At 55.4% G+C, this 46,306-nt stretch carries 36 protein-coding genes and 1 pseudogene; 17 read left to right on the forward strand and 20 right to left on the reverse strand.

Annotation, left to right across the window (positions count from 1 at the left end):
- The coding region (locus LIO98_RS07220; protein WP_291954808.1) for a CobW family GTP-binding protein at nt 1–834 on the reverse strand (834 nt) is incomplete at its 3' end.
- Between the two features lie 266 nt (nt 835–1,100).
- Nucleotides 1,101–4,058 (reverse strand): AAA family ATPase, encoded by a 2,958-nt coding sequence (locus LIO98_RS07225; protein WP_291954811.1) that lies wholly within the window; start codon nt 4,056–4,058, stop codon nt 1,101–1,103.
- Between the two features lie 503 nt (nt 4,059–4,561).
- On the opposite strand from LIO98_RS07225, the gene LIO98_RS07230 reads away from it, so the two are divergent.
- The 13 genes from LIO98_RS07230 (at nt 4,562) to LIO98_RS07290 (ending at nt 21,635) form a co-directional block, all read left to right on the forward strand.
- Entirely contained in the window at nt 4,562–5,968 is a 1,407-nt protein-coding gene (locus LIO98_RS07230; RefSeq protein WP_291954814.1) for a TIGR00366 family protein, read from the forward strand.
- A 27-nt stretch (nt 5,969–5,995) separates the two neighbouring features.
- Nucleotides 5,996–7,147 carry a M20 family metallopeptidase gene (locus tag LIO98_RS07235; protein WP_291954817.1) on the forward strand — a complete coding sequence of 384 codons (1,152 nt, stop codon included), beginning with the start codon at nt 5,996–5,998 and terminating at the stop codon, nt 7,145–7,147.
- Nucleotides 7,148–7,571: 424 nt separating this feature from the next.
- Nucleotides 7,572–8,201: a cobalamin-dependent protein gene (locus LIO98_RS07240; protein WP_291954819.1), complete on the forward strand. Its 630-nt coding sequence runs from the start codon at nt 7,572–7,574 to the stop codon at nt 8,199–8,201.
- 32 nt (nt 8,202–8,233) lie between these two features.
- Nucleotides 8,234–9,625, forward strand: coding sequence for a monomethylamine:corrinoid methyltransferase (locus LIO98_RS07245; RefSeq protein ID WP_291954820.1), 1,392 nt, complete (start codon nt 8,234–8,236; stop codon nt 9,623–9,625).
- 84 nt (nt 9,626–9,709) lie between these two features.
- Nucleotides 9,710–11,077, forward strand: coding sequence for a uroporphyrinogen decarboxylase family protein (locus tag LIO98_RS07250; RefSeq protein WP_291954822.1), 1,368 nt, complete (start codon nt 9,710–9,712; stop codon nt 11,075–11,077).
- A 221-nt stretch (nt 11,078–11,298) separates the two neighbouring features.
- Nucleotides 11,299–12,846 carry a Na+/H+ antiporter NhaC gene (gene nhaC / locus LIO98_RS07255; protein ID WP_291954824.1) on the forward strand — a complete coding sequence of 516 codons (1,548 nt, stop codon included), beginning with the start codon at nt 11,299–11,301 and terminating at the stop codon, nt 12,844–12,846.
- A gap of 172 nt (nt 12,847–13,018) precedes the next feature.
- Complete coding sequence (locus tag LIO98_RS07260) at nt 13,019–14,365, forward strand: aminotransferase class III-fold pyridoxal phosphate-dependent enzyme (RefSeq protein ID WP_291954826.1); 1,347 nt, start codon at nt 13,019–13,021, stop codon at nt 14,363–14,365.
- Nucleotides 14,365–15,981, forward strand: a complete 1,617-nt coding sequence (locus LIO98_RS07265) for an ASKHA domain-containing protein (RefSeq protein WP_291954828.1) — start codon at nt 14,365–14,367, stop codon at nt 15,979–15,981. Before LIO98_RS07260 ends, LIO98_RS07265 begins: the two co-directional genes overlap by 1 nt.
- Nucleotides 15,982–16,002: 21 nt before the next feature.
- The gene (locus tag LIO98_RS07270) at nt 16,003–16,773 is read left to right on the forward strand and encodes a hypothetical protein (protein ID WP_291954831.1); all 771 of its coding nucleotides are present in this window, start codon (nt 16,003–16,005) and stop codon (nt 16,771–16,773) included.
- Nucleotides 16,774–16,947: 174 nt separating this feature from the next.
- Nucleotides 16,948–17,610 (forward strand): GntR family transcriptional regulator, encoded by a 663-nt coding sequence (locus tag LIO98_RS07275; RefSeq protein ID WP_291954834.1) that lies wholly within the window; start codon nt 16,948–16,950, stop codon nt 17,608–17,610.
- Nucleotides 17,611–17,900: 290 nt separating this feature from the next.
- On the forward strand, nt 17,901–18,590 hold the full coding sequence (locus tag LIO98_RS07280) for a GntR family transcriptional regulator (RefSeq protein WP_291954836.1): 690 nt from the start codon (nt 17,901–17,903) through the stop codon (nt 18,588–18,590).
- A gap of 37 nt (nt 18,591–18,627) precedes the next feature.
- On the forward strand, nt 18,628–20,064 hold the full coding sequence (locus tag LIO98_RS07285) for a trimethylamine methyltransferase family protein (RefSeq protein WP_291954838.1): 1,437 nt from the start codon (nt 18,628–18,630) through the stop codon (nt 20,062–20,064).
- A 38-nt stretch (nt 20,065–20,102) separates the two neighbouring features.
- The gene (locus tag LIO98_RS07290; protein WP_291954841.1) at nt 20,103–21,635 is read left to right on the forward strand and encodes a BCCT family transporter; all 1,533 of its coding nucleotides are present in this window, start codon (nt 20,103–20,105) and stop codon (nt 21,633–21,635) included.
- A gap of 82 nt (nt 21,636–21,717) precedes the next feature.
- Here LIO98_RS07290 and LIO98_RS07295 read toward each other — a convergent pair whose 3' ends face one another.
- Nucleotides 21,718–22,605, reverse strand: coding sequence for a DMT family transporter (locus LIO98_RS07295; protein ID WP_291954844.1), 888 nt, complete (start codon nt 22,603–22,605; stop codon nt 21,718–21,720).
- Nucleotides 22,606–22,788: 183 nt separating this feature from the next.
- Here LIO98_RS07295 and LIO98_RS07300 point away from each other — a divergent pair, with 183 nt between their 5' ends.
- A complete protein-coding gene (locus LIO98_RS07300; protein ID WP_291954847.1) occupies nt 22,789–24,321 on the forward strand; it encodes an ABC transporter ATP-binding protein in 1,533 nt (510 codons plus the stop codon).
- On the opposite strand, the gene LIO98_RS07305 is transcribed toward LIO98_RS07300, so the two are convergent.
- The 4 genes and pseudogenes from LIO98_RS07305 to LIO98_RS15410 all read right to left on the reverse strand — a co-directional run.
- Nucleotides 24,305–24,958 carry a hypothetical protein gene (locus tag LIO98_RS07305; RefSeq protein WP_291954849.1) on the reverse strand — a complete coding sequence of 218 codons (654 nt, stop codon included), beginning with the start codon at nt 24,956–24,958 and terminating at the stop codon, nt 24,305–24,307. The two genes, LIO98_RS07300 and LIO98_RS07305, sit on opposite strands and share 17 nt — an antisense overlap.
- A 59-nt stretch (nt 24,959–25,017) precedes the next feature.
- Nucleotides 25,018–26,832, reverse strand: coding sequence for a hypothetical protein (locus LIO98_RS07310; RefSeq protein ID WP_291954851.1), 1,815 nt, complete (start codon nt 26,830–26,832; stop codon nt 25,018–25,020).
- A 165-nt stretch (nt 26,833–26,997) separates the two neighbouring features.
- Nucleotides 26,998–28,602, reverse strand: a complete 1,605-nt coding sequence (locus LIO98_RS07315) for a right-handed parallel beta-helix repeat-containing protein (protein WP_363304119.1) — start codon at nt 28,600–28,602, stop codon at nt 26,998–27,000.
- 6 nt (nt 28,603–28,608) lie between these two features.
- A pseudogene (locus LIO98_RS15410) lies at nt 28,609–28,833 on the reverse strand (DUF1565 domain-containing protein); the annotation flags it as partial.
- A gap of 373 nt (nt 28,834–29,206) precedes the next feature.
- Here LIO98_RS15410 and LIO98_RS07320 point away from each other — a divergent pair.
- A complete protein-coding gene (locus tag LIO98_RS07320) occupies nt 29,207–29,644 on the forward strand; it encodes a helix-turn-helix transcriptional regulator (RefSeq protein ID WP_291954854.1) in 438 nt (145 codons plus the stop codon).
- 40 nt (nt 29,645–29,684) lie between these two features.
- Here the strand turns inward: LIO98_RS07320 and LIO98_RS07325 are convergent, their stop codons facing one another.
- From LIO98_RS07325 to LIO98_RS07375, 11 genes are all read right to left on the reverse strand, one after another.
- On the reverse strand, nt 29,685–30,572 hold the full coding sequence (locus LIO98_RS07325) for a lysophospholipid acyltransferase family protein (protein ID WP_291954857.1): 888 nt from the start codon (nt 30,570–30,572) through the stop codon (nt 29,685–29,687).
- A gap of 197 nt (nt 30,573–30,769) precedes the next feature.
- Nucleotides 30,770–32,047 carry a tyrosine--tRNA ligase gene (gene tyrS / locus LIO98_RS07330; RefSeq protein ID WP_291954860.1) on the reverse strand — a complete coding sequence of 426 codons (1,278 nt, stop codon included), beginning with the start codon at nt 32,045–32,047 and terminating at the stop codon, nt 30,770–30,772.
- Nucleotides 32,048–32,104: 57 nt separating this feature from the next.
- Nucleotides 32,105–33,679: a hypothetical protein gene (locus tag LIO98_RS07335; protein ID WP_291954863.1), complete on the reverse strand. Its 1,575-nt coding sequence runs from the start codon at nt 33,677–33,679 to the stop codon at nt 32,105–32,107.
- A 31-nt stretch (nt 33,680–33,710) separates the two neighbouring features.
- Complete coding sequence (locus LIO98_RS07340; RefSeq protein ID WP_291954896.1) at nt 33,711–35,366, reverse strand: MBL fold metallo-hydrolase; 1,656 nt, start codon at nt 35,364–35,366, stop codon at nt 33,711–33,713.
- A gap of 108 nt (nt 35,367–35,474) precedes the next feature.
- Nucleotides 35,475–36,878 (reverse strand): ATP-binding protein, encoded by a 1,404-nt coding sequence (locus LIO98_RS07345; RefSeq protein WP_291954866.1) that lies wholly within the window; start codon nt 36,876–36,878, stop codon nt 35,475–35,477.
- Nucleotides 36,879–37,517 carry a response regulator transcription factor gene (locus LIO98_RS07350; protein WP_291954868.1) on the reverse strand — a complete coding sequence of 213 codons (639 nt, stop codon included), beginning with the start codon at nt 37,515–37,517 and terminating at the stop codon, nt 36,879–36,881.
- A gap of 49 nt (nt 37,518–37,566) precedes the next feature.
- Nucleotides 37,567–38,046 carry a cytidine/deoxycytidylate deaminase family protein gene (locus LIO98_RS07355; protein ID WP_291954871.1) on the reverse strand — a complete coding sequence of 160 codons (480 nt, stop codon included), beginning with the start codon at nt 38,044–38,046 and terminating at the stop codon, nt 37,567–37,569.
- 400 nt (nt 38,047–38,446) lie between these two features.
- Entirely contained in the window at nt 38,447–38,962 is a 516-nt protein-coding gene (locus LIO98_RS07360) for a citrate lyase holo-[acyl-carrier protein] synthase (RefSeq protein WP_291954874.1), read from the reverse strand.
- Nucleotides 38,959–39,999: a [citrate (pro-3S)-lyase] ligase gene (gene citC, locus LIO98_RS07365; protein ID WP_291954877.1), complete on the reverse strand. Its 1,041-nt coding sequence runs from the start codon at nt 39,997–39,999 to the stop codon at nt 38,959–38,961. The genes LIO98_RS07360 and citC overlap by 4 nt, the downstream gene beginning before the upstream one ends.
- A gap of 5 nt (nt 40,000–40,004) precedes the next feature.
- On the reverse strand, nt 40,005–41,486 hold the full coding sequence (locus LIO98_RS07370; protein WP_291954899.1) for an AMP-binding protein: 1,482 nt from the start codon (nt 41,484–41,486) through the stop codon (nt 40,005–40,007).
- A gap of 134 nt (nt 41,487–41,620) precedes the next feature.
- Nucleotides 41,621–42,823 carry a M20 family metallopeptidase gene (locus tag LIO98_RS07375; RefSeq protein WP_291954880.1) on the reverse strand — a complete coding sequence of 401 codons (1,203 nt, stop codon included), beginning with the start codon at nt 42,821–42,823 and terminating at the stop codon, nt 41,621–41,623.
- Between the two features lie 148 nt (nt 42,824–42,971).
- Here LIO98_RS07375 and rarD point away from each other — a divergent pair, with 148 nt between their 5' ends.
- Both rarD and LIO98_RS07385 read left to right on the forward strand, forming a co-directional pair.
- Nucleotides 42,972–43,871, forward strand: coding sequence for an EamA family transporter RarD (gene rarD / locus LIO98_RS07380; RefSeq protein ID WP_291954883.1), 900 nt, complete (start codon nt 42,972–42,974; stop codon nt 43,869–43,871).
- Nucleotides 43,872–44,258: 387 nt separating this feature from the next.
- Complete coding sequence (locus tag LIO98_RS07385; protein ID WP_291954886.1) at nt 44,259–45,116, forward strand: NAD(P)-binding domain-containing protein; 858 nt, start codon at nt 44,259–44,261, stop codon at nt 45,114–45,116.
- Nucleotides 45,117–45,203: 87 nt separating this feature from the next.
- Here the strand turns inward: LIO98_RS07385 and LIO98_RS07390 are convergent, their stop codons facing one another.
- Entirely contained in the window at nt 45,204–45,761 is a 558-nt protein-coding gene (locus LIO98_RS07390; protein WP_291954888.1) for a biotin transporter BioY, read from the reverse strand.
- Nucleotides 45,762–45,937: 176 nt separating this feature from the next.
- Nucleotides 45,938–46,306: hypothetical protein (locus LIO98_RS07395; RefSeq protein ID WP_291954891.1), on the reverse strand; the 369-nt coding region annotated here is incomplete at its 5' end.

The raw sequence follows: 46,306 nt of genomic DNA on the forward strand, positions 1-46,306 counted from the left end.
GTCAAACACCTTCCACTGCCCGTCAGTGTCGATGAAATAACCCTTTGAACGCACGATATCGTCGGGCAGTTTTTTCAGCACCTCTTTGAACTTTTCCGGATCGCCCTCCCAGAAGACGCTGAGCGAGGCGAGATTATCCGGCGGCACCATGTGGGGCGTCATGTTGCTGAGCGTATCGTCAATGAACTTCTCCCACTCCGCCATCTCAGGAATCTCTTCGATCTTCTCTTCGGGCTCCGCCGCGGGACGGAATATCTCCCAGGGGACATTGCCGAAGGCGGCCCGCGTAATACGCGCCGCGGGGTTTAGCTGCCTCAGGTGCGCCTCAAGGGCGTCCGCCTCCTCGGCGGAAACCAGGTCCGTCTTGTTGATGATGAGATCGGTCGCCGCCTCCGTCTGGCGGATGACGGCGTTGAAGAGGTCGAGCCAATCCTCAAAATGGACCGCGTCGATCACACAGATATTGCCCGCCATCTGATAATAGTCATGGAGCATCCCGTGGGACAGGTCCTTTTTCATATCGGTGGTGTCGGCGACGCCGCTCGCCTCGACAAGCAGGATCGTCGGCTGATAGTCCTTAAGTATTGTGTAGAGGCCGCGCAGGAAATCACCCTTTGCGCAGGCGCAGAATATCGAACCGCGGCTGATCTCGATAATCTCAAGGCCGTTTTTGCGCACCACGTCGCCGTCGACGCCGGCCTTGCCGAATTCGTTCATCAGAACGGCGATTCGCTCTCCCTCGGGGTGCGTCTCAAGAAGATGCTTAAGCAGCGTCGTCTTTCCGCTGCCAAGAAACCCCGACAAAAGGAATACCTTGCATTTACTCTCTTTCATTCTCTCTCCGCTCCTCCGCGGTCATCGATCCGCAAAATTTTTATTGCAGTTTATTGAAGACTACCACACCTATTAGACATTATCAACTATATTAAAAGTAATCTATAGATAAAAAAAGACGGCTTTATGTCCCTATCACATATCATTCATTATATTCGTTTAGATATCGGAAAAGACCCGCAGGGACGAGACACTTTCCCTCGCGGGCCATTCATTTTAAGTATACGCCTGTAAAATGATCTGGCTTTTTTAGTATCAGAACACCTTTACCGCTCGTCCCTTTTTATCCAGCCGACCTTATGTCTAAGCAGTTCGAGCTGCTCTTCATACCACTCCTGCGAGTGCTTCAGCACGCTTTCCGCAAATTCGCGCGGCATATCGCCGCGCATTTTGAAAAGTTCCAGCTTCGCCCAGTAAAGCGTCGCCTGCCAGATGGGACGCCGCGTTTCGCTCACAAGCCGTTTAGCCACTGTGAAACAGATGCCTGCGTGGTACCAGTCTTTTTTAAGGGAGTTTATCAGCCCCATGAGACTGAAGGCGATCCCGCCGCCCTGGAGACCGTCTTCCCAGTCCGTGTGCATGATGTTGCAGATCTTGCCCATACGCTGCAGGTAAACCTCGGCCTCTTTATATCTTCCGAACAGCATGAGGCAGAAGGCCGCCTTCGCGAGTGAGAGCCCCAGGGCCCGGAACAGCGCCACCGATTCTCCGATATTGACGCAGTTTTCGTAAAATGACAGCGCCTCCTCTATCCTCCCCTGGGCAAGCTTCCAGTCGCCGCGGAAGTGTTCGGCGGCAATGAGGCAGACGGTGTAATTCTGCCCCTTTTCCTCTAGTTTTTCAAAGACCAGCGTCGACATCAGCAGGTACTTTTCAACCTCGTCATGGCGTCCCGCAAGTATCCGCGCGATGGCGATAAAGCGCAGCGCGATCCCCTCCCAGTGGCAGTAACCGGCCTTTTTTGCGTATTTGTAGAGCTTTTCCGCGCAGAAGGAGAGACGCCTAGCGTCGTCACGCTGGATCGCGAGATAACACATCTGTACGCCGGCCTTTATCACCGGCTCCGGCTCGCCGATGGCCATCGCCTTGCGCACGGCGCCGCGCAGCATATAGTCGGCGTCGTCATAGCGTCCGCTCCACCACAGATAACCGCCCTTTAAAATATAGAGGTCGCGCTCCATGCGCAGAAGGCCGGGGCTGCCGCCCTCAGTGCGGAAGAGGCGGTTCATTATCTCCCAGGCGTCGGCCAGCGCCTTCTGCGTGTAATTGACGTCTTCGGCGGTGGGGATATAGTGCATAAGGTCCTGGTCGACAAGCGTCGGAAACACCTCGTGAACGGCCATAAAGTGCAGCTCAAGCTCACGTATGCGCCAGAAAAGTTCTCTATCAGTCAGCTTCGCTTCGTGGCAGTGATAGTAGAGCCGGGAGCATATCTTTTTATGGCGGTACTGGAGAACGGACGGCGTCAGCGCTTCGAGTATCTCCATATTTTTCGCGTGGAGCGCCACCTTGCGGGAGACGGACATCCCATCGAGAAGCGCCTCGCGTATCTTCGTATGGGTAAAATAGTAGAGCACGTCGCCCTCGCCGGACTCCTGCTCGCGCAGGAAACCATGTAGCCTGAGGTTGTTATAAAACTTGGAGACCTGCAGCGGCGATATCTCCAATACCCGTGAGATCTCCTTCATCGAGGCGCACTCGGGACAGACGGCGATCGCCTCAAGAAAAAGCCTTTCATTTTCGTCGAGAAGCTCTATCATCGACAGATAGGTGTTCTTATAGGGGGCGGCTCCGTCGATTATGCCGTCCAGTTTATATTTCAGCAGCTCTTTGATAAAGAAGGGATTGCCCTCCGTCTGCATATAGACGTCGTGTATCCGCTCGTTGGACCACTCTTCGTCCGGCGCCATCTCATGGCAGATGCGGCCCGTCTCCTCAAGGTTGAATCTCCGCAGCGTTATCTCAAACTTTTCAAAAGGTTCGTCCGCGAGCGCCGTGCGCAGCATAAAGGCCGAGCGGATCTCCTCGAAGCCGGTGACGAGCATGTGGCGCGGCGCGCTGTTGTCGCACATCAGCGATTCGATGATGTTCCAAGAGGCGTCGTCCATCCACTGGATGTTCTCAATCACGAGCAGGCGGTGTACCCCCTCCGCGGTCTCGGCGGTGCGCTGGTAGATAAGGTCAGCGATATAGGAGTAGCTGAGCTCGGAGAGCGATTTGATATTCTCCTGCTGTGCGGGAGAGATATGGAGGGATTTCAGAAGACGCATGATGGGAGCCAGCGGATACGACTTCTCCTCCTGCCAACAGTCGACAGAGAAGCATTCCCACCCTCTTTCCGTGAGACAGGAGATGATCTCGTTCACAAATACCGTCTTGCCGATCCCCTGTTCGCCCCAAACCAAGCCGCATAGGGAGCGGCCCGGCACCGCGCCGGAAAAGAAATCGAGCATCCGCAGGATCTCATCGTTGCGGGCCAGCGGACTCTCCTCGCTGTTATGAGCCGACACCCTGATGTTGGGAGTCTCTTTCTTTCGCCTCATCAGCGTCGAGATATCGGAAAGGTTGGCTTCGATGCCGAAGTCGCTCTCTATGCGCGCGGAGAAGGAGCGGGCCGTGTCAACGGCCTTGATCTTCTGGTTGGTTTTTATATAGAGCCGCACCAGCTCTCCATGTATCTTTTCATCATAGGGCTCGCACTCCGTAAGTTTTTCATAGCATAGTATGGCGTCGTCAAAGCGGCTTTCTGCAAAACCGGCCAGCTGCGCCTGCGCCCGTTTTTTAAGATTACGCACAAGCATGTTATGATAATGCTGTCTCTTCGGCAGCAGCCAGTCGCTGAAGGAGGCCCAGTCGTCTATCTCCGCGATATCAAAAAAGGGGCTGCAGAGTCCCGAGATCTCGGGCCAGCCGAGAGAGTCTATCCGCGGCAGCAGGTCTATGTCGCGTTCTATCTTGAATTTTGCGTCAAGTACGACGGAACCTCCGCTGCTGAGATTCACAGGCAGGATTTTCTTTATATGGCTCAGCGCGTTGCTCAGATTCCAGCGCGCCTTTTCCATCGTTTTGTCGGCCCACAGATATTCGCAGATCTTATCCTTAGACAGAGTCTTTTCCTCAATCAGCATTAGCGCCAGTATCTGCGCCTTTTTAAACGGGAAAATATGAGGCGTCCCATCGATGAAAAGTTCCGGCGTTCCGAGAAAACGAGCCTTAAATTTCATATCATCTCTCCTGGGTATCTATAATTATTATCGTGTAATATCTTTTATATTTTATTTAAAAATAATTTTATAATAATTTAATGGTGCTTACTTTATTTTATATCATTTTTCATAATAAGAAAAATATCCGCAAATGTGCAAAAAGACACTCTAATTATAAACTCAGTTAAATCTTGTGCATCAGAAAGAATTCTTATTCATTATATTTCCGGAGGTCAAAAAAAATGCAAAAAAGCTCGTAACACAAATTTTAATTAATCCATCTTTAAAACGTAAAAGTTCATTATTTTGCATGGTTTTTACAGTTCGATGCTACCCTTCAAAGTACTAATATTAATTTTGCACATTAAATATAAATTAATATAAATAAATTATGCATAATTATTATTAGAATACGCCGTCAGAACCGAGATGATGCCCTGCCACCCAGCCAACCAGCTTTTAACACCACCACGCGTTACTGCCGCCTTGTGAAAATTATTATGCTTGAAGGAGTGATTTAAGTGGAAGAAAAGAGTGCAAAAAGAAAGTTTTCCATGCCCAATACGTTTGTTGTAATTTCGATCTTTATTATGCTGGCTACGGCGCTCACCTGGCTGATCCCCTCGGGGAGCTTTGAGCGCGCCTTCGACGAAGCTACCGGCAGGACGCTGGTCGTGCCTGGAACTTTCAAACTGCTTCCACACACGCCGGTCAGCCTGCCACAGATGGTCATGTCCATCTATGAGGGGATGGTAGACGCGGCGAACATCATTTTCTTTACCTTCTTCTCTTATGGTTTTATGGTGATGCTGATCAAGGTCGGCGCCTTCGACGCCGGCGTCGGCGCGATGATACGGAAGCTCAAGGAGAAAGACCATTATGCGATGCCGCTGATCGCCATCATATTTTCACTGATGGGAGCGGCTTTTGGAATATATGAAGAGACATACGGTTTCGTCCCCGTGGTGATGAGCCTCGGCGTAGCGCTTGGCTACGACCCCTTCTACGGCGCCATCACGGTCCTCGGAGGCATGGCGACGGGATACGCGGCGGCCTCGATCAACCCATACACGGTCGCCATCGCGCAGACCATCGGCGAACTGCCGCTGTTTTCCGGCATGGCCTTCCGCTGGATCTGCTATCTGTGCTTCATGTCGTTTTTCCTCACCTATATGTGCCGTTATGGGCGCATGGTAAAGGCCGACCCGACAAAAAGCTATGTTTACGGCGTCGAATTCCCATTTTTATCCACCTCATCATCGGCGGAACTCGTAGCCAAGGACTTTAACACAAGACATAAGATATCGCTGATACTCTGTTTCTCGACCGTTTTTATCTTCGCCTATGGCGCTATCAAATACGGCTGGTACTTCTCGGAACTTTCAGCGATCTTTATCGTCATGATGTTCGTCATTGGGGCTGTCAACAAACAGAGCATCAACGATACCTGCGAAGCCTTTGTAGACATCTCAAAGAACATCCTCTTCGCGGCATTCGTCATCGGCCTCTCCCGCGCCATCCTCGTCGTGCTGCAGAAGGGACAGATAATCGACACCGTCTGTTACTATTTCTCCAACAGCCTCAGCGATATGCCTAAAGTCGTCGCGGCGGAGGCGATGTTCGGCTTTCAGACGCTTCTTAACCTGTTCATCCCCTCCGGCAGCGGCCAGGCCGTCACCTCGATGCCGCTCATGATACCGCTTGCCGACCTGCTCGGCATCAACCGCCAGATCGCCGTGCTGACCTTCCAGTTTGGAGACGGGTTTTCCAACATTTTCTGGCCCACGGCCTGCGCCACCCTCTGCGCCGTCTCCGGCGTTCCAATCAACCGGTGGTGGAAATTTTTCGCCCCCTACTGCCTTTATGTCACGCTAATAACGATCGCCATGATCGCCGTAGCCGTCTCGATAAATTACGGTCCCTTCTAAACGGGGATCTCAGGAGGTGTATCTGAATTGAAAAACATTGCTGAAATCTTGGAGACAAAAAAGGCGTCTATCCTGGAACTGGAAAAATTCCTCTATAACAACCCGGAGATCGAGATGGAGGAATTCAAAGCGAAGGAAAAGTTCATTACGCTCCTGCGGCGTGAGAATTTCACTATCGAAAGCGATATCGCGGGCCTGCCGACCGCCTTCGTGGCCCATAAAAGCAGCGGCGCGGGCCCCAGCATCGGGATCATGGCCGAATACGACGCCCTGCCGGGAATGGGGCACGCCTGCGGGCATAATCTCATCGGCGCCATGGGCTTCGGAACAGCGGTCGTGCTGGCGGAAATACTTGGAGAGCTGAAGGGAAGCGTCTATCTTTTCGGAAGTCCGGCGGAGGAGACTGGCAGGGGCAAACCAGGGCTTTTGCGGGAGGGCTGGCTCAAAAAGGCGGACGTGGCCATGATGGTGCATCCGATGAAATTTTCCGCCCTCACCTCCAACATGGTCAATCTTGAGGGCTACGACATCACCTTTCACGGACGCGCCTCACACGCGGCGGGTTCGCCTGAAAACGGCGTCAACGCGCTTGACGCCGCGGTGATATTCTATAACTCCGTCGGCCTTTTAAGGCAGCAGACGCTCGACGGTTCGCGCGTGCACATGATAATCACAAACGGCGGCGCGGCGGTGAATATCATTCCCGATACCGCGGCGCTGCGCGTCGAGATACGCCACGAAAACCTCAAGTATTTCCGCGGGCTCGTGGATAAGGTCCTCGGTATCGCCCGCGCGTCGGCCCAGGCCGCCGGCTGCACGGTGTACATAGAGATGTTCGAACCGCCGATAGCCTGCATGAAAAACAACAGGGTGATGATAGATCTCTTCAAAAAGCATCTGCACGAAGCCGGCATTACGGAATATGTGGAGGAATTCAGCACCGGCGGCTGTACCGATATGGGCAACGTGAGCCAGGAGGTACCCTCCATCCACCCATTTATGAAGATGGTCCGCCCCGACTCTGACGAGCATACCCTCGAATTTTTAAAGGACGTCGACGAACCTTACGCGATAGAGCAGATGTATAAGATCATCGAGTGTATGGCCGGAGTCGGCGCTGACATTCTCAAAGAACCGCGGCGGCTGCAGGAGATAAAAGACGATTTCGCAAAGGCATAGCGTATAGGATATAAGTCCGTTGATATCACAGCTTATCAAAAAGGGGACGGCTTTGTAAAAAGCCTTACCCTTTTTTCTCCGCTCTACCGGTCAAGCCTGGACTTTACCAGACAAGCCGCAGCTTGAGCGCTGAGGCGCAGATTCATCAACTCCCTATCGGCAGACAGGTATCAAAATCAGACCCTTTGGCGGCGGTATGGGTTTTTTACGGTGGTAGACGATAAAATCTGCCGTCTTTATGTTCCGCTCAATAAAATAAATGTAAAAAATGCCCAAGTGTTTTTTCATATTTTCAAAATCATTCAAGAATAGACATGAATAGTTTTTGCATCCCTTTTGCAGAGGGGTGGTATCTTGTACTCATCAAGTGAAATTCAAGTTGCAAACAAAAAAACTAAATCAAAGAAAGACGGAGGTAGTAACTATGTCAATAGCACAGGTTCGCCAGTATATGGTTGATGGTGATGGAGATGCGGTGGTAGCCCTTGTAAACGACTTACTCGCCAAAGGCACGGCTGCACAGGAGATCATGAACGGTCTCACAGAAGAGATGGGCATACTCGGACAGAAGTTTGAGAACTTCGAAGTATTCCTTCCCGACCTTATGATCGCGGGCGACGCCTTCATGCAGATAATGTCCGTCCTTAAGGAACACCTTGTCGCCGCCACCGACGGCACCGCGGCCAAGACCGTTATCATCGGCACCGTCAAGGGCGACTATCACGACATAGGAAAGAACATCGTCGGCATAGTCCTCCAGGCCAACGGATTCAACGTCGTAGACCTCGGCGCGGACGTAGACCCTGTAGCATACCTCGACGCGGCCCGCAAAGAAAAGGCTGACGTAGTCGGCCTCTCCGCCCTGATGACCACAACGATGCCCGGACAGGAAGAGTTCATCAAGCTTGTTAAGGATGCCGGAGAGAAGGGCAAGTACCTCGTCTGCGTAGGCGGAGCCCCGACCTCGGTCGAATGGGCTGAGCGCATCGGCGCCGACGTATGGTCCTTCGACGCATTTGAGTGCGCGGCGAAACTTAAGAAGCTTCTCGGATAGTTTTTAATATCAGGATAATGGGGGAATAGACAATGTCAACGTTCAGAATGTGGGAAGTATTCGCAAAGGCCGATGACGGCCCGTTCTATAAGGACCAGGGAGAGTGGATGATCAAGAGTTTCATCCCCAACATGAGAAGGGTCGTCAAAGAGCACAACATCAAGTATGACGGAAAGACGATCGTCAACCAGGACGACGACCTCGCCGACAGAGTATGGGAGGCCGCGAAGGACTTCTTCGTATCAGTTGGCGTATATAACCAGGATACTCACCGCGTCATGAAGTTTACGGAGCGCGAAGTCAACGAAGTTCTCTACACAAAGCGCCCCAAGTACATGATCGGCGCCGGCCATGACCAGCGCTGGCTTCAGGTCCGCGCGGTAGAAGACAAGGAGCGCCGTCCCTTCCACCTCTTCAGCCCCGACGCCAACTTCAGCACCGACATTCACAAGAAGGCCTGCATGGCTTACCTGAAGGAACCCCTTCTTGACGGCCTCTGCGCTCCTCTGCTTGAGGACTTCATGGGCCGCAAGGCGACCTCCCAGAACCCGACCGAAGTAGCGGCGGCAATGGAGCACGCGATGAACCTCAGAGACGCCCAGCGCCTCGTCGGCAGACCCGACGTGTGGACGGTCTCCGTCGGCACCGCGGAATCGGCACAGGCTCAGATCGCGGCGGGAAATCCCGTCTGGGGCGTACGCCAGTCACATCTCGACGGCCGCATGGTCTCTATCCTCACAGAGATGACGACCAACAACGCGATGCTCAACAAGTCGCTCCACTACCGTTCATACGGCAACGTATTCGGTAACCTCTGCGGCGCCATCTTCGGCGGACACGCGGGCGGCACCGAAGGTACGCTCGTCCTCCAGACGGCTTACAATATCGAAGGCGCGTGCCTCTACGGCTCATGCTGGGCGCTGAACTTCCCCTTCCACCTCAAGTGGCAGTCGACGACCACCAGAGAGCTCCTCTGGCTCCAGAGCGTACTGAGTCAGGCGATGTCACGCAACTCGAACCTCATCTTCCTCAACAACCTATTTGCGAACGCAGGTCCCGGAACAGATCAGCTCTACTGGGAGTGCGCGAACCACGCTATCGCCCTCGAGTCTTCGGGCGGCAACCCATGGGGCGCAGCGACCTGCCGCAACAAGTTTACCGACATGGCGACACCGCTTGAATCACGCTTCTACCATGAGACGAACGAGGCCTCCTTCAAGATGCGTCTGAGCAGGGCGAAGGCGGAAGAGATCTGCCAGAAGATCATGGAAAAGTACGAGAAGCTTATCCCCGTCGACAACTACGGCAAACATATCCAGGAAGTTTACGATATGGAACGCCTCGCACCGCGTCAGGAATATCTCGACCAGTATGAGCGCATGAGGGACGAACTCAACAAGCTCGGCGTCGAATACGCCTATTAATAATACTGTCCGGCCAGATGAAGAGGCGCGCCCAAAGCGCCTCTTCATCTATAAACATTTAAATACTAAGAACGGGGTGAATACATGAACGGTAAAGAGAGAGTTTTGAAGGCTCTGCGTTTTGAAGAGGTAGACCGTGTACCGTGGGTTCCCTTCACCGGCGTCCATGTGGCTAAGCTCGTAGACTCTAACGCCGAAGAGCTTTTAAAGAACGGAGATATTCTTGTAGAGGCCGTCAGCGCGGCCGCCGAACGTTATTATGCGGACGGCGTCTGCTCGGCCTTCGACCTGCAGGCGGAGGCAGAAGTCCTCGGATGCGCTCTGCACTGGAGCAAGAACAACCCGCCGGCAGTCACCGGCCACGTACTCGCGCAGGGCAAAACGCTGGAAGATCTGCCTGAATTCACAAAGGACAAGGGCCGTCTGCCGATGTTCTTCGAGGCGACGAAAAAGCTCGTGGAGAAGGTAGGAGACGAAAAGGCCGTTTTCGCCCTCTGCTGCGGCCCGTTCACGCTCGCGCTGCATCTGCGCGGCTCGGCCTTCATCATGGACATGATGAAAAAGCCGGACGAGGCCCATAAGGTCCTTGAATACTGCGCCGAGATCACGCGCCGCATGGGCGAGTGGTATATGGAGACCGGCGCGCATGTCGTGGCCGTCGTCGACCCGATGACGAGCCAGATCGCCCCGAAACACTTCGAGGCTTTCGTCACACCCTACGTGAAACCCGTGATCGACGAGGTGCATGGCAGGGGCGGCATCGTCACGCTCTTCTGCTGCGGCAACGCGACAAAGAACATCGAACTCATGATGAAGAGCAAGCCCGACGCGATCGCCTTCGACGAACAGGTCGACCTCCAGTTCGTCAAAGACCTCGCCGATAAATATCACGTCTCCTTCGAAGGTAATATCCCGCTGACGACGACTCTGCTCTTCGGCTCCCCGCGCGAATGCGTAGCGGATATCAAGAAGAGAATAGAGATCGGCGGCCGCCGCGGATATATCCTCTCACCTGGCTGCGACCTGCCCTACGACACCCCGTTCTATAACCTCGAGGCCGTCGGCAAGTACGCCGCGACCGGCGAAGAACCCTCTGAGACCTCCGGATTTATGTCGCTCGAAGAGGCGCTCAACAACGCCGAAGAATCGGGAGACGTCTTCGAAGATGTAAAGATAGAGCCCGGCAAGGTATTCATCGAGATAGTCACCCTCGACTCGGAGGGCTGCGCTCCCTGCCAGTATATGTGCGAGGCGGTAAAGAACGTGGCTCCGATCTACGGCGACAAGCTGACCTGGCGTGAATCGCTGATCAAGAGCGCCGCCGGCATCAAACGCACGATGTCTCTCGGCGTCGCAACGCTGCCTACGCTTCTTATCAACAACGAGGTCGTCTTCGACAACATCACGCCGACGACGGACGCGCTCATCAAAGAGATAGATAAGAGACTGTAACCCACATGAGGCGCCCGGCTTCGGCACGGGCGCCCCTTAAAGGCTGCGGTCATCCGGCTTCGGCCATCCGGCTTCGGCCATCAAAAAAAATACCGGCGGAAACAGCAGGTGGTTCTTACGGGGGTATCCCGCCCGCTGGATGTTTTATTAACTTTTTTAAATATATTGCAGCAAAAGCACCGGAACCAAAAACCAGAAACAGAAGCGGAGGAATAAGAAATATGGAAAGCAGCACAAAAAGACCGTCCTTCCCCGTTGCCCTGGGGACCTTCATCTGTATCGCGGGAATCATAAGTTTTGGATTGCTCGGCCTCGGCCTTGACGCCCATGTGCCGATCGCGGTGGCCGCGGCGGTGGCGGCCCTCGTCGGCAAATTTATTGTGGGCGTGACCTGGGAAGAGATGGAGATCTCCATCTGCAACGCCATCTCTTCGTCCATCGGCGCTCTTCTCATCCTCATCGCGATCGGCATGCTCGTCGGCTCATGGGTACAGGCCGGAGTCGTTCCCGGTCTTATCTATTATGGATTCGACGTGCTCTCACCCGGCATTTTCCTCTTCGCCACGCTCATTATATGCTCCATCGTATCCGTAGCTATCGGCGCCTCATGGGGAGTCGGCGGCACGATCGGCGTCGCCCTCATCGGTATCGCCGCCGGACTTGGTATCCCCGCCCCTCTAGCGGCCGGCGTAATAATCTCCGGCGCCTATTTCGGCGATAAGATGTCGCCCCTCTCCGACACGACGAACCTGGCCCCCGCGGTCTCCGGCTCGAACCTCTTCGACCATATCCGCGCAATGATGTGGACGACGATCCCTTCGTACCTCATCGTCATTGTGATAACGATCGTCCTCGGGTTCACCTTCTCCGGCGGCGCAAACGGAGCCTTTGACGCGAGCCGCATCGAGGCGTTTCAGAAGATACTGTCAGCGGAATTCCAGATCAATCCCATCTTCGTAGCCGTACCTCCCATCGTCGTTCTCGGCCTGGTCATGATGAAATGCCCGGCGCTGCCCGGTATGATAGCCGGCGCCGCTACAGCTTCGTGTATCGCCATGTTCCAGGGCAAGAGTCTCGCCGAGGCGCTGGGCGCCATCCATTACGGATATGAGTCAACGATCGCCACAAAGCTCTCGGAGACAAGCATGGAGGCACTGCCAGCCCTCATGAACGAGCTTGGCATCCACGGAGTCTCCGCGGATATGGCGCACGAGGTCAGCTCAATGGTCGTAGAGCTCCTTAACAGAGGCGGCCTTGACAGCATGATGTGGTCCCTCTCCCTGATTATGATCGCCCTGGTCCTCGGCGGCGTAATGGAAAGCTGCAACTACCTGACCGTTCTGCTCAACCCGCTGCTTTATAAGGTCCGCACCGTCGGAGGCTTCGTAAGCCTCGTCGTCGCCTCCTGCTTTGTAAGCAACGTCTTCCTCGGCGACCAGTATCTCGCGATCGTCGTTCCCGGCCGTATGTTCAAATCCGCGGTCGCGAGAACCGACCTTTCGCCGCGTATGCTCTCGCGTACGCTGGAAGACTGCGGCATGCTCACGGCGGTCCTCATCCCCTGGACGGGATGCGGCGCCTTCCAGTCAAGTGCTCTGGGCGTCCCGACTCTGGCATACGCCCCCTACTGCTTCCTCAACTATATCAACCCGTTCGTGGCGATAGCCCTCTCCTACCTCGGCATAGGCAACTACTGGGGCAAGGATAAGGCCGACAAGGTCGAAAAGAGGACCGCGCTCGTATTCCCAAGGGAAGAAGCCGAAGCATAATATTTTTCGACATCAGGAGGGAAAGGATGGATGGGGCGCGCGCCCTTCCGCCTCCCTCTGTTATAGCCCGATCATCCCGAGGACGAAGCCTTTGCCCATAAAAGCCTTCGTCCTCTATTTAAGTATTATATTTACGAATTGACGGCTGGCCGTCAGAAGGAGGTCCCGCCCGATGAAAAATATCCAGAAATCCCTCGCCGTTGTTGCCCGCGACGAAAAGGCGATCTCACCATCGTCACGCTCGCCATATTATCCGTTCGCCGCCGCCTCCGGCGCCGGAGCCCTGCTGAAAGACGCCGACGGCAACGAATATATCGACTTCTCGGCAGGCGCCGCCTCGCTGAACACCGGCACCTGCCATCCGCGTGTCGTCACCGCGATAAAAGAACAGGCGGAAAAGCTGCTCTGCTACACCATCGGCTATATGTATGAAGAATCGTCCGTGGAACTCGCGGAAAAACTGATCTCCATAACGCCGGGAGATTTTCCGAAAAAGGTCGCCTACGGCCTCTCCGGCTCCGACGCCATAGACGGAGCGATAAAGTTCGCGCGCAAATACACGGGACGCAGCGAGATCATCACCTTTCAGACGGCCTACCACGGCTGTACCTACGGCGCGCTGTCGGCCTCGGCGATCTGCCTCAACATGCGGCGCGGCATCGGCCCGATGCTGCCGGGCTTCCACCATTTCCCCTATCCGCAGTGCAGCCGCTGTCCCTGGAAGGAAGAGCCCTCATCCTGCTCGCTCGCCTGCCTTGAGGAGATAAAAAAGGCCTTCTCTCTCTATCTGCCGCCGGAAGAGGTGGCGGCGGTGATCATCGAGCCGGTTGGAGGGGATATCGGCATCGTAGTCCCGCCGGCGCGTTATGTGCGGGCGCTTGCGGAGCTCTACCGCGAACATGGGATACTCTTCGTCTCCGACGAGGTCCAGCAGGGCATGGGGCGCACCGGCAAATGGTTCGCGATAGAACATTTTGGGATAGAGCCCGATATTATCGCGGTATCCAAGTCGCTCGCTTCGGGAATGCCGCTCAGCGCGCTCGTCATGCGTTCTGAGATCGCCGATTCGCTCAAAGACCCGGGACATTGTTTCACCCTCGCGGCGAACGCCGTCTGCTGCAGGGCGGCACTGGCGACAATTGAAGTCATAGAGGACGAGCGGCTTTTAGAGAGAAGCGCAAAACTCGGGAGAAATATATGTGGGCGCCTAAACTCCATGAAGAGAGAGAACCCGCTGCTGGGCGATACGCGAAGCCTGGGGCTGACGATTGGACAGGAAATAATAAAAGCGGACGGCGGCCCAGACAGAGACGCCTGCGCGAAAATATGCTACCGCTGCTGGGAAAAAGGGCTCATCCTGACATTTCTCAGCGACAACGTTTTGAGAATCCAGCCGCCGCTCGTTATAAGCGACCAAGAAGCGGAAAAAGGGCTTAAAATAATAGAGGAATCCCTCGAGGATTACAAAAACGGAGCCATCAGCGACGAAGCGCTCCTATTCGCAAAGGGGTGGTCGTAATGTGTGATAAAGACCGCAAGATCACAATAACCTTTATGCCGGACAATATAGAGGCCGAGGCGCGCAGCGGCGAACTCGCGGCGGACGCCGCGGCATCGGCGGGCGTCGGAATCGGCCGGCACTGCGGCGGAGCGGGAGTCTGCGGCAAATGCCGGGTAATGGCCGGTAAAGACAGCCCCTTCGCCCCGCTGACCAAGACCGAAGAAAACCTTCTGACCCCTGATGATATAAAACAGGGAGTACGGCTGTCGTGCTGCGCCAAAATTGTAAAGAGCGGCACCATACATGTCGTGGACCGGATAAAGTCCGCTGGGAACAGCATACTGGAGGGTTTTTCACATGATATATCCGAATGGGCTCCGGACTGTGACGGCTACGGGGTTGCCGTAGACATCGGCACCACCACCGTCGTATGCTACCTTTTGGCACTCGCCGGACATACGGTCGTCGACAGGGTCTCATTCCTGAATCCACAGGTCGCCTTCGGAGACGACGTCATCTCGAGGATAGCATATTCTTCAAGCCAGCCGGAAGCGCTGGAACGCATCCAGAGAACACTTACCGACGAAATGGATAAAAACATCGGCACGATGGCCGAAAGAAACGGCATCTCCAAGGAAGAAATAACCGAGATAATGATCGCGGCAAATACCGTCATGGAGCACCTGTTCGCCGGCATCTCGCCGAAGAGCATCGGCCACAGCCCCTACATGCCGGAATTCTTCCTGAAGCCTCCCTTTAAAGCCTCCGCCGTCGGCATAAACATCAACGAAGCTGGCGTCGTGAAGATGATACCAAACGTCGCGGGTTATGTGGGAGCGGACATCGTCGCGGGCGTCGCCGCCCTTGATATGGACCGGCAGGACAAAATAAGACTGCTTGTCGACATCGGCACCAACAACGAAATAGTGATCGGCGGCAGCGGGGGGATGTTCTGCTGCGCGACGGCCGCGGGGCCGGCGCTGGAGGGAGCCAGGATACAATACGGTATGCGCGCCAGCGTCGGAGCGATAGAAAAAGTCACCCTCGAAAACGGCCTCCTTAAATGTCAAACCATCGGCGGCGAAGCGCCTAAGGGGCTATGCGGCTCGGGGCTCATCGACGCCATCGCCCTGCTTCTTGACGAGGGGATCATAAATGAAAGCGGGCGCTTCGAATACCCGGAAAAATGCCGTGACGAGCACTTCATGGCGCGGCTGGGACGCAGCGAAAGCGGCATGGTTCGCCTACTCCTGACAGACGGAGAGCACCCCGTTTACCTGACGCAGAAAGACATCCGCGAGGTACAGCTCGCCGTAGGCGCGGTGAAGGTCGGCGTCGAGGTGATGCTTGAGCACGCGGGGATCACGAAGGATGAGATAGCGGAGGTCTGCCTCGCGGGAGCGTTCGGCAACAACATAGACATTGACAGCGCCGCGCGCGTCGGTTTAATACCTGATATCGAACGCGCGAGGATACATGGAGTAAAGAACACCTCGGGGCTCGGCGCCTGCCTGGCGCTCGCAGCCGCGGAATTTTACGAGAGAACGAAAGAGACCGCGCGGAAGATGTCATACGTCGAATTATCCTCCCTGCCGGATTTCCAGAAACGTTTTGTGAAGGCGATGTCCTTCTGATATTAGGCGGACGGTGATGTGATGAACGAGATGAAAAGCATAAAAATCTATCATTCCTCCTACGGCGAGAACGATTTCCATATTTCGGAGAGTGCCGGCATTGACGTAGACCTCTCCGCGCTGGAAAAATTTTACGCCTCCATGGGAGAGAAACACCTGCGCTCACTCCTGAAATTCATCGACTACTGGAAGGACGAGGGGTATGAAAAATTTTTCAGCCCCCAGGCGGTCATGCGGGTGCTGCCCCTTGAAACCGCGGCCGACGCCTTCGGCATGGAGACCCTGTCGCTCAACGACTCGGTGGACAAGGTCGTCATGGCGGTATGGACCATCGGCGCGGAGCTCGAAAAAGAGGCGAGCGAGATGATGTCCTCCATAGGAAATCTTATGACCGGTTTTCTGCTTGACGTCGCCGGTTCGATCGCGCTTTACAACATGCACACGGAACTCATCACGTGGATCAAAGAAAATATCGCCGCCTCCGACGGCAAATTCATCAACGGCGAATTCTATCCCGGTATGGGAAGCATGAGGCAGGACCTCATGGAACGGGTCGTAACGCTCGGAGAGACGGAGCGCATGATCGGCGTCAGCGCCAGCGGCAACTCCCTTCTGCGCCCGAGAAAATCGCAGTGTTCCTTTACCGCCCTTGGAGCCCTCGAACACAAAATAGAGGTCAAAATGGAGCGCTGCCATCCGTGTACGGGAAAGAAGTGCCTCTACTACCAGCTCGGAGGCTGCCACATGATGACCGGCGGCTCCCTGGACGTCCCCGGCAATACGGGCAAATAAGGTCATCATCTCTCCAATCTAACGGCAAAAATAATCACCGATAATAAACGGCTCCCTGCGATACTTTAGCTTGGGAGCCGTTTTGCGTTAAATCACCATAGCTAAATTCTCTTATAAGGGCTATTCACCGGAATACTTTTTGTGTATCATAATTAAAATGGAGATGAAACGCGGATGAGATCAGATACACCCAACAACCTGGTAAACGATATTTATGTTTCCCTCAAGCAGGATATCCTCTGGCTGCGGCTCAAGCCGAAGACCATGCTGACGGAAACCTATCTGGCCGAGATATACAAGACCAGTAAGACGCCGATACGGGAGGCGCTGTCAATGCTCGTGCGCGACGAACTCGTAAGCGTCTTTCCGCGCAAGGGGTACATGGTCACCGATGTCTCTATGAGCGATATGCGCGACATGCACCAGTACCGCTACATACTTGAGAACGCCAACCTCGTCCACGCCGTGAAGTACGCCACCAAGGAACAGCTCGCCCACCTTGACGAGCTTGCGGAGATGGACCGTTATTATACGGAGGACGATCCGCACTTTTCCAAAGAGGTGGTCTGCAACAACGCCTTTCATTTTTACCTCGCGGAGATGACCGGCAACCGCATCCTTCTCAAACAGCTGACCGACACCCTGGAAAAACTGCAGCGCATAATGTACTTCGTCGCGGAGAAAAATTACATGTTCCGCGGCTGCGAAGAACATCACCAGCTTGTGCGGCACATCGCCGACAAAGAGCTGGAAAAGGCGCAGATCATCCTCCACCACCATATCAGCGAGGTGCTGGAACACATTTCGAAGATGCGCGGGATCTCCAAACTATTTTAAACCGCAAACCATTGCCTTTCTTCAGGGGGGACTAACGCGTCCCTCTTTTTTTTGCCGTTAAGAAGTTTACCCCTGCCAATGAATTCCGTTTTTGTTCTTTCTCCTTCTTTTATTTACAGTTAACTGAATTTTAAAATCAATAATAAACCATTATATCCAATAAACTTATTTTTCAATGATAAATCAAAATATGGGTTGATTATTTTTCTATGTTTGCTAGAATATCTGTAATATATCACAGATTTATTACAAAGATATCACAGACATTTCACCAATGGAGGTGAACTGAGATGGCTCACAGGGAATACGACCCAAACGAGAAGAACAACCTGTTCAATAATATTTATCTCTCGCTGAAACAGGATATTTTATGGCTTCGTCTAAAACCGGGAACGCTTTTAACCGAGGCCTATCTGGCGGACAAATTCGAGATCAGCAAGACCCCCATCCGCGAGGCGCTCATGCGCCTCTCATACGACGGTCTGGTGACGATCTTTCCGCGCAAGGGATACTGCGTCAGCGAAATATCCTTTTCCGATATTCAGGACATGCACGAGTACCGGTATATCCTGGAGAATACCTGCCTGAGCAAGGTAATGGAAAGCGCCACTGAAGAGGAACTTGAATATCTGGACAGCCTTTCGTACAAAGACCGGGCCGTCTACCGCGACGAGGAGCCGTTTTTTTCCAAAGAACCGTCCAATGACGAACGTGACAGCGAGTTTCACATTTATCTGGCCGAGATGGCTGGAAATAGGATCATTTATAACCAGCTTGTGGACGTTTTGGAAAAATTACAGCGTCCCATGCTCTGCGTCGCCGAAAAGGAATATATGACGCGCGGCATGGATGAACATCATCAGCTTGTCGAACTTATAAGAGCCAGAGACTTTACGGCGGCACAGTCCCTGCTCCGCGGACATATAAACGAAGTCTACGAACACTGCGCAAGGATAAGCACCATCAGCAAGCTTTTTTAACGAAAAAAACATAATCACTCTAAGGGAGGCTGCACGTATGTATATTGGCAAAAGGTATTATAGTAACGAATCCACCTATCACGTATTCGGCGCGAAGGAGGCGGCAGAGGTCCACGCGGCCAGCTGCCGCGTGCTGCAGGAGCAGGGAATGCTCATCAAGCACGAAGAGGCCCGCGAACTGCTGAAGCAGGCCGGAGCCCTCGTCGAGGGAGAGAAGGTCTTTATCGGCGCCTCGCTTGTCGAGCGCTCTCTGAAACAGCTTCCTTCGAGGGTTGCGGTCTTTGACCGCGACGGCGAACCGGCGATGTTCCTTGAGGGGCGCAACGTCTACTACGGCAGCGGCTCCGACACCGTCAACCTGCTTGATTACGAAAGCCGCGGCAGAAGAGCCTGGACGAAGGCCGACGTGCAGAACGCCGTAAGAATATGCGACGCGCTGCCCAATATAGACTTCATCATGTCGATGGGGATAATCTCCGACGTGCCCTTCGAGGTCAACACGCGCGAGCAGTACAGCCAGATGATACTCAACTCGGCAAAACCCCACGTCGTCGTCGCCGACAACGCGCGCGACCTTGAAGATATCTTTAAAATGTACATCGCCGTGAGAGGCGGCGCGGAGGCCCTGAGAATGAAGCCCTTCGCCGTCGTCTATAACGAGCCGACCTCCCCGCTGCTGCATTCCTTCGAAGCGATCGACAAGCTCATGCTCTGCGCGAGATACGGCGTGCCGACCAACTACGCCGCCGGCGGAATGGCGGGCGCCACCACACCTATATCGCCCGCCGGCACCGTGGTGCTCAACAACGCCGAATGTTTGCTGGGCATCGTCATCCACCAGCTGACCAATCCTGGCGCGCCGTTCGTCTACGGCTTCGGCAACTCGCCGATGGATATGCGCACGCTCCAGTGCTGCTACGCCCTGCCCGGCGCTATCAGGATACAGAGCGGCATGTGCGAGATGGCCCATTATTACAACCTGCCCTGCTGGGGCGAGGCGGGCAACGGCTGTTCAAAGATCTGCGACGAGCAGGCCGTCGAAGAGGCGGCGCAGTTCATCCAGATGGCCGCTTTGCAGGGCTGCAACCTGACCCACGACATCGGCTACCTTGACTTCGGCCTCAGCTATTCACTCGAACTGCTCGTGATCTCCGATGATATCATCGCCCGTACGAAAGAGGTGATGGCGGGCGTGGAGATAAACGAAGCGGCGTTATCCGTCGACGAGATCAAGCAGGCCGGTTATAACGGCAACTACCTGCGCGCCGCCTCGACGAGAAAGGCCGCCAAGGAGGACTGGCGCAGCGACCTCGGCGATTACATGACCTACGACAACTGGTCGGCGGCCGGTTCAAAATCAATGGGGGAACGAGCCCACGCCAAGGTTTTGAAGATCATAGAGGAATATAAGCCCAAGGAAATTGACGGCGCAATAAAAGAAAAGATAGACGAAATCGTCGGTCGCGCATACTGAATAAACCAATATTAGGCATCAAAGGAGGAAAGTTATCAATGAACAAGATCAGGCCATACGCATTTTTCCCACCGTTTATACTGCTTATCATCGTCGCCGTTTACAGTCTCGTCGTCGGAATGCAGAATGAGACGCAGACCGTCAAGGTGATGGCGGATCTATTCAACCTCGCCCTTGACAAGCTGGGCTGGCTCTATGCCGCCGCCGCTCTTTTCGTCTGCATCCTCAGCTTCTACTTCACGTTTTCCAAATATGGAGACATCAAATTCGGCGGCAGGGACGCCGTGCCGGAGTTTACTTACTGGAACTGGTTCGCCATGACGCTCTGCGCCGGCATTGCGATCGGCATCGTATTCTGGGGCGTAGCCGAGCCGATCATGCAGTTTCAGAGTCCTCCGGAATCATTCGGGATCGCGCCTTTTTCAGAGGCGGCGGCGCGGTTCTCGCTCGCGCAGATATTCCTTGAATGGACCTTCACTCCCTACGCGATGTACACCGTATGCGGGATATCATGCGCCTACGCCTTCTATAATATGAAGGAGCCGAAGACGATCAGCTCCGCCTTTATCCCCTTCTTCGGCGATAAAATAAAGGGCGTCTGGGGACAGATACTTGACGCGTTTATCATCTTCGCGCTGGTCGGCGGTGTCATCACCTCCCTCGGTGAGGGCGTCCTTCAGGTCGCCAGCGGCCTCGAATCCCAGTTCGGCCTGCCCTCATCAAAGATATCATGGGGCATCATCTCGCTCGTCATGATGATCATGTACACGATCTCCAGCTATACCGGCATCAACAAGGGCATCAGGATACTGAGCGACATCAACGGCAAACTCTTTTTCCTGCTGCTGGCCTTCGTTATCGTAGTCGGTCCGACGATATTCAACATCAATCTCGGTCTTGAGGGCTTCGCCAACTATGTGGAATCATTCTTCAGCCGTCATCTCTTCCTCGCCCCCGTCAGCGGCGACCCCTTCCCGCGTATCTGGACGCTCTTCTTCTTCGCGATCTGGTACGCCTGGGCTCCCGTAACGGGAATGTTTCTCGCGCGTATGGCCTACGGCCGCACGGTGCGCGAGTTTACCATGATGAACCTCGTACTTCCGTCGATATTCGGCATCGTCTGGTTCTCCTTCTTCGGCGGCACCGCGATGCACATGGAGATAGTCCAGAAGTTGGGCATCGCCAAGATACTGAACGACAAGGGCGTGGAGGCGGCGATGTTCGCCTTCCTGAACTTCCTGCCTCTGGCAAAGATCACGGTCCCGATCTTCTTTGTAGTTATCGTGCTATCATTCTCCACCGCCGCCGACTCTATGACTTCGACCGTCGCCCTGATGTGTACGGCGCCGGACGCGGTCGAAGAAGGCGAAGAGGCTCCGGCGGTGATAAAGCTTGCCTGGGGCATCCTTATGGGATTTATCGCCTGGCTGGTGATAACTTTCGCGAAGATCGACGGGCTGCGCACCGTCGTGACGCTGGCCGCCGCCCCCGCGGCCCTGATAGTCATCGCCCAGGCGGTATCCTCATATATGATGCTGAAGGGAGACGCGGGAAAGTCCGTCTTCAAGTAGCAGCAGCAACCTCGGAACGCGCGTATGGGCCGGCTTCCGCTTCGCCGGCCTATACGCGCGTTTTCATATCTATATTTCTTGATTAATGTATCTTTTGCGATATATATACGCCGGCCAGTATCAGCAGTCCCCCCGCGATTGCGAAGAGCGTTATTCTTTCGTTTAATATCAGCGCCGAGAAGAGCATCGTTATCGGCGGCGTAAGGTAAATCAGGTTGTTCGCCTTGACCGCGCCGAGGCTCCAGATGACGATGTTCCAGCCCCAGGTGCAGAAGGCCAAGGCGAAGAGGCCGAGGAATAGGATATTTCCGGCTACGGCTGGGCGCATCAGCTGTGACGGATGGAGCCGCACCACCGGCGTGAGCGTCAGCAGCAGCAGGGAGATAAGCGTATAGAAGAGCATCTTGCGTGCTATCTGCGCCGGCGTATAGTCACACTTCACGTCGCGGATGACCACGGAATATCCGGCGAAGGTGAGGGCGGCAAAGAGGGCGATCATGTCACCAAGCGGATTGAGCTTCAGGACAAAGTGTCCGTTAAAGATGATGAAGAATATCCCGATCAGGCAAAAGACGCTGCCGACGGCAAAGCGGCGCGACATCTTCTCGCTGGACGTGAAGATATGGGATACGACCCCCGTCAGCAGGGGAGCGGTAGAGCAGAGAAGCGCAACGTTGGAGGCGGTGCTGAAGGAGAGCGCCGTATTTTCACAGAGAAAATAGAGCGTTATTCCAAGAAAACCGGCCGCCGCGATCTTTAACTCCGTCCTCAGATCCAGCGGCGGCAGCCGGTGAGGGTCGGCGGCCACAAAAATAACATAGGCGACGGCGACGCGATAGAGAAGTATTTCTCCGGGGGAGAGATAGCTAAGCAGATATTTTGTGGCAACGAAGGTGATGCTCCAGATAAACGTCACCGCGGCGGCGAGCATATAGCTGGAAAGCTTTCCGCGCCCTTTGAACATTTTCATAAAAATTCTCCTCCGCTGATCAAATCTCGTGTAATTATATACTCTCTCAAACTTATTGTCTTGAAAGATATTTCCTGTTATTATTTACCTGACAGACAGGCTAAGCTCGAATATGGGAATCAAAGATTTCCTTTCTCTCTTAATAGATTTCCTATCTCACTGATGTCGAACGGGAGCGTTATGATGACTGAGACAAAAAAAACACTTGTGTCAATGCGCGGCATAGATAAGGTCTTCTACGGGCGGCACGCCAACAGAGGCGTAGATTTTGACCTGTTCGCCGGCGAGGTGCACAGCATCCTCGGGGAAAACGGCGCAGGCAAGACCACACTTATGAACTGTCTCGCGGGAATATACCTTCCAGACGCCGGCTCGATATACATCGGCGAAGAGCCGGTCTTTCTGCCCAACCCCAAAGCGGCCATCGACAACGGCATCGGCATGGTGCATCAGCACTTTATGCTCGTCCCCGTATTTACCGTCTGGGAAAACATCATCCTCGGACTCAGCGACATCCCCCTCGTCATCAATAAAGAGGAGATCATCGCGCGCATCCGCGAGATATCCGACCGCTACGGCCTCGCCGTCAACCCAGAGGCAAAGGTCTGGCAGCTCTCCATCGGCGAGCAGCAGCGCGTGGAGATACTGAAAATGCTCTACCGCGGTACCAAGGTCCTGATACTCGACGAGCCAACCTCCGTCCTCACGCCTCAGGAGACCCGCGAATTCTTCAAGACCCTGAAAAACATGGTGGCGGCGGGGCACGGTATCGTCCTGATCTCCCACAAAATAGAGGAGATCATGGAAATCTCCGACCGCCTTACAGTGCTGCGCAGGGGCGAGCGCGTGGCGACCCGCCGGGCCGCCGGCATCTCGAAAGAGGAGATCGCGGAGATGATGGTCGGCCACTGCCTTGAGGGCGCCTCACTTTCGGAGGAGCGCAGGGAACCGGGAGAGGTGGTCTTCGCCTGTTCCCGCATCTCACTGAAAGACGAGCGCGGCGCGGCGGCGCTGAAAGAGGTCTCTCTCTCTGTACGAGGCGGCGAGATACTCGGTATCGCCGGCGTCGACGGAAACGGCCAGGATGAGCTCTGCGAAGTTCTCGCGGGGCTGCGCTCCCCCGATTCCGGTTCGGTATCCATCGAGGGGAACGATATTACACATCAGAGGGCGCGCGGCTACATTGAAAGGGGTATCAGCTACATCCCCGCCGACCGTAAGGGCGTGGGGCTCATAGCTAATATGAGCGTCATTGAAAACATCGCCCTGAAGGGTTACTGCCGCCCGCCGATGGAGAGGGGACGCCTCTTCATGGACTGGCCCTACATCACGAATTTCGCGGCGGAGCGCGTCAAAGATTACGACGTCCAGATACCGGACCTATTTGCGCCTGTGCGCGTGCTTTCGGGCGGAAATCTGCAAAAGCTGATGCTCTCCCGCGAGATATCCGATACGACAAAGGTCATCATCGCGATGCAGCCCACCTGGGGGCTCGACGTAGGCGCGGCGGAGTTCGTCCATAATAGGCTGCTTGAGGCGCGCGAGGCGGGAGCCGCCGTAATTCTAATCTCAAAGGATCTGCAGGAGCTGACCTCCCTCTCCGACCGCATCGCCGTCATGTACGGCGGCGAGATAAGCGGCGTTGTGGAAGGTCCGCAAAAGACCGACGTCGAAAAAATCGGTCTGTTGATGGCGGGTATCAGGGAGAGGGCTTAGGCGATGAGAGCGGCCTGCTTATACCGTTCGGCGAAGCGTTAAGTACGGCGGGAATTTTTTTGAGACGTTCAATGAGAGGACGGGGATCCTTACCCGGCCTCTCTTCCTTTATATGCGCCATGATCAGCATCTCGCCCTCTTCGGAGGGCACGGGAGAGAAGAGCTGCACAACGACGCCCTCCGCTTCGGCGGCGGTCTTTTCCGCGGTCTTCCTCATCGCCGCATGTGATTTCTCCGGCTCGGCGGCATAGTCTTTGGAGGTTATGCCGCTTTTTATCAGCGCTATCGCCTCTCCCGAGACGTGGCGCTCTAAACCGCGCGCGGGCCGGTAGTCCTTCGCCGCCGGCAGCGGCGCGGGCTCGCCCTCCCTGTAAGGCACGCCGAGCGAGATCAGACGCCCCTCTTTTGAGACGGCGAAATACCACCATTTCGTCTTAGCGTCGAAAAGCAGCGCGTAAGCGCCCTCCGCGCTTTCGTACCAGCTTCCGCGTTCGTCGCCGCGCTTACGTATCTCGATCACCGAGCCGTCCGGCTGCGTCACGCATATGGGGGCGTCAAACGCGGGCCCGGCGTATGAACGGAGACCGAAGAGGCAAACCGCCAGAGGCAGCAGCGCGGCAAGAAATATTTTTTTCATCGGGTAGCCCTCCTTTACAAAAGGGGGGGAATAACAGGTTATCCCCCACCGCCGATATCTTATCTTCTCTTCCTAAATACCAGCGGGAGCGCGCCAAGCAGCAGGAACATCGGAAACACCGCCGCCGCGCAGCCGCTGCCGCCGGTTTTCGCCCGCGTTACGCTGGAAGAGACGACCTCTCCCGACGGTGAAAAGCCAGAAAAAACGATGCCCGAGAACCGCCTGGCCGTATGGGTATCGCGCGTTCTGTAGAAGTATGTATCCGGCTCCGTGCCGTTGCCGGCGTACCAGAGCGAGAGATAGCCGCCCTCTCCCGCGTATTTTTCGCGGGAATCGCCGTCGGCCCAAATAGCCATGTTGCCCTGATGGCCCTCCTCCGTATAGACGTTGAAGTCATTTCCGGCACTAAACGAGCCGGAACCGGATCTTTCGTCGATATGCTGCAGCAGGACGCCGCCTTTGAACGACGCGGGCACGTCGTCCATGCCGCCGCCGATGCCTCCGTCCCAGTCGTCCGCGTTGGGGTTTCTGACCTCGGCAAGTATATATTCATAGGTGGAATCGACATAGGGTGAGTTGATCCGCGCGACCGGATAATTACCGTTTCTAGGCGTGCCGCAGGTGAGTACGACTGACTTCGCGCCGGGCGTCAGCGTTTGGGGGACGTCCCAGCCAAGATACTTTCTGCTCCAGGCGTCAAGGTTGGGCGGCATCGTTCCGAGGATTTCGCCCGTTCTGCGGCCCCACGTACCGTCGGCCATCACGGAAAACAGGCCGAGGCCGTCGTTGGTGTAGCTGGTATCATAGAGGTCGGGCAGCTTGCATATCTTGTGGCCCAGTTCATGTACGATGCCGCCGACGAGCGGTATGGGTATATCCTGAGATTCTACAAATGCTTCGGAAAGCTCTCCCCCGCAGGACCAATACCCCAGGATTATGTCGTCCGAAACGTAGACGACGTGCTCGCTGCCGTTGTCTTTCCACGAATCACAGGCGTGCATCCAGACAGAGGGAGATTTACGGGAACACGATTCCTCGTAGCCCGCTAAGAGCAGATAGACGACCAGCTCGTCCGCCTGGACAATACCGTCGCCGTTTTTGTCAAAACCGCTGAAGTCAAGACCTGTACGTTTCAGGACACTCGTTACGAAAGCGACTTCGTTTTTGTGCGATATGCGATAGTCACCGGCCGCGTTGTCGCTCAGCAGCCGGTCGGGGTGTTTCCCTTCATTATAGTCGTCGGGGGTCATGGTAATCTCGATGATGTCTTTTTTGCCCTGACCGCCGAAATCCGCGGAGACGATATTCAGCTTTCCGTGCGACTGGTCGAGGTAATAGCTGCGAACGGAATGCTCCGCGCCCCATATCTCGGCTTCGGCATCCTCTGATGTCGACTTAAGTGTAACATCCTGAAAGTTGACGCGGATAAACACCGCCTCGCGTTTGCCGGAGATAGGATTCGAGGTCCATGTCTTCGCGGCGGCGGATCTGGCGGAGCTTGCATTTGCGGCGGCCTGTCCGTCATATCTTTCCCGCAGACGCTCAACCGTATCTTTGGCGGGGATAAAGTTCTTTACCGCGCCCTCGGGAGCCGCGGCCCCCGCCGCATAGTGAACACCGGAGGGCACAAGGAGGCCTGCAGCCGCGCGCAGGGCAAACACCCAGTACCCGCTCACGCCGTCCTTCAGCACGGCATATCCCTCCGCCGTCTCGTACCAGTTCATAAACTCATCGCCGCGCTTCACCGCGGAAAAACTCTCTCCGTCAGGCTGTGTCAGAGTAAAATCCCTCTGCAGCGCCGGACCGGCAAAGGCCGCGGCGGCGGTGATAGAAATTATAAAGAATATGATCAGGACCCTGCGCAAATTTTTCATCGTAACGCTCCTCATAAATAAAAAGTGCTTATGATATTCTATCATTTTTGGACTAATTTCAATGCAAAAATAAATTTAAGAGGTCAGACTACACCTGACCTCTTCGGAGAAGAACAAAAACGGCGGGAGGCTTAAAAGCCCCCTCCGATCCGTATCAGCGATATATTACCTCTTTTTCCTGAACAGCGGCAGCGCTGCCAGCAGCACCAGCGATCCCCAGCCCGCGGCGCTGCATCCGCTCGACGACGAGCCATGCGGCTGTGGTTTGGGCGTGGGCGCAGTCGTGGAGACGATTGCCGCCGGGTCAATAATCTCTTTTTTCGCCGAAGATAGATCAAACTCTCCATTATCCTTTATCATAAGTAAAAGTTTATAGCTATCCTTGACGTCAAGAGCCGCTCCTTTTTTAAGCAAAACATCCTGACTGGTCTGAATCGCATATTCTCCGTCGCCAAAGTCAGCGGGATTATCTTCGAAACTGAAGAATTTTCCGGTATTGGACGATGTGATTTTCAACACCCTGACTGCCTCCACTTTGGATGCCTTCAACTCATTTCCAGTCAAAATATACGCCACCATCGCAATATCGTCTTCCTTAGCAAGGCTCGCAGAGAATACCGGAAGCGGCACGATTTCCTTTACCGTAACGCCGGAACCGGATTTCTTGACCGCGTCCGCGGCCGCCGCCTCTGCCACTTCCTTCTTGGCGACAACATTTCCTCTTGTGTCAACCTCTATGTCCTTTGACGTAATAGAATCCTCTTTCACCGCACCGCTGATATCCGCAACCACCTTCTCCTTGGCGGCCTGATCTGACGGGTCGGCTTTCTTCGTTTCCGCGGCAACCGGCTCTATCTTCTCGTTTATATCAACCGGAGGTACAGGCTTAACAGGCCTCTTGGAGACGGCATATTTTGTCTTGTATTTATTCAGTTCATATCCATTTCCTGCGGCAGCTTTTATCTTTGTTTCCTTATCAAAAAGCATCTCAAGATTCTTCGCGATTGAGAATTCCTCTTCACTGTCCGCAAGCAGCGTGATGATGCCATTATCCTCAACGATATCCACAGCCTCTTTAAGGGTGGCGAAAAATACCTCTGTTTTCAGTTTTGCGGCCTGATCAAAACCGAAATAGGCCTTCTTGTCATTCAGCATGTGTATCTCATTATTCGTAACTGTATTGCCGGAGGCATTTTCTCCTATGCGAATCCCGGAAGAATACTCGTCCTCTTCGTAACCCACTCTTGATATCTCTGAGAGCTTATTCCCAGAGACGACTATGCCCTCGCATTTATACTGTTCGCTGTTATCGGCGGCAATATTGATCGCGTTGTACTTGGTTCCCGTAACGGTATTTCCTGTTATCGACGAATATTTTAAAGAATTGAAATACATGGCGTAGCCCATATCTTTGAAGATATTATCTGTTACGTCCAAATATCCTATTTCTTCGCTGTAAGGAGTCGTTATTCCTATGGCAGATTTTGTGTCTCCCTTATCTCCCGTAAAGGAACATCCTTTTATTACGACATGAGCGTCCTTACCGCCCTTTCCGGTGTAATAGATCGCCGCCGTCTGTTCGCCCGTCGTCTTATATTTAAATCCGATTCCACTTATCTCTGTCCCGGCGATATCCTTCCCATACTCTCCAACATGCCCAAGAATAAGTATGAAATCACTGTAATCGGCGGCAAGGTCGGCTTTAAAAATTGTTTTTTCCCTTCCCGCGCCTAAAACTTTCAGCGGTTTGTCGATCTGGACGTTATGCACCTCATATTCGCCCTCTGAAATGTTGATCGTGTCATCCGCGGACGAGACAGCCACCGCGTGGGATACCGTCTTAAACGGGCTTGCCGCCGTCCCGGGATTTTCGTCGTCTCCATTTACACCGACATAATACTCCGCCGCAATCGCCGCGCAGGACTGCACCAGCAGAACGGCGACCACGGCCATGCAGGCAAATAAAGCCGCCAGCAACTTTCCATAACTCTTCATCTTCATTGACTTTCAGCTCCCCTCAATTTTGTAAAAACGGACAAAATCAGCGCCGCCAATATAGAAAACTGTTATCACCCCTCTGACTTACGTGATTTATTCGCTGATCTTCAAAACTGCGCCGAACTGCGTCACGAGGCAATAATCCATCAGTGTGTGGATATACAAGAAAAGTCTTCTCATTGTATGATCTGCATTTACAGCCGATTGACGCCTACAGTCACGGCACGCTCTTTGAATTTATCGTTGTGACTTATTTTATTGATTTTAATTATAAGTCTCAAAATATTATTGTCTAGTATACATGTCATTATGACTTTTTTACTTGCTTTTATCTTTTTCCGTTGACTGTATGTTTTTAGCGTGAGGTGATGGAATAATGTCTGTAGGAAAACGGATTCGCGCGCTGCGTGCAAAAAGCGGCATTTCCAATCAAGAGGAGCTGGCCTATCTTGTAGGGACGGCAAGGCAGACTGTTTCGTCATGGGAACGCGACATCTTTTTACCGGACGGCGCCAATCTGATAAAGCTCTCGAAGGTATTGAATACCTCCATCGCATATATCATGGGCGAGACGCTGGACCCCGGCACAGTCAAAAGAGACGAAGAAAATCACGCGGAGGGTGACCGTCGGACCACGGCCTCTCCCGTATATACGCTGAAGGCGGGAGGCCCGTCGGCGCTTTTCTTATCGGTCGAGAGGAGCGAGGGCGGCAAGACGGTGCGTTATGATCTGCCGCCCGAACTCTCGGCAAGAATGCTGCCATTTATAGAAGAGTTGTGGGAACGGATAGAGAGGGAGATGGAGGGCAAATAAAAAATCCTCCGCTGGGTGCCGGGAGGATTTTTATCTTGTTTCAGTCAGTTATTATTTCGCGGAATCTTCTGTGCTGCCAGAGCCACTGGCCGGGATTTTCGCGGATCATCCGTTCGTATTCCTCGTTCATGCGTATCGTGAGGCAGCACACGGCTTCGTCGCGTTTCATATCTTTGGGATGTTCAAGCGGCTCGCCCACAATTAGGCGGAATTTAAACGGCTCAAGGCGCGTGAAGGAGACGGGGATCATCGGCGCTCCCGTAAGCATGGAAAAGGCCGCCGGCCCCGGGGCCGTCGAGGTCTCCTGTCCGAAAAAGGGCACCGTCATGCCGCCGTCGCCCCAATGCTGGTCCGCGAGCGCTCCTATCATTTCATTGTTTTTGAGCAGCGTCACCACATGTTTTATCGATGAATCTTTCGATATTGTGCGCAGTCCGGAGCGTTCACGCAGCGTCTCTATCAGCTCGCGCTGGAATGGACTGTCCGAATGGCGCACGAGCCCGTAAAATGGAAAGTGGCGCGAACACCAAGCAGCGCCGAGCTCCCAGCTGCCGAGGTGGGCGGAGAACAGCACCGCGCCCCGGCCGTCCCGCAGCGCCTTTTCCACATGCTCCTGGCCGCGTACCTCCACGACCATACGGTCGATCAGCGACGGGTCGTGCTGCCAGGCAAGCATCTCCACACCGGTCCAGATCATGCTTTCGTATGACTCGGCGAGGATTTTTTCCCGCTCTTTTTCGTCTTTTTCCGGAAAACAGAGCATGATATTGCGGCGCGCCACGTCCTTGCGCACCCCAACCAGCTTCAGCAGCGGTATTATCGAGCCGGCAAGCAGGTTTGCGCGCCAACCGGGACGGATGCTCTCGGCAAAGGCCATGAAAGCGCGTACCTGACAGCTTGTGATTTTTTTTCTTGTCTCTTCTTTCAAATGTTTCAGCCTTCCGTAATGCGGCGGTTCGCAGCGTCGGGACCGTCGGATGTATTATGAACATTTTAATGCCACAGGGCCGGATGCGAAAGTGCCGCGGTGGAAATTCGGCGGCCTGCGCCCCGCCTAACAACAGCGGAGGAGACGCATCCGCCGCGTTCCTCCGCTCTTTTTGCCTTTATTTACTCTTTTCGCGCCTATTTGAACTTGAGCAGGCGGAAGTCTTTCTTTCCGACGTTGAGCTGGAGATAGCGTCCCGCGAGCAAATCCTCCTCGGCTATCAGGCGGCCCGCGTCGGCGATCTTTTCACCGTTGAGGTATGCCCCGCCCTCTTTGATCTTTTTCTTCGCGTTGCCCTTTGAATCACAGGCTCCGCTGAGAACGAGCAGGTCGGTGACGCCGTTCGTCTCCGCGAGGTCGGCCTCGGCGCAGGGTATCTCCGCCGCGAGCGTCTCAAGGACGTCGGACCCGGCCTCTTTGATGTTCGTCTCTCCAAAGAGGACGGCGCTGGCCGCCAGCACTCTTTTCGCAGCCTCTTCGCCGTGGACGCGGCAGGTCATCTCCCAGGCAAGCTCCTTCTGTGCCTTGCGGAGGTGCGGAGCCTTGGCGTGCTCTTCAAGCAAGGCCTTGATCTCGTCGAGCTCACGGAAGGTAAATAGCTTATAGAGCTTCCCTAGGTCCTTATCATCAACGTTTATCCAGAACTGATAAAACTTGTAGACGCTTGTGCGCTTCGGCGAAAGGTAGACCGCGCCGCTCTCCGATTTACCGAATTTCTGCCCCTGAGCGTTGAGCAGCAGCGGGAAGGTGATGCCGTAGCACTGTCCGCCGGACTTTTTGCGCGCGAGGTCCATACCGGCGATGATGTTCACCTGCTGGTCGTTGCCGCCCATCTGAAGGGTGCAGCCGTATTCGTTGTAGAGGTGGTTGTAGTCAAAGGCCTGGAGCAGTATATATGAAAGCTCGGTATAGGTGATCGACTTGTCCGGGTCCAGCACGCGGCTGCGCACGTATTCACGGTTGACGAGGAAGCTGACCGAGAAGTACTTGCCCGTATCGCGCAGGAATTCGATGTAGTTCTCCTTCTTGAGCCAGTCGTTGTTGTTGACGAGCATGGCGCTGTTTTCGCCGCTTTCAAAGTTGAGGAAGTGCTTGAGCTGTTCCGCGATGCATGAGACGTTATGAAGTATCTGCTCCTCTGAGAGCAGGTTGCGCTCCGCGCTCTTTCCCGAGGGATCGCCGATGCGTCCGGTGCCACCGCCGGCGATGGCGATCGGCCGGTGGCCAAGGCGCTGGAGCCACGCAAGCCCCATGATGGCGACGAGGTTCCCGACGTGAAGGCTGTCGGCGCTCGGGTCGAAGCCGATATAACCAGTCACCATATTTTTCATGAAGTGCTCTTCAAGCTCTTCGTTATGGCTGCTCCACTCGACGAAACCGCGTTCCCTCAAAATTTTAAGTGCGTTCGTATACATAAAAAAACCTCCAGAGTTTTTTAGAAAGTTCTTATTTCGCCCGTGCGGGGAGCGGCTCTATTTAGCCGCCGTTTTGTACCAGTTGATACGGCCGGAGAGCGGCGTTTCCCATACTATAAGCACGCGTCCGAGCCGTTTCAGGACATTGCCGAAGGAGTCGGTGATCCCCTGGTCGAAGGGCGACAGCGAAAGCTCAGGCTGCAAAGGCTCCGCGAGCGGTTCTTCTTCGCCGTATCCGGAATCGCCGTCATCGTAGGGCTCCGCGTCCTCCGCGCTCTCTTCGCCGAGGAAGCTGCTCATCTTCGTCATTTCTGAGAGAGCGCCCCCTATGCGCGGCAGATCGGCGAGCATCCAGCCGACTACCGATTCGTCATCTTTTAGGAACTTACCCAGCCGGTTCTTCGCGTTTATGGACTGCGGCGTGGTCAGCCCCAGCACCGCGATGCCGTCGCGGCCCGCGCCGATCACGGAGAAGGGCACGTTGGTCGTGCCGCCGAAGGTGAAGCCTGGCAGAGGCTTCGGCTCGGCGCCGAAGAAGAGATTCTTCCAGAAGGAGTCCACAAGTTCGCTCATCAGCGCGGAACGGCCGGAGAACTCTACGAGGAATCCCGGCAACGAGAACCAAAGTATGCGGTTCTGTCCGCCAAGGGAGAATACCGTCTGCCCGGAGAGTATCTCACGTATCTGATCGTCCTTCATATCAAGATTCTCCGCGATCTCTCCCAAAGACGACAGCGGGAAGGGCCAGTCTTTTGGATCACCGCCTAGAGGCGGCAGGTCGATCCCCATCGAAAGCAGGAGCGGTTCGGGGATAATGCAGTCCGCAGTATCCCATTTCCTTGCCTTCAGTGTCGAAGAAAGATAGGCTTCCACAGGTTTTCCGAGGTTTACGAGCGCCCAGCGTATTTCACCGGCCGGGTCGGATGGGCTCTTGGGGTCGAGGCTGCGCCATGCGGCCTCTACCGTTATCGGGAATTTATGCTCCGCGTTGGCGGTTATCGCGCCGCCGTCCGATATCTCAATATGCGCGGGGCAGCTCTTTTCCTGATTCCATTTTTTGCCGCCAAGGTTCGCGGATGACTTTTTTGAGGCCTCTTCCATGCGCCGCAGCACCGAAAGCTCCGCCGCCATCACGACGTTCTTGCCCTTTACAGTGTAATAGACGGGAGATGAGAGTCCCTCTGACTCTATAACGAAGACTCCCCTTTCGCTGCCGGCACGCACGGAGGCCTCCTTAAAAACCACCTTCAGGATATCCGGCAGGAGCCCCTTTTTGAGCCCCGCGGTATCTGACGGCGCGAAGCGGAAGGAGGCGTATACCTCCGTCATGCCCCCGCCGCCGTCCTCCACAAGCAGCGCCGCCTCTTTTGCCGCGGAGGCGGCAGTAAGAAGCGCGTTACGCGGCGTGCCGTCCTTAAGCAGCGCGTAGACGCCGTCGGTGAGCAGCGCGGAAAGGGCCTTGGGATAGCTGCCCTCTTTCGTCTCCGTCAGCACATAGGGCCGCGACTCTTCGGGCCTGGGGATCATCGTTAGGATGCCGGAAGAATTCCACAGCGTGTATGTGAAAAACAGCGCCGCCACTATCACCGCCGCCACAGCGGTGACTACGGCGTATTTGGCCTTTCCCGTCATAGAGTATCCCATCCTTTTTGTTTCACTGCGATTATCTCTTTTCTTCTTTTTTTTCTTCTTTGTACTCTATCTTGTTGCCGCTTAGGGCCGCCGCCGTTTCAAGCAGCGTTCTCGCCGAAATAAGCAGCGGCATTATATTCTTATACTGTTCTTCGTTCTGGATGAGCGTCTGCTGCATCTGCTCAGTGCGCGCCGAGATGAGGTTCAGCGCGTTCTCCACATCCTTGGAATTGATCTGGATACGGTCGAGTATGCGCGGCGAAATAACAGGCATCGCTATCTTATCGGGGGCCGGAGCGAGGAGGTCTATCTCGTCACCGATCGCCGGGATGCGCGTCGAATAGCCGTTGTCCTTAAGGCCGAGGGCCAGGGACTCGGCGGATTTAGGTTCGCCGTGGACGATGATGAAGCGCGCCTTCTTTGGGAAATGGTCGGCCCATTTGAGCAGGTCGTCCCGGTCCGCGTGGGCGGAGAAGCCGTTCAGCGTGTGGAACTGGGCCTTGACCGATATCTCCTCTCCCGCGATACGCACGGTCTTCGCGCCGTCGACGAGGCGGCGCCCGAGGGTGCCGTAGGCCTGGTAGCCGACGAAGAATACATGCGTGTCTTTCTTGAAGAGGTTATGTTTCAGATGGTGCATGATGCGCCCGCCGGAACACATGCCGCTGCCCGCGAGTACGATACCGCTGGACATGTCGTTGATGGCGCGCGATTCGTCGGCGCTGCGGACGAAGCTGAACCCCTTCGGCTCAAAGGGATCTTCCCCTTTGAGGAGCAGCTCTTTCAGTTCGCGTGAGAGCAGCGTGGTGTGCGCCGAATATATTTCCGTCGTCTTGACGCCCATCGGCGAATCAAGATAGATGTTGGGCATATTGAGGTCGGGCAGTTTCTTCTGCAGCAGCTTAAACTCGTAAAGCATACGCTGCGCGCGGTCCACAACGAAGGTCGGCACGAGCACTTTGCCGCCGGAGCGGATGGCCTCCTCCATCGCTCCCTGGAATTCGGAACGCGTACCATCAAGGGACTTGTGAAGCCTGTCGCCGTAGGTCGATTCGATAAGGACGAAATCAGCCTCCTCGACGATTGCCGGCGGCTTCTCAATGACGCCGTCGAACTGGCCAAGGTCTCCGGAGAATACCACCTTCACCTTTTTCTGGTCGTCTTTATCTGATATCCAAGTCTCGATTATGGAGCTTCCGAGGATATGCCCCGCCTCACGGTAGCGCACCTTTAGCCCGGGAAATATCTCCACCATTTCGTCGTAGGGGATCGGGTAGCGGAAGGCGAGCGCGTCTTCGACGTCGTTCTCGTTGTAGAGAGGTTCCACCTTAGGCAGCCCTTTGCGGGAGTTCTTGCGCGAGCGCCATTCGGCGTCTTCCTTCATGATGTGCGCGGAGTCGCGCAGCAGTATTTCTATCAGCTGCGAGGTGGCGTGGGTACAGTAGATCTTTCCTTTGAATCCCTGCTTGACAAGGAGGGGGATCCTGCCGCTGTGGTCGATATGCGCGTGGGTCAGGAGGACAGCGTCTATATCCGCCGGACTGAAGGGAAACTTCTCTCCCTCATGCCGTTCCTCGTCCGTGCCCTGATGCGTGCCGCAATCGACTAAAACTTTATAACCATCCGTCTCTATCATATAGTTGGAACCGGTCACTTCACCGGCGGCACCTAATATCCGCAGTTTCACTGTCAATCGCCCGGAGGCTCCCACCTTTCAAAAATAAGAATAGATAAGAACACTTGCCAATAAAACAACAGCACAGAAAAACTGTCGGCAGACATTCCGCTCCTATTACTATTCTACAGTCTGAAGCGGTACTTCACAACTTATAATTGTGCCGATTCCCAATGTGGATGTTATTTCCAGGGAGCCTCCGGCGAGGCGCATGCGCTCCTTCATATTTGAAAGGCCGCGGTGTCCCTGCACACGAAGTTCCTGAACGTCGTCGGGCATGTCGAAGCCCTTGCCGTTGTCCTCGATGCGCATGGTTATCCGGTCGCCCCTCTTTTCAAGCTGTACGGATATGAAGGTGGCTCCGCCGTGGTGGACGGAGTTGTTGATCGACTCCTGCACCACCCGGTAGAAGGCAAGGCAGAGAGAGGCCGGCAAAGATTCGTCGTCGTAGTCGCAGTCGTCGCCGTCCTCGACATCAAGGTCTATCTGCACGCCGAGCTGCGAGGACATACGGTTGCAGAGTTCCGCGAGCGAGTGGCGCAGCCCGAGGTCAAGCCAGGGCGGGGTAAGGTTGTTGCAGAATTCGCGCATCTCCTTGACGCCGATCATCGCGACCTTTTCGGCGTTCTCCAGACTGCTTATGGTCTGTTCGTCGCTGACGTCCAGCGCCAGCAGACGAAGCCTCTGGACCAGCGCGGTGACGTCCTGCAGAGGGCCGTCGTGTATCTCGCGGGAGATGCGCTCGCGCTCCTCCTCCTGCACCTTTACGATGTCGGTAATGTAGTCGCGCGAGAGCTGTTCTTTATCTATCGCCGACTGAGCGAGTACGACGAAGGTGGACCGCAGCTGCTGCAGCTCGGGAACCGCCTCGGGCGCCGAGACGTCGGGCAGGTCGTAGCCAAGACGCAGCGAAGAGACCTCTTCGTCTAGTTCGCGCAGCGGCAGGATGACCTTTTCATATAAGAGATATATCGCAAGGATAGTAATAATGGCGAGTGTGCCCATGATGAAGGGCCATACGGTGACAAGAAGCACCATGGAGCCAAATAGCATCTTCCAGGAGACGGCTCCAATTATATATATGTTTTCATCGGGAATGGAGTAAAACATCCCCGTAAAATAGTCCCCTCCCTTGCTGCGCACCTTCACCGGCGTTGGGGAGTCGAAAGAGTTCACCCAGTCGACGAGGAAATTTACCTTCCCGGGAGAGCCGTAGATCAGCGTCCCGTCCTTACGGAAGACGGCGAACATCCCGGGAAGGTTCATCTCTTTAAGTACCGCGGCAATGGAGTTCACATCCTCGTCAAGCGGCTTTTTCATATAGGTGCCGTCGGGCTGGACATGCCATTTCTTTGAATCGAGCCTGGCGGCTACGCTGTCAACCAGGTTTTCGACGTAATTGTTCGCGTTGGACTCCATGCTCTTCTCAAACTGATCGTATACAACCCATGCAAGAACCAGCGCTAAAAGCGCTGGCACTAGAAGAGCGGTTATAAGCTGATAGAGGAGTCCTTCTTTCCTCATTTAGTCAAGAAGTTCCTCCATGGTGACGATGCCGTATTTGAGAGAGAGCAGCATCGCCTCCGTCTTGTTTTTAGCTCCGAGCTTGTCATATATCGAGGCAAGATGCGTCTGCACGGTACGCTCGCTGATGAAAAGCTGAGAGGCTATCTCCTTTCCCGAGAGACCGCGCGCCGCGAGCAGCAGCACTTCGCGCTCACGGACCGATACTGGCTCCGGAACGAAGTCCTCGCCCTCCTCGACCGCGCTTGCCACGTCGCTGTCGAGATAGAAACCGCCGCGCGCCGCTATCCTGATGGCGCGTGAAAGAGTATCCATAGTGGCCGTCTTGAGGACATAGCCGCGCGCGCCGGCGCGGAGCGCCGCCATCACATACTGGTTTGCGTCGTACGAGGTGAGCATCAGCGAGGCCGTGGGAATCCCCGCCTCCTTGACCTTGCGCGCAAGCGCGATGCCGTCAAGCCCAGGCATGCGGATATCGAGCAGGGCCACCTGCGGCCTGTGCGTCTGGATACCGGCCCATGTGGCGTTGCCGTCCGCGTATTCTCCTACGATATTAAAGTCCGGTTCCTTTGAAAGGTATCCCTTGATACCCTCGCGTGTAAGGGGATGGTCGTCGGCAAGAACGATGGAAATAGACATTTGTATTGCTCCCTTCTCTGTTTTACTATTATAACTTCGTTTTTTATTTTCAGATCGAAAAAATATCCCTGGGCAGCTCCTGCGGATCGACCCAGATACTCTCCACTCCCGACTCCGTCATTACGGCGCGGGCAAGCTCGTCGGGATATGGGTGGAGGAAAAAGACTTTTTCACAGCCGGCGTTTATCAGCGCCTTCGTGCAGTAGATACAGGGTTCGTGAGTGCAGTAGAGCCAGGAGCCCGCCGTCGCCGTTCCGGCCGCTGCCGCCTGGGCGATCGCGTTGATCTCCGCGTGAGAGCCGCGGCAAATCTCATGCCGTTCACCGGAGGCGATGCCGAGCCGCTCGCGCAGGCATCCCGTCTTCTCGCAGTGGCTGACACCGCGCGGAGCCCCGTTGTAGCCTGTGCTCAGTATCTGCCTGTCGCGAACCAGCACCGCTCCCACCTTGCGGCGCAGACAGGTGCTCCTGCTCGCCGCCACCTGCGCCATAAGGAGAAAATATATGTCCCATTCCGGCCGGTTCGTCATTTCCAGTGCCTCCTAAACGTTGATAATAAGAAAAATTACCTATCTGATATATCAACCGCCGTAAAAGCGGCCGAATGCGCGCTTCGTAAAATTCCCTCTACCAACAATTATATAATCTATCTCCATGTGATAATTTTTTGCACGGAAAATTACTGATTAATCTCCGCTTTTTTATCGATACATTCCCTAAATAAGCGGGAACATTATCCGCCGCCGCGCCATAACAGGAAAATTATCGCGTCGGCCGGACGGGATTTTAATAACCAACTCCCCGATGAGCGCTCAATAAACCGCATAGCGGCAATGAGGAGACGGCTCTTTTTAAAATACCGGCGATTAGGTTAATATATCTAAAATAAAAACCTCCGCGTGGAATCATCCAGGCCATCCACGTAAGGCGCTACATCTCCAACGCGGCGGCGTTTATTATCCTGATGACCTTTTCCCTCAGCTCCGACTGCGGGTGGGATCCAAGCCTCGCGCAGACTTTCGCCCTCTCGCCGCAGAGCAGACAGCGGCGTTCGGGCAGCCCCATTTGGGTACGCGAGAGGGCCCTCTCCCTGGTAAGGACGTCAATATCAAGCACGCGGCCTGCGGTCATCGAATTTTCCGCCTCCACCGCGCACCTCTTCAGCGACGCCGCGTCATACTTTAAAGCGTCGAAGGCTCCCTGCCAGCAGACTCCGGCCCCGTTCTCAAGGTACTGCTCCTCCGCCGGCGCCGCATGCGCATGCTCCAGCAGATATTTACGGCATTTCCTGACGACCGCGAGGTCGCGCGGGATGCGTTTGGGATATCCGGGAACATTAAGCCCGATCTGACAGACGAAAAAATTACCCTCCGGTGACCGCAGCCAGCGCCGCTGCCAGGCGGCGCGCTCGTCACGGCCGAAGAGCACCTCTTCAAGCGGCGTCATCTCTCGGCCCTCAGTTTCGCGGCCACGGCGGCGCCGCGCGGCGTATTCAGATAATCCAGCGTTGCCGAAGGCAGCAGCTCCGCGAGACCGGACTCTTCGCCGGCGGCGATCATCGCGCGCACGCGCGAAGCGGAGATGACCTCATCTCCCGCCCGGCGGCGGCTGATCTCCGTCACCTCGCAGCCCAGCGACGGCAGTATCTCCTTCAGCACGGAATTATAGAGCCCGGTGATTGGAGAGAGCGGCTCCGTTCCCACAAAGCGGCGTTCGATCCCCAGCGCGGGCACGAAAAGCGCGCCAAAGAGCCGCGCGTCAAGCTCTGCCTGCGCGCGCGCCACAGAGCTCTCTCCCCTGTCCTTGAGAAAATAGGTGGGGAAGGTCGCCGCGGAGACGGCGTAATGCGAGCTGGAGATCACGTGCACGTTGGCGATGTCGGCGGTTCCGATGCGGACAAGCTCCAAGCGGTCGGCGAAGGGAAAGGCGGAGGCATCCTCTTCAACGACGATCACATAAAAGAGCGGCGAATTTTTTGCCGCCTCCTCAATCAAATAGCGGTGTCCTAGCGTGAAGGGATTGCAATTCATCACAGCCGCGGCGGCCGGCGTGCCGTTTTCCGCACGCAGCCCCTCAAGCGAGCGGCGGTAATCCTCCGCCCCGGGCGAGCCGCACTCCATCAGCACAGAGCGGCTGGAGGCCGCGAGCTCGCGAAAACCGAGTCCGGCGAAACGTGACGCCATCTCCGGCTTAGTGTAGACAAAGAGATGATGGAGGCCCTCCTCATGCGCGGCGCGCATCAGCGCCGAAATGACGGTGCCAGAGAGCCCTGCCTCCTGCCACTGGGGGTCGGCCGCCACCATTTTGATCACGGACCCGGAGAGACTTGCCGTGGCGACGATATTTTCCTCGCTGTCCTCAGCAATCGCGGTATAATCCGGCGACCCCTCGAAAATCAGCCCGCTGCGTTCAAGCAGCCCTTCGACGGCCCTCCGTTCATAGCCGCCGAGTTTGCGCGTTACACGGCAGTTGAGTCCAAACATATTTATTAATCCTTTGAAAGTTTCCTTTTCACGATCTCTCCGATAGCCGAACGCGGCATTTCGGTGACAAATTCAATGATCCTCGGGACCTTGTAATAGGAGAGCTTCTTCTTGCAGTACTCGATAAGCTCCTTCGCGGAGACCCGCTCCCCCTTCTTGAGCACGACAAAGGCCTTGACGATCTCGCCGCTTATCGAACGGGGGACACCGATGACGGCGGCCTCATGCACCAGCGGATGTTCGTTGAGAGTCTTCTCCACCTCGCGCGCGTAGACCTTGAAGCCTCCGACAAAAATGACGTCGCAGACGCGTCCGACGAGATAGAGATAGCCCTCCTCGTCAAACCTCGCGATATCGCAGGTATCGAACCAGCCCTCTTCAAAACGCTCCGCCGTCAGCTCAGGATTGCGGAAATAACACTTAGCGACCGAGCTGCCCCTTATCCATAGACGGCCCTCACGTCCCTGCGGAAGAACTTCGCCCTCGTCGCTGCGGATCTCCGCTTCGACACAGGAGAGCAGAGTACCAACGCTGCCGGGCTTCACCGCGTTGATCGAGGGCGGCAGCGCCACCACCGAAGAGGCCTCAGTCAGACCATAGCCCTGCAGTACCGGAATGCCGAGCAGCCTCGCGGCGCGCTTGGATATATCGGCCGGCAGCCGGTCGCCGCCGGAGAGGATACAGCGCATCGAAGAGGAGACCGCCGCGCCGCGTGAGACGGCGCCGATCATCAGCGCGATCATCGTCGGCACCGCCGTGACGATCGTCACCTCAGCGTTTTTAATGGCGTCCATCGAGGACTCCACGGGCATGAAGGAGGTCAATATCGCCTGGCGAGTCGCCTTCACAAGCGGAAGCAGCGCGCCGCATAAAAATCCGAATACATTTGAATTGGGCAGGGCGTTCAGAAAAACGTCATCCTCGTTGAGCATATCGATATGTTCAACACAGCCCTCTATGCAGTCCAGCAGATTGTCGTGCGTCAGCGGCACGGCCTTCGGTTCGCCCGTAGTACCGGAGGTGTAGAAGATGACCGCGGTCTCCTCTCCCTCCTCCGCGCAGGGGCGTCCGGGGATATTTTCATCGAGAGTATCCAGGCTTATCACCGAGCAGGGAATACCATCCTCGGAAATCAGCGGGACAAGATCCTCGCAGCCACGGTAAGTCAGCGCCGCGAAGACGTCCGCGTGGCGCAGCTGCCTGATGAGCGGCACATAGCCGGAGCGGAAATCGATCAGCACCACCGCCCCGCCAAGACGCCAGACCGAGATCACCGTCGCAAGCAGCACGGGGCTGTTAGGCATCAGCAGCGCCAAGCGCTGCCCCTTTTTAAAATTACTGGCGCGCAGCCGCTCCTCGCACTCCTCGATCAGCTCAAGAAAGGCGCCGCGCGACCACCAGGTCTTCTGCCACCATATAAAAGGCTCCGCGGGGAGCCTGTTCAGATTATCTCTGATAATGATATCCAGTCTGGAACTCAACCGCATCACATCCATTGTTTATTTCTGCAAATCATTATTATTTAGATCATCTTAACCAGGTCGATCTGCCACTGCCATACATTCCGCCGGATAGATAAAGCGGGAACCAAGTTCCGGCGCATGCCCCGCCGGCGGCCCACTTAATGGCCGAAGGTGAGAGCCAGGTACGCCTCCCAGGCCGCCGAGAACGGTAGCATGCTCTCGGGCACGTCATAGCGCGGATGATGCAGCGGGTACTCGAGCCCCGTGCCCATCAGCATAAACAAAGACGGCACCCTGTGACTGAAAAAGGCGAAATCATCGCCGGATAGCAATGGGCGTTCAAGCATATTAAGCCCGTCCTCACCAAAAAAAGGAACCCCGACGCGCAGGAGTTCGTCCACCATGTCAAGGTTGTTGTCCACCTGGGCGTAATTACGGGTATACTCCACCGACGCCAGCCCGCGCAGCGCCTTTGCAAGGGCCGGGGCCACCGTCTCAATACGGCTCTGTACAAAATCGCGCACCTTCGGGTCGAAGGCGCGCAGCGTGCCCCAGAGGTTAGCCTGCTCGGGGATTATATTATAGGCTTCGCCGGACTCTACCTGTCCGAAAGAGACCACGACCGGTTCGCGCGGATCTACCTCACGCGAGAGCATCGTCTGTATCATGATGATCAGATTGGCGGCAATCATTACGGGGTCCACCGTCATATGCGGCTCCGCGGCGTGTCCAGCCGTCCCCCTGATATCTATGTGAATACGGTCCGACAGGGCCGTCATGACGCCGCGCCGCGTGAAAAGCTCTCCGTATGGAAGCTCAGAGGACCAGTTTACGGCGACGCTGCGTCCGATATTGAACTTATCAATAATATTATTTTCCGTGAGGGTCTTTGCGCCGCTTCGCCCCTCGCCCGCAGGCTGAAAGAGAAAGACGACCCTCTGCTTCAGCTCGTCGCTGTATTTTGAAAGGACGGTGGCGGCGCCAAGAAGCGAAGCCATCTCCGCGTCGTGCCCGCAGCCGTGCATACATGATGAAAACGGCAGCCCCGTCTGCTCCTCCGCCGCCGTAGCATCCATCGTCGCGCGCATCATAAGGGCGGGCCCGGGGAGATCGCCCCCCAGCACGCCGATCACAGAGGTCTGAATGGCAAAACCGGACGTCACCGCCATTCCGGGAATGGAACGCAGCACATGCGTAATCTTTGACGCCGTTATATTCTCCTCAAAGGCAAGCTCGGGAAACTGATGAAAATCGCGTCTCCAGTCCTGCATATCGCCGGAGATCCGTTCCGCCTCCGCCAACAGCGAAGCGCCTAAAGATGAAAGCTCCAGATGTTCCTTCATGCCCGTTCTTCCTTCCATCGCAGAAAAACATGCGAACTATACATTCGAATAGTTTATCACAAAACAGGGAGAACGTGTAAAATAAAGCGTGTGGCTGAGTCGCTTCAAAGCCGGGACGCGGTGCCGGCACGCTCCGAACGACGATATTACTGTAAGGAGGATACCAATGACGATTCCGCAGAAAGGGGCCGCGGCGGCCCTTCTCTCATACCTATGGTGGGGCTCGATGCCCCTCTACTGGAAGACTCTGTTGTCGGTCTCCTCTTTCGAGATACTCGGACACCGCGTAGTGTGGTCCGCCGTATTTACCCTCGCTCTGATAATCCTGACGGGACAGGGCGGCAAAACCGTCGCCTTCGCCGCGAATAACAAGCAAAAAACTCTCTGGCTCTTTCTCGGCGGCTACCTCATCACCTTAAACTGGGGGCTCTACATCTGGGCGGTAAACGCTGGGCGTATCCTTGAGACCAGCCTAGGCTACTACATAAACCCCCTCGTCTCGATGTTCTTCGGAATGCTCTTCTTCGGCGAACGGCTGCGCCGCGCGCAGAAGCTGGCGATCGCCGTCGCCGCGGCGGGAGTCTGCATACAGATGATCACCATCCGCGAAATACCCCTCGTCTCACTGGGGCTGGCCCTCTCCTTCGGCCTCTACGGGGCGATGAAAAAAGCTATCTCCATCGAACCGGCCGTCGCGCTGGTGATAGAGACCCTATCCGTAGCCCCCGCGGCGCTCGTCTACCTCTGCTGGCTGCAGCATACCGGCGCGGCGCACTTTCCTTACGGCCTGACGACCGACCTGCTGCTTGCGGGGACGGGCGTCATGACCTCCGTCCCCCTCCTGCTCTTCGCCTACGCCGCCCAGCGGATAAAACTGACGACCATCGGCTTCATCCAATACGTTTCCCCGACGATGACCTTCCTCATCGGCACCTTCATCTATCACGAACCGCTCTCAATCTACAGGATCATTACCTTCGCCTGCATCTGGAGCGCGCTCGCCATCTACTCAACCGACACTATCATCGAAGCCGGAAGAGAGCGGAGGACGCAGGAATACATCTAGGGAGGGCGTTTGAGCTTCATCAATTTTTTTAAATCAGATCACTATTTTGTATAAAATATAAATTCGCGTTATCCATCTGTTGACATTTTTATTCTCTGCGGGTAGTATGTCGGGAAATTATTCTTGACACGAGAGAAGGGTGACCGCATGTTACAACAACACAGAAGCTCCGCAACCGCCAGCGCAGGATACACCCGACCTCGACCGTAACCCTCTGACAGAACCCCCGCGGGCCGTCATGGCCCCAACATCCCTCACTCTATCTTAAAAGAAAAACACACGGCGGCGCCCTTCATCTCCTTTGAGGCGCGGCGGCGTAGCTTCTGCGCTTTCATGTCTGACGGCGCGCGGCAAATGTGTTTGTACCTCTGAAAGGAAGAAATAAAATTGAAAAATACAGATGACAAATCAATTATAAACGGTTTTGCGGCTGAGACACTTAAGGGAAAAACCGTCGGTATCGCGGGCTTCGGACACCTGGGAAGTTCCATAGTCTCAGCGCTGCTCGCGCATGGATTTCCAAAAGAACGGCTGCTGATCTCCTGCGGCGGACGCGTAGAGACGCTGGAGCGTCTCCGCGCGGCGGGGCTTGCCAGCTGCCTGACGGACAGCGCGGCGCTCACGAGCCGCGCCGACATCATCCTTCTCGCGGCACGTCCGCAAAACCTCACGGACTTCCGCGGGCTGGCGGTCAAAAATGGAGCCTTCATCCTCTCCTTTATGGCCGGCATCTCGCTGGAGACGCTGCAGGGGGTCTTTTCCGCGGAGCTCTGCCGCGTCATGTGCAGCGGTCCGGAGACCATCGCCGACGGCCTGGGAGTCGGCGTCTCATTTCCCGCCGAGAGCCGTTCCTGCGCGGTGCTTGAGGCCGCCGGCCTCAAAGTCCTTGACATCTCCTGCGAGAGCGAACTCGACTCATTCACCGTGGGCATCTGCCTGCCGCCGATCCTGCTCAACATCGAGATAGACGAAGAGGAGAAAAAGAGGGCGCTCCTTGAAATGTCAAAACGCTATCCCGTCTACCGCGAACTGACCCCCTGGATAGAACGCGTGGCCGCCGCGCACGCCCAAGACAAAAGCGGCGCGTCGCTCGCCAACGTCTCGACAAAGGGCGGCGTGACGGAGGCGATGACGACGGCCTTAAGAAACGGCTCCGCCTTTTCCGAGGCGCTCGTCGCGGGACTCACACGAAACGACGAACTCTGCGCTGGACTGCGCCGGAAATTCGCCGCCTCCACGGCATAACGGTCAGTGCCGCCGCCGAAAAACACAAATGGCCCCCACGCCAAACGCCGGAGGCCATTTTTATTTTTCAGCTCCTATTCCCTTAGGTCAATCCCTGAATATGCCGCACGCCCTAAGACGACCGGCGATAACCGCCGCGAGAACCGCCTTGACCACATCCCCAGCGATCGTGCTGAGGAAACCGATAGAGAGCACCTTAAAAAAGGTCGCGCCGCCCGATTGGACCCAAAAATTAAGGGCGGCATACAGGTAGGCGATGCCGATGACATAAACGACGGCGACTCCGGCCATCGCCGCAGCGAAATACTGCATCCGCGTCACCGAACCATACCTTTTCATAAAAAAATCACGAAGACAGCCGCTTAGCCAGGCACCGCCAATAAAGCCGGGTATATAACCGAAAGATGGCATCAGCACCGCCGCCGGCCCCGCGGCGGAGGTGAATACGGGGATGCCGATCAGCCCCATAACCATATAAAGGGCCTGCGAGGCGGCCCCCTTCTTGGGGCCGAGCAAAAGCCCGGCAAGCATACAGATAAGGGTCTGCAGCGTAAACGGCACAAAGGGAACCGGCACCATCATCCGCGCTCCGACGGCGGTCAGCACCGCAAATACAGATATCTCGATCATCGTCTTTATCTTCATGCCGGAAATAATAGCGCGGCAAAGAGCTTATGTCAAATAAAAACCATTTGTTGGTTGACATCCTCCCTAAAATAAGAGCGGCGCTATAACGATTGGCACAAACACCGAGTTGCATTCGTTGTGAAAGAAAGATAACTTGCGGTTCTGCTTTGGTAGGGTAAAAAATAAATAGCGATTTAGCTTTGCTTTTGTTTGTCATGCCGGGCTTGACCCGGCATCCAGAGACTTGGGTTTTGTTTTTCCCGCCCTTCGTGAGTCAGCCCTAGAGACACTGGCACCGGCTCGGAGGCCGGTGCGACAAGGCAGAGACACACGGCGGCTTTTGCCTCAATATGCTGGACGATAAATCGCAGTTTATCTCTTCGTCTACCCGAAGGAAATCGGCGTTTAGACGTGTCGATGACGACGCGAAATAAGGCCGGAAAACCGCAGGCGCACTTCGGTGCGTCAAGGATTTTCCGGCCTTGTTGAGCTAAGTCAGCGGCGCGTCTAAACGCCGATTTAATGGAAGTCTCTGCGCTCTTTAATACGCGCGGCCTTACCGC

This window comes from Cloacibacillus sp., assembly GCF_020860125.1.
Lineage (GTDB): Bacteria > Synergistota > Synergistia > Synergistales > Synergistaceae > Cloacibacillus.

Excerpts from the sequence above, each read along its gene's own strand:
- LIO98_RS07390 (WP_291954888.1), bottom strand. The coding sequence starts at position 45,761 with ATGAAGATAAAGACGATGATCGAGATATCTGTATTTGCGGTGCTGACC.
- LIO98_RS07350 (WP_291954868.1), bottom strand. The coding sequence starts at position 37,517 with ATGTCTATTTCCATCGTTCTTGCCGACGACCATCCCCTTACACGCGAG.
- LIO98_RS07345 (WP_291954866.1), bottom strand. The coding sequence starts at position 36,878 with ATGAGGAAAGAAGGACTCCTCTATCAGCTTATAACCGCTCTTCTAGTG.
- LIO98_RS07370 (WP_291954899.1), bottom strand. The coding sequence starts at position 41,486 with ATGCGGTTGAGTTCCAGACTGGATATCATTATCAGAGATAATCTGAAC.
- LIO98_RS07310 (WP_291954851.1), bottom strand. The coding sequence starts at position 26,832 with ATGAAAAATTTGCGCAGGGTCCTGATCATATTCTTTATAATTTCTATC.
- citC (WP_291954877.1), bottom strand. The coding sequence starts at position 39,999 with ATGTTTGGACTCAACTGCCGTGTAACGCGCAAACTCGGCGGCTATGAA.
- LIO98_RS07270 (WP_291954831.1), top strand. The coding sequence starts at position 16,003 with ATGAACGAGATGAAAAGCATAAAAATCTATCATTCCTCCTACGGCGAG.
- LIO98_RS07355 (WP_291954871.1), bottom strand. The coding sequence starts at position 38,046 with ATGACGAACCGGCCGGAATGGGACATATATTTTCTCCTTATGGCGCAG.
- LIO98_RS07375 (WP_291954880.1), bottom strand. The coding sequence starts at position 42,823 with ATGGAAGGAAGAACGGGCATGAAGGAACATCTGGAGCTTTCATCTTTA.
- LIO98_RS07225 (WP_291954811.1), bottom strand. The coding sequence starts at position 4,058 with ATGAAATTTAAGGCTCGTTTTCTCGGAACGCCGGAACTTTTCATCGAT.
- LIO98_RS07250 (WP_291954822.1), top strand. The coding sequence starts at position 9,710 with ATGAACGGTAAAGAGAGAGTTTTGAAGGCTCTGCGTTTTGAAGAGGTA.
- LIO98_RS07285 (WP_291954838.1), top strand. The coding sequence starts at position 18,628 with ATGTATATTGGCAAAAGGTATTATAGTAACGAATCCACCTATCACGTA.
- LIO98_RS07360 (WP_291954874.1), bottom strand. The coding sequence starts at position 38,962 with ATGACGCCGCTTGAAGAGGTGCTCTTCGGCCGTGACGAGCGCGCCGCC.
- LIO98_RS07260 (WP_291954826.1), top strand. The coding sequence starts at position 13,019 with ATGAAAAATATCCAGAAATCCCTCGCCGTTGTTGCCCGCGACGAAAAG.
- LIO98_RS07320 (WP_291954854.1), top strand. The coding sequence starts at position 29,207 with ATGTCTGTAGGAAAACGGATTCGCGCGCTGCGTGCAAAAAGCGGCATT.
- rarD (WP_291954883.1), top strand. The coding sequence starts at position 42,972 with ATGACGATTCCGCAGAAAGGGGCCGCGGCGGCCCTTCTCTCATACCTA.
- LIO98_RS07265 (WP_291954828.1), top strand. The coding sequence starts at position 14,365 with ATGTGTGATAAAGACCGCAAGATCACAATAACCTTTATGCCGGACAAT.
- LIO98_RS07335 (WP_291954863.1), bottom strand. The coding sequence starts at position 33,679 with ATGACGGGAAAGGCCAAATACGCCGTAGTCACCGCTGTGGCGGCGGTG.
- LIO98_RS07245 (WP_291954820.1), top strand. The coding sequence starts at position 8,234 with ATGTCAACGTTCAGAATGTGGGAAGTATTCGCAAAGGCCGATGACGGC.
- LIO98_RS07275 (WP_291954834.1), top strand. The coding sequence starts at position 16,948 with ATGAGATCAGATACACCCAACAACCTGGTAAACGATATTTATGTTTCC.
- LIO98_RS07240 (WP_291954819.1), top strand. The coding sequence starts at position 7,572 with ATGTCAATAGCACAGGTTCGCCAGTATATGGTTGATGGTGATGGAGAT.
- LIO98_RS07305 (WP_291954849.1), bottom strand. The coding sequence starts at position 24,958 with ATGAAAAAAATATTTCTTGCCGCGCTGCTGCCTCTGGCGGTTTGCCTC.
- LIO98_RS07300 (WP_291954847.1), top strand. The coding sequence starts at position 22,789 with ATGACTGAGACAAAAAAAACACTTGTGTCAATGCGCGGCATAGATAAG.
- LIO98_RS07280 (WP_291954836.1), top strand. The coding sequence starts at position 17,901 with ATGGCTCACAGGGAATACGACCCAAACGAGAAGAACAACCTGTTCAAT.
- tyrS (WP_291954860.1), bottom strand. The coding sequence starts at position 32,047 with ATGTATACGAACGCACTTAAAATTTTGAGGGAACGCGGTTTCGTCGAG.
- LIO98_RS07290 (WP_291954841.1), top strand. The coding sequence starts at position 20,103 with ATGAACAAGATCAGGCCATACGCATTTTTCCCACCGTTTATACTGCTT.
- nhaC (WP_291954824.1), top strand. The coding sequence starts at position 11,299 with ATGGAAAGCAGCACAAAAAGACCGTCCTTCCCCGTTGCCCTGGGGACC.
- LIO98_RS07295 (WP_291954844.1), bottom strand. The coding sequence starts at position 22,605 with ATGAAAATGTTCAAAGGGCGCGGAAAGCTTTCCAGCTATATGCTCGCC.